Below are 57,671 nucleotides of genomic sequence, written 5' to 3' on the forward strand. Positions count from 1 at the left end.
CACTTTGCTTTTCCTCCATTAAACGTAGTTTCAATTTCTTTTTTAGCTCCGTTAACTGACTATCAACCGATGCATCGAGCTTTCCATACATCGACTCAATAATGCAATGTTCATCTGTCAAATTTTCATCTGCGTATATGAATAAGCTAGCTTCTCCATTCAATATATCGAACAATTGCTGTTTATTTTCACAAACCATTTCATAATGGCAAGGTGCCACAAAGACTCGAAGCTCTTTGCTCTCTCTAACTTCCTTTATTGCGTGCTTAACCAGTGATACAAAACTTTTCTCATTTTTATGTTGAAGATTTTGCCCAATGACTTTCTCAGCAAGTGTAAAGCCAAGCTCTAAGATAACCTCTTCAGCTTGAGAAAGGTAATCGGTATAATCTTTTTTAGCTACGTTAACAGCCGTACGGGCTTCTTCTATAAGCGATGTATAGTCCTCATATCCAGCCTGTTGACCTTCACTATACCCAGCGTTAAAACCCTTTTTCTTCTCTGCTTCATATAGCTGTATTTTTTCATTCTCCCACTGCTGTCGCTCTGCTTCAATTTGCTGTCTTGCTTCTAATAGTCTTGCTTCAGCTTCTTCATAAAGACGTGTAGACGCTTCTTTTGCTTCAGTAAGAATTTTGTCAGGGCATTCATTCTTTGCTGTCTGACCATTTGAATTGATCAAATTTCTCCCACTAAATAATGGCTTGATTTCGATTGTTTTGGCTGAATCATGTACGTGATTTGCATAGGTAGATTTAATGATACTAGACAATAATATCGTCTCCTCCACCTCTTGCAATGACTACTTCTCCCATATCTTCTAATCTACGAATAGCCGCCACAATGCGAGACTGAGCTTCTTCCACATCTTTTAAACGGACTGGTCCCATATACTCCATTTCTTCTGTAAACGTGTCTACCATTCGCTTGGACATGTTGCGGAATATAATATCTTTTACTTCTTCGCTTGCTACTTTTAAGCTCAATAGCAAGTCTTCGTTTTCAACCTCACGAACGACACGCTGGATGGAGCGGTTATCCAACGTCACAATATCTTCAAAGACAAACATACGCTGTTTAATCTCTTCCGCAAGCTCTGGATCTTGAATTTCTAGAGTATCAATAATAATTTTCTCTGTTGCACGATCCACGCCATTTAACACTTCAACCACCGTCTCGATTCCACCAGTATGGGTGTAATCTTGCGTCACCGTTGTCGAAAGCTTTCTTTCTAAAATTTGTTCTACTTCACTGATGACTTCTGGAGATGTGCTATCCATTGTAGCAATTCTTCTCGCAATATCACCTTGACGCTCTTGAGGTAAAGATGACAAAATTTGCCCAGCTTGAGCTGGCTCTAAGTATGATAAGATCAAAGCAATCGTTTGCGGGTGCTCATGCTGAATAAAATTTAAAAGCTGCATTGGTTCTGCTTTACGCGCAAAATCGAATGGTCGAACTTGCAAAGATGAAGTTAAACGATTAATAACCATTATTGCTTGTTCAGGACCTAAAGCTTTTTCCAACACTTCTTTCGCATAAGTAATGCCGCCTTTTTCAATATAATTCTGAGCAATTGTCATTTGCTCAAATTCTTTTAAAACGGCTTCTTTAACCGCAGGCTCTACCTTTCGCATTGAAGAAATCTCAAACGTTAGCTGTTCAATTTCGTCTTCGCTTAAATGCTTATAGACGGAAGCGGATGCATCAGGACCAAGGGAAATTAATAAAATAGCTGCTTTTTGCTTACCTGTTAATTCACTTTTACTTACCACTTTCGCCACTATACTCCCTCCTACTCCTCACTAATCCACGTGCGCAATAGCTTTGCGAATTCATCTGGCTGCTCACCTGCAAGCTCTTCTAGACGTTTTCTTGACTGCTGCTCTTCACTTAGGACAGGAGGCTTTTGAATGGTTTCAACTGAATCTTCATACTCTTCTTCATATTCATAGAACTCTTCTTCAGAATCTTTTCTACGCTTTAACAATAAGAATAGTAGTGCAAGAATAACTAGTAATAAGCCACCACCTACAAAATATAGCCATGTTGGGATTCCGCTTTGCTGTTGATTAACGGCTACTTTCTGTTCTTGGAACGGCTGTACGGAGACTACAATTTTGTCTGCAACCTGATTATCAGTTAACTCAGCACCTTGTTCATCCTTTGAAATTGACGTACGAACAATCGTGCTTAAAACTTGCTGAATGTCATCCTCTAAATTCTCTGCTAGTTCACCTTCACCGTTTGCATTAGAAGGGTCAATCATTACTTGAATTCCTAAGTCACGAACTTTATAAGGACTCTCTACAATTTCTTTACGAATTCTATTTACTTCGTTGTTGATTCGTTCTTCTGCCTTTTCATAGTCTCCACTGTCGGTACTTCCACTTTCTACATAGTTGGTTGTATCTTCTTCACCGGTCCCTGCAACCCCACCATCTTCAGGTTTCTTTCCCGTAAACGTTTCATTGATTCGCTCCACGCTTACTGCGATTCCTTCCATGTTTTCTTTATCTACAGGTTCCACTAAATTTTCTTCTCGATTTTCCTGTGTAAAGTCAACATCAGCTGTAACTGAAACCATTACTTTGTCTTGTCCAACTAATCTACCTAACATTTGTTGAACTTGGCGCTGAACATCACGTTCAATTTCCTTTTTAATACCATGCTGAGTAGCAAAACTAGATGAATTAGACATTTCGTCACTGCTTTTCAAGTCAAAATATTCAAAGTTTTGATTCATAATTACGATATTATCAGTAGGTAAATTTGGAACACTTTTTGAAACCAAATGATAGAGAGATTTTATTTGTCCCTCATCAAATTTGTAGCCTGGCTGTGTATTTAAAACAATTGATGCTGAAGCTTCTCCTTGCTGATCCTTCACCCAAACACTTTCTTCTGGCAAGGTAATCATCACGTTCGCATTATTGACACCTTGGATATTTTTCATCAGATTAGCTATTTCGGTTTGCATAGCTTCCAATTTAACAACGTTAAACTCATTGTCCGTCATACCAAATCCAGCATTTTGCCCAAAGAAAGAATAATCAATGCTCCCACTGTCTGGTATACCTTGTGCAGCAAGATCCACCTTTAATGAGTCAACATGTTGTTCCGGTACTGAAATAACCGTTCCATTTTCTGAGATTTCAGAAGGTATTTTTCTTGTATCCAGCTCCGCTTTAATTTGACCTGTTTCCTGTACAGATAAATTGCTGTAAAGGGGAACAAACTTCTCATTGGTTGCTACTAAAGAAATAGCAATAAGGGCAATTAGCAGCGCCAAGGGGCCGCCGATGATCAAACCTTTTTGAACCTTAGTGCGCTTTGACCAGAACGCACCTATTTGATTTTTATAGAGTGCTAGTTTTTCATTCATTACAATCCTCCGGCTATTGCTTGTTTTCTATCTAGGGATGAAATAACCGCTTTTTAGCTAAAACCGTTTACTACATTTGCATACGCATCATTTCTTGATATGCTTCAACAGCTTTATTACGTATTTCAATTGTCGTCTGCATCGCAATACTGGCTTTTTGTGATACAATCATGACATTATGTAAATCAATTTTTTCTCCACGAGCTAACTTTTCTGTGGCTAGATCTGATGCCTTTTGTGCGTTGTTTACTTGGTTTAACGACTCTTTTAAAAAAGTTGAAAATTGACCGTGAGCTTCTTTAACGGTTCCTGTGTTCGATATTTTCTCAGTTAGTACAGGCATTTGATGTTGAATCCCTTGAATCATACTGCTTCACCTTACTTTCCTATTTCCAATGCTTTCAATAATAAATTTTTATTTGCGTTTAACACCGTAATATTTGCTTCATAGGATCTTGTTGCACCAATTAAATCTGTCATCTCTTTTAATGGATCCACATTGGGAAGCTGAACATACCCATCTTCATTTGCGTCAGGATGCGTTGGGTTATACACAAGTTTAAAAGGAGATTGATCTTCTGTTATGAACTTAACTTTCACACCGCCCGCTGACCCTTTACTCATTTCATTTTGTAGCAACGAAGAAAAACTTGGACCACCGTTTGATTGGAGCGAAACCACTTTTCTGCGATACGGCTGCCATTCTCCATTTACAAGTTCACTTCTTGTTGTTTCGGCATTCGCCATATTAGAAGAAATAACATCCATTCGTAGTCGATTAGCAGTTAAAGCTGACCCAGATATGCTGAGATTTTGAAATATTGACACCTCTACTTACCTCCTCTAATGACAGTTTGTAGAGAATTAAATTTACCGTTAAGTCGATCAATTAATGCTTCATAGTAAATTTGATTTTCTGCCATTGTCGTCATTTCTTTATCTAAATCAACCCCATTGCCGTTTTCTTGGTATGTATGACTTGTTCTTGAAATAACAGCTGCTTGTTCGGATGATTTTGAGAATTCAATATGTTTTTCGTTCGTACGGTATGCTTTCAATGAATATTGAAGCTCTGATTGAAATTGATTCTTCCGAGATACATCTTTAGCCTTATAGTTTGGCGTATCTACATTTGCAATGTTTTGAGAAATTGTTTGCTGCTTAAGCGTTGAATAATTCAGACCTTGCTCTAATGACTGAATTGTTCCTGAAAATAAACTCATATAGGACACCTACTTACCGCGTTTAATTTTCTGACAAATTTCGACTTTTCTACCATAAAGCCTATTGTAAAAAAAAGTATGCTTCTTGTCTATACCTAATAAGCAACTTTTGTACTACATTACTAAAATTTATCATTGAATTTACAAATCTATTTTAACACCTTCAAAATAAATCCGGGCGCTTTTTTCGACAAAATACACCAAATATAATTAATAAGTCTCTGATAAATGACATTAAAAGTAATTTAATTAATTCTTAAACACTAAAATAATCAAAGTTAATCGTTTTTTTGTATAGTCTTAAAGAATTATATTTATTCAAATTAACTAGTTCTTTATGGACTATTTATATTTTAATTAAAAATGGTAATAGTTCTATTAACTCGCATTTTATATAAAAGAGGTACTTTTTTAGGATGGCGATCTTAACAAAAAAAAGAGACCTTTGACTGCTAATCAAAGATCTCTTTATTCTAACGATTAGTTTGATTTTAATTTTGCTAATTCAACAAGAAACTTGCTGTTTAATACTTTAATGTACGTTCCTTTCATTCCTAAAGAACGCGACTCAATTACACCCGCACTTTCAAGCTTACGAAGTGCATTTACAATTACAGAGCGTGTAATCCCTACACGGTCAGCAATTTTGCTTGCTACTAATAAACCTTCATTACCGTTTAGCTCTTCAAAGATATGCTCGATTGCTTCTAATTCACTGTACGATAGTGAACTAATTGCCATTTGAACAACCGCTTTGCTACGCGCTTCTTCTTCAATCTCTTCCGCTTTCTCACGAAGAATCTCCATACCGACTACAGTTGCACCATATTCAGCTAGAATTAAATCATCATCTGCAAAGTTACGATCTAAACGAGCTAATACTAGCGTACCTAACCTTTCCCCTCCACCGATGATTGGAACGATTGTTGTTAAACCAGCTTCAAAAAGCTCTTTGTTTTCAACAGGGAACGCTGTGTATTCACTATTAATATCTAAGTTTGAAGATGTTTCAGAAATGTTGAATAAGTTTTGTGTATACTCTTCTGGGAATTGACGCGCTTCTAACATGCCTTTCATGCGGTCATTTTCAATCTGTTGCTTAACTGCGATTCCTAATAACTTACCGCGACGACTAACAACAAATACATTCGATTCAATAACTTCACATAAAGTTTCAGCCATTTCTTTAAAGTTTACGGGCTTGCCTGCAGCCTTTTGTAACATCGCATTAATCTTTCTAGTTTTTCCTAATAAATCCATTATCTTTGTTCCTCCTGAAATCTCTATTCTATACCTATAAAATAAATTGACTTAAATCTTTATTTTTTGCAATCTTCTCTAACTTACTTTCCACGTATTGAGGAGTAATAACAATCTTTTCTAACGTAACTTCTGGCGCTTCAAATGATAGGTCTTCAAGCAGTCTTTCCAGAATAGTATGAAGTCTTCTTGCCCCAATGTTATCCGTGTCTTGGTTAACTTGAAAGGCAATTTCTGCAATCTTACGTATAGCATCGTCAGAAAATTCAATTTGTATACCTTCAGTTTCCAATAATGCTACATATTGTTTTAATAGTGCATTATCTGGTTCAACTAAAATACTCATAAAATCTTCTACCGTTAGTTTTGTCAACTCAACACGAATTGGAAAACGCCCTTGTAATTCCGGAATTAAATCCGAAGGCTTGGAAACATGGAACGCCCCTGCAGCAATAAATAAAACATGGTCTGTCTTAATTGCTCCATACTTTGTTACAATTGTAGAACCTTCTACAATTGGTAGAATATCACGTTGTACACCTTCACGTGATACATCCGCTGAAGATGAGTTACCGCTCTTTTGAGCAATTTTGTCAATTTCATCAATAAAGACAATTCCATACTGTTCTGCACGATGAATTGCTTCTTGCGTTACTTCATCCATATCAATTAGCTTTTGAGCTTCTTCGTTTGTTAACACTTTACGAGCTTCTCTCACCGTAAGTTTACGCTTTTTCTGTTTCTTTGGCATAAAGTTACTTAAAGCATCTTGCATATTCATCCCCATCTGTTCCATACCCGAACCTTGCAGCATATCAAACATAGAAGGCTGTTGTTCTTCTACCTCAATTGTTACATAATGATCCTCAAGTTCTCCAAGGGCTAACTGATGGGCAATTTGCTTGCGCTTTGTTTCAACATTTACTTCTTCTTCTTGTTCTGCTTGAGTATCGGCTTGCTGTGAATTATTGGAGAAAATCATTTCAAATGGATTCTTAAATGTCTGCTGCTTTTTCTTGCTTGGAACTAAAAGCTCAACAAGACGCCTATTGGCATTTCTTTGAGCACTGTCGGATACAGAAACCATTTTTTCTTCCTTCACTAAACGAACAGATGTCTCAACTAAATCACGAACCATCGATTCTACATCACGACCAACGTAGCCAACCTCTGTAAACTTTGTTGCTTCTACCTTAACGAAAGGTGCACCAACAAGCTTTGCAAGCCTGCGCGCAATTTCCGTTTTACCAACACCAGTTGGCCCAATCATTAAAATATTTTTGGGAACAACTTCGTCTTTCAAAGCTTCGTTTAATAAACTACGTCGATAGCGATTCCTTAGCGCAACCGCAACCGCTTTTTTTGCACTTGTTTGGCCAACAATATACTGATCAAGCTTTTCAACAATTTGTCGAGGCGTTAAATGAGAATTCATAGAAAATCCCCTTTCCTACAGTTCTTCTACAATAATTTGATTATTCGTATACACACAAATCTCACTTGCAACATCCAAAGCAGCTTTTGCAATTTCTTTTGCAGTTAAATGTTCTCCAGCATGCTGTTTTAATGCACGGCCAGCCGATAATGCATAATTCCCACCAGAACCGATAGCTAAAATCCCATCATCAGGCTCAATGACCTCACCTGTTCCCGAAACCAATAGTAAGCTATCTTTGTTCATCACAATCAGCATAGCTTCTAGTTTGCGTAAAACTTTATCACTTCGCCATTGTTTTGCTAATTCAACTGATGCGCGCTGTAAATTGCCGTTATACTCTTCTAATTTACTCTCAAACATTTCAAACAGTGTGAACGCATCAGCAACTGAACCTGCAAATCCAGCCAAAACCTGTCCTTGAAATAAGCGACGTACTTTTTTAGCTGTATGTTTCATCACAACAGCATTTCCAAACGTCACTTGCCCATCACCTGACATAGCACATTGACCATTATGTTGAACGGCAAAAATCGTTGTAGCATGAAATGTAGACATAATAACTAACTCCTCCTTCTATGCACGAGGATGATGATTCATATATACTGTTTTTAACCGATCCTTCGTTACATGCGTATATATTTGAGTTGTGGATAAATTTTCATGACCAAGTAGCTCTTGAACCGTACGTAAGTCGGCTCCTTCATTTAATAAATGCGTAGCAAAGGTATGACGTAAAACGTGAGGACTAATATGTATGTTCTCTGCCGTTTTATTCATGAGTTTTTCAATAACTAAGCGAATACCTCTATCCGTCAATGTTGTTCCGCGATTATTTAAAAAGAGCGCATTCGTATTGGTAGCGCTTTTGCTTTTCAACTGCACTCGCCCATTCTGTATATATGTATGAAGAGAGTCTTTTGCATATTTACCAAATGGAACGTAACGCTGTTTTTTTCCTTTTCCATGCACAAGAAGCGTTTGAAGTGAAAAGTCAATATCACTAAGCTGAATGGCTGCGCATTCGCTCACACGAATTCCCGTAGCATACATTAATTCAAGGAGCGCTTGATTACGCTGGCCAAGCGGCGTAGTAAGATCATTTAACTCAAACAGTTTCATCAGCTCTTCCGCATAAAGAAAGCGTGGCGTATACTGATCTTTTTTCGGCAATGAAACAAGCGCAAACGGATTTTCAACCACTATTTGTTCACGATACAAATATCGATAAAGGCTTCGTAAACATGAAATCTTTCTCGACATTGATTTTTTTGAATATGACTTTTCATATAACCTTGTTAAAAACAGTCTTGCATCTGCATATGTAACATCTTGTAAATTTTGTATTTGTTCTGCTTCTAAAAAAGAGATGAATGACTCAATATCTTTTTTATAGCAATCAACTGTATATTGTGAATAGTTCTTTTCAATTTGTAAATATTCTAGGAAGGAATTTAAAGAAACTTTAACAAATTCCACTCATATCACCTCACAAGGGCTACTAAATATTATCACAATTCAGTAGCCCTTGCAAACAATTTCGTTATTTTGTTGTAAAATTCTGAATAGTTTCTAATGCTCTTGTAGCGAGCGCTTCATTTCGCTCTTTTTTGTTTTTAATACGGACTTCTAGCTCTTTAAACAAGCCAAAGTTTGCGTTCATCGGCTGGAAATTTTTAGCGTTTGTATGCGTAATATAGTGAGCCATACTTCCAATTGCTGTTTCTTGAGGTAGGACAACTAACTCTTCTCCTAAAACGTAACGGGCTGCATTCATTCCAGCCATTAGACCGCTAGCAGCAGATTCAACATAGCCTTCTACTCCCGTCATCTGACCAGCAAAGAACAAATCTTCACGTTCGCGATATTGGTAAGTTGGGCGAAGTAGTTTCGGAGAGTTAATGAACGTATTGCGGTGCATTACTCCGTAGCGAACAACTTCAGCATTTTCAAGGCCAGGAATTAAGCTTAATACCTCTTTTTGAGCTCCCCACTTTAAGTGCGTTTGGAAACCAACGATATTATAAAGCGTTCCTGCTGCATCGTCTTGGCGTAATTGTACAACAGCGTAAGGTCGTTTACCGGTTTTGGGATCTTCTAACCCTACAGGCTTAAGTGGTCCAAACAACATCGTTTTTTCTCCACGCGCTGCCATTACTTCAATTGGCATACAACCTTCAAAGTAGATTTCCTTTTCGAACTCTTTTAAAGGTACTACTTCAGCATCAATTAATGCTTGGTGAAACTTCGTAAACTCTTCTTTTGTCATTGGGCAGTTTAAATAAGCTGCTTCACCTTTATCATAACGTGATTTTAAATATACCTTGTCCATATCAATGCTGTCTTTTTCAATGATTGGAGCCGCCGCGTCATAAAAATAAAGATAGTCTTCACCTGTTAAAGTACGTAGCTGTTCTGATAAATCTTTTGATGTCAATGGACCTGTTGCAATAATTGTTGGGCCTTTTGGAATTTCCGTAATTTCTTCGTGTACAACTTCGACATTCGGGTGATTTTTTACACTTTCCGTTACGCGCGCTGCAAACTCATGACGATCTACAGCTAAAGCGCCACCTGCCGGAACTGCGCACGCATCTGCTGATTCAATAATAATTGAGTCTAGCTTACGCATCTCTTCTTTTAATACTCCAACTGCATTTGTTAAAGTATTGGCACGAAGTGAGTTACTACATACTAATTCAGCAAATTTATCTGTATGATGCGCTGGTGTCTGCTTTACCGGACGCATTTCATAAAGTCTTACTTTTAATCCTCTTTTCGCAATTTGCCAAGCGGCCTCGCTTCCAGCAAGACCAGCACCAATTACGTTAATTACTTGTTCTGTCATGTTCAATCCTCCAACTAAAATATCAAACAAAGAAGTATTATAACATACCTTTTTTCTGTTTGTTTAATCGTTTATCTCCACTCGCTGCTACTTTTTTTCTCAAAAAAATACGACGCCATGTAAATGAGTCGCTAAGAACGTTTCCATTTTAGCACACTACCTCATGTCGTCGCACTTATATCCTTCATAATAATCAATCATTCATCGTTACAATTTATTCTAAATAACTAACCGCGCTTCTTATTGTTGCGTTTCTTCCTTATAATCACAGCTTGTGCAAACTACTTGCGTTCCTTTTTTCTGCTTTTTCTCTACAAGTAAGCTCTCACACTTTGGACACTTTCTAGCAATTGGCTTATCCCAAGAAATGAATTCACAGCTTGGAAAACGATCACAGCCATAGAAAGTACGTTTTTTCTTGGACTTACGTTCTACGATGTTCCCTTCTTCACACGTCGGGCACTTTACGCCAATTTCTTTGACAATTGGCTTTGTATTACGACATTCTGGAAAGTTTGAACATGCCATGAACTTTCCATAGCGCCCCATTTTAAATACCATTGGTGATCCACAAGCTTCACAGTCTTCTCCAGCAGGTTCGTCTTTGATCTCTACTTCACGCATTTCTTTTTCTGCTTTTTCAAGCCTCTTTTCAAAATCGCGATAAAATTCGTCAATAACCTTAACCCACTGTACGCTTCCTTCTTCCACCTTATCAAGGTCCGTTTCCATTTTAGCTGTGAATTCAACATCTAAAATTTCAGGGAAAAATTCTAAAATAAGTTCTAGCACAATCCCACCAAGTTCCGTTGGTACAAAGCGCTTGTTCTCTAAAGCAACATATCCGCGTTTTTGAATCGTATCAAGCGTTGGTGCATAGGTGGATGGTCTTCCTATCCCTAATTCTTCAAGCGTTTTAACTAATCTCGCTTCCGTATAACGCGGTGGTGGCTGTGTGTAATGCTGCTTTGGCTCAATATCTTTTGAATAAGCTGTTTCCCCTTCTTCTAAGTTTGGAAGCTGCTTTTCTTTTTCTTCGACTTGGTCATCGCTACCTTCTACATATAGCTTCATAAACCCAGGAAACTTCACTTTTGACCCATTTGCTCGAAACGTTACGTCACCATTTTTTAAATCAACAGCCATTGTATCCATTACGGCCGAAGACATTTGGCTTGCTAAGAAGCGTTCCCAAACAAGCTTGTATAAACGAAACTGATCTCTTGATAAAAATTCCTTCACATCTGCAGGTTTACGCATTGCCGAAGTAGGACGAATTGCTTCGTGAGCATCTTGTGAGTTGGCTTGCTTCTTTTCTTTTTTCTTTTCTTGTGCTAAATAGTCATTGCCATATGCGTTTAAAATGTACTCTTTTGCTTCTTCTTGCGCTGTTTCAGAGATACGGGTTGAATCGGTACGCATGTACGTAATTAAACCAACGGTTCCTTCTTTCCCTAAATCAATACCTTCGTATAGCTGCTGAGCAATCATCATTGTTTTCTTTGCTCTAAAATTCAGCTTTCGTGCTGCTTCTTGTTGAAGAGAAGAAGTTGTAAAGGAAGGAGCTGGATTTCGTTTTCTTTCTTTTTTTGTTACTTTTGAAATCTTAAACTCGTTACCTTCTATCGTTTGAAGAATGGCTTTTACTTCTTCTTCATTGGAAAGGTTTGCTTTCTTCCCTTTGTACTCAATTAGCGATCCTTCAAACTGATCGTTATCTTTTTGGAAAGTTGCTTGTACCGTCCAATACTCTTCCGGCTCAAAGTCCGTAATTTCTTTTTCACGATCAATGATTAAGCGTACTGCAATCGATTGAACACGTCCAGCGCTTAATCCTTTTTTCACTTTCTTCCATAGTAATGGACTAATGTTATATCCCACTAATCGGTCCAAAATACGTCTTGCTTGCTGCGCATCAACTAAATCCATATTGATTGCACGTGGATGTTTAAAAGACTCTTTAATTGCATCTTTTGTAATTTCATTAAATACAACGCGACAGTCTGATGCAATATCTACATCTAGGCTATGAGCCAAGTGCCATGCAATGGCTTCACCTTCACGATCTGGATCGGCTGCTAGATAAATCTTTTTCGCTTTTTTAGCTGCTGTTTTTAAATCTTTCAGTACCGGTCCCTTACCACGAATGGTAATATACTTTGGATTATAGTTATGTTCAGTATCAATGCCCATTTGACTTTTGGGTAAATCACGAACATGTCCCATCGATGCTTTCACTTTATATTTTTTTCCTAAATAGCGTTCAATTGTTTTGGCCTTAGCAGGCGATTCTACAATTACTAGGTAGTCAGACATCTATTTGCTCCTCCTCAAGAGGTAAAATAAAACCTTCATTATTATTAATTAATCTTTTTTTTATCATATTGTATCAAATACTTTTCTCTAAATTTCGTTATGTTTCAGTAATACTCTTTCATCTTACAAATCATACATCTTTCCAAATAAAAAATTACCTATGACTTTGGAATCGATGTAATTCACTTATTATATCTGTAGGGTTCTGTACAAGCTTCGCACCCATTTGAATCAGTTTGTTTACTCCTTTTGAAGCATCATCTGTAATAGGGCCAGGTATAGCAAATACTTCCCTTCCTTGTTGAAGTGCTTGATCAGCTGTAATAAATGAACCACTTCGCTCTTTAGCTTGAACCACAACTGTACCACTTGTCAAGCCACTAATAATTCGATTCCGCTTTGGAAAGTGCCACTTGGCTGGTTTAGTCGGTGGCGGATACTCTGACACCAATAAATGGTTATGAGCAATTTCATTTGCTAATGGAAGATTATGCTTTGGATAGATATTATAAAAGCCACTTCCTAAAACTGCAATAGTTTTTGCTTGTTTAGCAATGGCTAGCTGATGAGCAGCTGTGTCAATACCCAAAGCTAATCCGCTTACAATTACAAATTGATTATGAAGCAACGGAGCTAAAACCGATTGTATAGCATCATATCCATACTGAGTAGGCTGTCTTGTTCCAACCACGCTTAAACAATCTTTATACTGAAATAATGACAAATCTCCTTTACAGAACAAAACCCAAGGTGGATCATAGATATTTTTTAATAAATGGGGGTATTCATCATCAATAATTGTTATACAGTAAATACTTTGCTCTTCATATTTATTTAGAATATCTTGTATTGGAATAGTTTGCAAATATTTTTTCACTTGACATGCTCGATTGAATGGAACCTGAAGGATTTGCTGAAGGTCATTCGGAGAATAATTGTACAGATGTTGAAGAGAAGAATCATACTGAAGAAACGAAAAGATTTGCTTCCAAGTCAATAGCTGACAATGCGATAAGTGAATTATTTTTTTGCGCAACTCATCCATATCATCGACTCCTTTTATGGCATAGAAAATAGTCCTCAGCAAGGAGGACCATTTTTATGCTTTAATGAGTTTTACATTTTTCTAATAAACCTTGTTCTTTTAACACACTAATTAATGTCTCACCCATTACAGACGGCGTTTCAGCGACTTTGATACCGCATTCATTCATTGTTTTGATCTTTTCAGCAGCCGTTCCTTTTCCACCAGAAATAATGGCACCAGCATGGCCCATACGTTTCCCTGGAGGTGCTGTTTGCCCACCAATAAACCCTACAACAGGTTTTGTCATGTTTGCTTTAATCCATTCTGCAGCTTCTTCTTCAGCTGTACCACCAATTTCACCAATCATAATAACAGCATACGTCTCTTCGTCTTCATTGAAGGCTTTTAGAACATCAATAAAGTTTGTACCATTAACCGGGTCTCCACCGATACCAACAGCTGTTGATTGACCAATTCCTGCTTCAGAAAGTTGATGTACTGCTTCGTATGTTAACGTACCAGAGCGTGATACGACACCAACATGACCTTTTTTGTGAATATATCCTGGCATAATACCAATTTTACATTCTTCTGGCGTAATAACACCTGGGCAGTTTGGTCCTACAAGTCTAGTCTTTTTGCCTTCCATATAGCGCTTTACTTTTACCATATCTAATACAGGAATACCTTCTGTGATACAAATAACAAGATCTAACTCTGCATCAACTGCTTCAATAATTGAATCAGCCGCGAACGCAGGTGGCACGTAAACAACAGAAGCTGTAGCACCTGTTTTTTCTTTGGCTTCTAATACCGTATTAAAAACGGGAACGCCTTCAACTTCCATACCACCTTTACCTGGCGTTACACCACCGACGATTTGTGTGCCGTACTCTAACATCTGCGTTGTATGGAAAAGACCTACTCCGCCTGTTATACCTTGTACAATCACTTTTGTGTCCTTATTAATAAATACGCTCATTCCTATCCCCCAGCCTTTCTATTTCACTAGTGAAACGATTTTTTGTGCGCCGTCTGCCATTGACTCAGCTGCTGTGATATTCAGCCCTGATTCTTGAAGAATCTTCTTACCTAGCTCTACGTTTGTTCCTTCTAAACGCACAACTAATGGTAAGCTTAAGCCAACTTGTTTTGTCGCTTCTACAACACCAGTTGCAATTACATCACACTTCATAATTCCACCAAAGATGTTAACAAAAATCCCTTTTACATTTTGGTCAGATAGAATAATTTTGAACGCTTCTGTTACTTTCTCAGCTGTAGCGCCGCCCCCAACATCAAGGAAGTTAGCCGGGTCTCCGCCATAGTGCTTAATGATGTCCATTGTGGCCATAGCAAGTCCAGCACCGTTTACCATACAACCGATGTTTCCATCTAATGAAATATAGCTTAGGTCATATTTAGACGCTTCAATTTCTTTCGCATCTTCTTCATCTAAATCGCGATACTCTAAAATATCTTTTTGACGATATAGTGCATTTGAGTCGAAGTTTAGCTTCGCATCAAGTGCCATTACGTTTCCATCGCCTGTTACAACAAGTGGGTTGATTTCAGCGATTGAACAATCTTTTTCAACAAATACAGTATATAAACCAGCCATAAATTTAACTGCCTTACCTACTAATTCTTTTGGAATATTAATATTAAACGCGAGTCGACGCGCTTGGAAACCTTGTAGACCAATTGCTGGATCAATGTATTCTTTGAAGATTTTTTCAGGAGTTGCTTCCGCTACCTCTTCAATCTCCGTACCACCTTCTTCAGAACCCATTAATACAACTTGAGAAGTAGCGCGATCTAATACTAAACCAATGTAGTATTCTTTCTTAATATCGCAACCTTCTTCAATAAGTAAACGCTTTACTTCTTTCCCCTCTGGACCTGTTTGATGCGTAACGAGCGTTTTACCTAAAATATCTTGTGCATATGTACGAACTTCATCTAAGCTTTTCGCTACTTTTACACCACCCGCTTTTCCACGTCCCCCAGCATGGATTTGCGCTTTAACAACTGAAACTTGAGATCCAAGTTCTTTAGCAGCTTCAACCGCTTCTTCTACACTATATGCTACTTTACCATTAGGTACTGCTACTCCATATTTTCTTAGGAGTTCTTTCCCTTGATACTCATGGATATTCATTTCCCATCCTCCTAACGTAATCAATCAATAAAATAGACTGCGCTTTCATTGTATAAAAATAATTGTCTAGTTGTCTACTATTCAATTAAAAAATATTAAAATAATTGGAAAATTATTTTTTCTTTATCTCTTGGTCCAGCTGATAAACAAACGCAAAAACCTCTGCCACCACTTCATAAAGCTCGCTTGGAATCTTTTCATGAATAGTTAGCGTGCTTACTAGCTCGGTTAAAGAAGCATCTTTTTGAACAGGAACGTTATGCTCCTGTGCCTGTTCAATGATACGCTTTGCAACTTCTCCACTTCCTTTGGCAACGATCCTAGGCGCCTCATCTCTTTCTTGATTATACGTTAGCGCAACCGCCTTTTGTTTTCTATCATTTATGCTCATATCAAAAAGTCAACTCCTCCTCTATACGAATAAGACGATGTAGACATTTTCTTTTCAATTGAACTTTCTTGTTTCAAAGCACGATAACTAACTCCTGATAGCTGGTAATCCAACTCTTCCAGCTTTTTTACTAAGCTTTTTGTAAACTTTTCACCGCTCTCTTTCAACAGGTCGGCATATTGATTTATTATCTGCAAAGTAATGATTCGATTTTGGATATTTACACTAATGACAACGTCTTGTAACGCTTCAAGGTTCACATAAAACAAAATATGACAATAATTAGGATTAACCCCTTGGTTTTCTTGTCTTTGACCACTCCATTGTATAGAAACATCTCTCCACTGTTTGCCAACTAACAGTGGAACTTCCATGTAGAAGTTAGACAGTGGACCATTGGCCTGTGATAGAAGTTGAAAACCAGTTATTCGAGATATAAGCAGCTCCATCTTCTCTCGAATACCTGCATCGTCGACCGATTTGACTTCTGAAGCTAAAAGGTTCAGAAGTGCTCCTCCACCTTCTTGTGATAATCCAAACGCGTGAAAGAAAGCTGTTAAGCGCTGTACTCCCATTAGTTGTTTGATTACCTCGCTATTAGAGTACTGGTCAATTGCTTTCCATGCGTTCGAGAATGCTTCATACTCCCCAGCCTGTTCGTACACTTCTTGTGATAGCTGACGCACCATGTCAAAACCTTCACGAAAAGATTCTTGCACCTTGGCTAAGAATACAGCTTTCACTTCGCTTTGCTGTAAGGTAAATAAGCGTGAGGCTACACTTAATACGTCTTCTTCCCTTTTACTCTTAGGAAACAAATTCAAATGTTGCAGCATTTGATAGGCTTTTTCGTTATGATTCGTCGCTTGTAACCAATTCACGAATGTTTTTTTAAAAGGTTCATTTTGAGCACCGCTAGACTGAAAAAAGATTGAATCAATTACCTTTCCAAGCCCTGAGTTTGGATTATATTCTTTAATCGCTTGTAACTCTTTTGAAAAAGAGCTGCTTCCCATAACATTTTTCAATGCATCGAACACTTCTTTAGACAAGGGAAGACGCAGCTTTAACATATAGGTTAGAATTTCCTTCGTTTGTTCTGTCAAACTCTCTTTTGCAAGAATATTACCGAGGCTATTTACCTTTTCTTTAGTAAGCGCATGTCCCTGTTCTACAAGATTAGACAACCACTTTTTGCTCTCTTTATTCACTTCAATTCTCAGTTCTTGCACTAATGATTCAACTAATTCAGAACCTTGTTTGATGGGCGAAATCATTTTTAAGTGCGGCAATTCTCCTTCTGTCGAAGTAACTTGAAACCAGTAGTTTTGTCTAACTATTAATGGGGCTTCCAATTTTCCTACCATTGTCATTCCGTTGAGCTTTAAAAGTGCTGTTTGTTTCGGAAAAAGTTTGAGCACCCGTCCAAGAACATGATCGCCAGCAGTAAGTGTAAACGACCTGGTACTATGACTAGATGCTGAGAAAAGCTGTTGAAAACCTGAAATTTTCATCATTCTTCCCCCTCTTTACCACTTATATTTTCTCTTTAATAGGTGCAAAAGAACGGCGATGCTCCTTTAAAATTCCATAGGTATCAATTGCCTCTAAGTGTTGCTTTGTACCATATCCCATATGCTTTTCAAATCCATATTCGGGATAAATTAAAGCTAGTTCCTTCATCATTCGGTCTCTTGTCACTTTTGCAACCACAGAGCTTGCTGCAATAGAAATGCTTGTGGCATCACCTTTAATGATAGACTCCTGCGGAATATTAAGCGGCAACTCCATAGCATCTATTAATAAGGCTTGAGGTTCAATAGATAATCCCTCGATTGCTTCTAACATGGCTTTTTTCGTTGCTTGATAGATATTTAATTTATCAATAGTTGCTGCATCTACAATTCCAACACCAACTGCTACTGCTTGCTGACAAATCTGTTCGTAAAACTCTTCTCTCTTGGCTTCTGATAACTTTTTAGAATCTGTTAATCCAGGTAAAAAGAAGTCCCTAGACAAAATAACTGCGGCGGCAACTACCGGTCCTGCTAAAGGTCCTCTCCCTACTTCATCAACTCCTGCAATAAACTGTAAGCCTTGGTCATACAGTTTGTTTTCATATGCTAACATTTGATAGAATTGCTCTTTTAAGCTCTCAGAGGCTTGTATTTGTTTCTTTCTTTGTACAACAGCTTGTTGTACACCCTTGCGCTCATCTTGCTCATACTGCGCAAATAAGGGATCCTGAAGGTTGTCGATTGCTTGCAACGCCTGCTTAATGTCATTAATGTTTAGTTTCATCTTTTCCTCTCTCCTTACTATCCTTCTATATCGACTGTTCTGTTATTATTTTCAATCAATAAAAAAGCCGCCTTTACCTTACATAGGTAAAAAGCGACCTTAACTTTTTTTACAGCCTATTCTTCTGACGAAAGCTCAGCTGGATCATCAAACGTTAGCATTCCTAGCTTATCCGTTCGAATCTCTCTCAGCACCAGTTCGGCTGTTTTATCATAATCAACCATTCCACCGCTCATAATACAACCTCTTTTTGCTGCAATCGCATCAAAAAGCTCAACAATATCCTCTGGTATCTCCTCAAGACCATAACGCTCTTTAAGATTAACGGGATAATAGCGAGAAAGGAAGCGAAGTGCATAAACACAAATGTCCTGCATGTTAACGATTGTATCTTTAATTGCACCTGTTGTCGCTAATTTATAGCCTACCGTTTGATCTTCAAACTTCGGCCAAAGAATTCCTGGCGTATCTAAAAGCTCTAGCTCACTTCCCACTTTAATCCATTGCTGTGCTTGAGTCACACCAGGACGATCTCCTGTTTTGGCAATCTTTTTGCTTGCTAAGCGGTTGATAAGCGTAGACTTTCCTACGTTGGGAATTCCAACAATCATCGCTCGAATCGCACGAGGTTTTTTAATTCCTTTTGCTTTCATTCTCTCAAATTTTTCATGGAGAATTTCTTTTGATAAAGAGACAATTTGTTTCATCCCTTTTCCTGCCTGTGCATCAATCGCTAACGCTTGTACACCCTGTTCACGATAGTAACGCAACCATTCTTCTGTCATGCGCGGATCCGCTTTATCTGTTTTATTTAATAAGACAATGCGAGGCTTATTTACAATAATCTCATCAATCATTGGATTTCTTGATGATTGTGGAATACGAGCGTCTACTAGCTCATATACAATATCAATTAATTTTAGTTTTTCCGTAACTTGACGTCTCGCTTTCGCCATATGTCCCGGAAACCATTGTATTGTCATGTTCTACTCACCTTTTATCAATTACTACATTTTTTAATTAGATAGTCGAGCTTCAGATAGCGGCCAGTAAACTAAGCTTGTCTTTCCAAGTACTTGATCCATACTTACAAACCCAATTTGTCTACTATCCTTACTGTAGCGACGATTATCTCCCATTACAAACAAATGGCCTTCAGGTACTTCTCCTTCACCTGTTAAACCTTCTAGGGTAAAATCTTCTGTTAAGTTACCATCAATAACTTCTTTTTTATATTCATCAAGATATGGTTCTTCATACGGCTTTCCGTTCACATATAAAACATCATCACGATATTCAATATGATCACCCGGTAGACCAATAATTCGCTTTATGTAGTCCTTTTGTTCATCTGCATGAAAGACGATAATATCAAAACGATCAGGATCCCCAATTTTATACGAAAACTTATTTACAATCATGCGGTTCTGATCATGTAGAGTTGGCATCATTGATAATCCATCTACTACAATCGGCGCAAATAAAAAGTAGCGAATAACTACAGCTAATAAAACAGCAATAGCAATGGCTTTAATCCATTCAAAAAATTCATTTTTTCCTCGGGCCATTCTCAGTCCCCCAACCTTTATATACTACATCTTTTATTGTATCTGAAAGTCACTGAAACACCTAATAATTATAAAAAAAGATTTGAAAAAAGGAGCTTGTTTAACAAGCTCCCCTTCACGATTATCGAATTTCTTTAATACGCGCAGCTTTACCACGTAATTCACGTAGGTAATAAAGTTTCGCACGGCGTACTTTACCACGGCGCATTACTTCGATTTTTGCAATTTTTGGCGTATGAAGTGGGAATGTACGCTCTACACCTACACCGTAAGAAATCTTACGTACTGTAAATGTTTCGCTGATACCACCACCACGACGCTTGATAACAACACCTTCAAATACCTGAACACGTTCACGGCTACCCTCAACGATATTTACGTGTACACGTACAGTATCACCAGGACGGAACGTAGGAAGATCGGTTTTAAGTTGTTCTTTTGTAATTTCTTCGATTAATTTTTGCATCGCGTGTTTCAACTCCTTCCAACAGACGCTCATAACAATGCTTATAGATCATTGCAGCGGAACATCGTTATAAGTGACAAAAGCCTATCAGCTCAAGCCACAAGATTTATCTTAGCACACTCTCATGGCGTATGCAATAAGAGAAATTATTTTTCTGTATCTTTTAAAACACATTGGGAACTCTTCGTCTTATTCACTTTCTTCATTTTGCAATTCAGCTATTATTTTCTTTTGCTGTGAAGAAAGCTCAAGCTGTTCTAGCATATCTGGCCTTCTTAGCAGCGTTCGCTTGAGAGACTCTTTTTCGCGCCATGCTGCAATTTTTTGATGGTCACCGCTCATTAAGACATCAGGAACCTTAAATCCTCTGAAATCAGCAGGACGTGTATAATGTGGGTGTTCTAACAACCCTGTGCTATGCGAGTCCTTTACAGCCGAATCCTGATTCCCTAATACGCCTGGCAATAGACGTACTACGCTGTCAATTACAACCATTGCCCCTAGCTCTCCACCGGTTAACACATAATCACCAATTGAAATCTCATCAGTTACAACGTGCTCACGGATTCGCTCGTCATATCCCTCATAGTGACCACATACAAAGATTAGATGCTCTTCTTGCGCTAGCTCTTCTGCTTTTTTTTGCGTATAGCGCTCTCCTTGTGGACACAGTAAAACAACGCGCGGCTTAGAGTCTTTTGTCAGCGCATCTACCGCATCAAAAATTGGCTGAGGTGTTAATACCATCCCTGCTCCGCCGCCATACGGATAGTCATCAACATTTTGATGCTTATTCGCTGAGTATTCTCTAAAATTTACCACGTTTAACTCTACGGCTTGCTTTTCTTGCGCTTTTTTTAAAATGGATTCACCAAACACTCCTTCAAACATTGAAGGAAATAAAGACAGGACATCAATCTTCATCAGTCTAATAACCCTTCCATTACTGTAATAATAATTTCTTTATTCTCAACATCAATCTCCTGAACAACTGCGTCGATATAAGGAATTAAAATCTCTTTTCCATCTTTTCCTTTTACAACCCACACATCATTCGCACCAGGAACTAAGATTTCTTTTATCTTCCCAAGCTCTTGACCTTCTTCCGTTTTAACAATGCAGCCAATAATTTCATGAAAATAAAACTCACCGTCTTCAAGCTCAGACAATTGATCTTCCGATACTTTCACCATGCTGTTCTTAAATTTCTCAACGTCATTTACATTTGGATACCCTTCAAATGATACAAGGTCAAAATTTTTATGCTTTCTATGCGTAGCCACAACTACCTCAACAGGTTCAGTTTGCTTTTCTTGGAACAAATAAAGTTTGTTTCCTACTTCGTAGCGTTCATCTGCAAAATCTGTGGTTGAGATAATGCGTACTTCACCTTTAATCCCATGTGTATTAACAATTTTACCTACTTTAAACCAATTATTCATTGTTCACCTCTATCGAATTTCAACGACAATGCCGTCTTTGATTACAATCTCTTTTTTTTGCTTTATATCATTCCAATTATCACCGATTTTCACTTCAAGCAACGAATCCATTTCTGATTCAACAAGCTCACTTCCTAACGCCAGGCGCTCTAGCTGTTCAATTTGAAAATCAATTACGTCTATTTTTTCAAGTCTGGATGAACGCTCTTTTTCAAACTGAGTATGAAGCAAAGATGATTGAGTTTTTTTTGTTTTCTCTATTTGTTTCAGTTGAAACTTAAGCTGCTCTAACTCTTTTTGCAGCTCGACTTTTCGCTGAGAGAAACGATTATGTAGTAACGCCTTGCTGCTTTCCGTCACAACTTGCTTCACAACAACCTTTTGAATAATTTGCATCAAACCCCTCCTCTTCATCCTACGATTCTTATTAAACCATTTCTATCCGTCATTTGAGAAGTAGTTACATAAAAAAAAGGGGGAGGTTATCCCTCTCCCTTTTTTCACTCTTGAATTTTCACATGCACTTTTTTATCTAATTGCGATGCCGCCGCAGAGACAACAGTCCGAATCGCTTTGGCAACCCGCCCTTGCTTTCCAATAATCTTTCCGATATCTTCTTTGTGAACTTCAATGAAGTACGTCACTTGATGTTCTTCACTTACTTCTTTCACTCGGACTTCATCTGGATAATCAACAAGTGGCTTAACAATCGTTTCAATTAGTGATGTCATCGCGAGTATAATTATTTTCCTAATTTAGCGTTATGGAATTTCTCCATGATGCCTTCGTTAGAGAAAAGGTTACGTACTGTATCAGATGGTTTTGCACCATTTTGTAACCATTTAAGAGCTAACTCTTCATCAATTTTAACTTCAGCTGGTTGAGCTACTGGATTGTAAGTCCCAACCACTTCGATGTAACGCCCATCACGTGGTGAACGAGAGTCTGCTGCTACGATACGATAGAAAGGAGATTTTTTAGCTCCCATACGTTTTAAACGAATTTTTACTGCCATTTTTAAAGCACCTCCGAATATGTTTCAACAAGATAATATAATATCAAAAAGATAAAATGTTTGTAAAGGTTTTTTTCTTAACAGTATAAAAAATATTTTATTCTGTTTATTTTTACAACTAAATTTAGTGACAAATTAAGAAAAGAAAGGTAATTTCATGCCCTTTTTCTTCCCTTTAGACATGTTTGTCATTTGCTTCATCATTTTCTTCATGTCTTCAAACTGCTTCAATAGTCGGTTAACCTCTTGAACCGATCGACCGCTACCTTTTGCAATGCGTTTTCGTCGACTAGCGTTAATGATTTCAGGATTTGTTTTTTCAGCTTTTGTCATGGAACGAATAATCGCTTCTACATGACTAATTTGCTTTTCATCTACCTGTAAGTTCTTGAGGCCTTTCATTTTATTAGCACCTGGAAGCATGCCAATAAGTTCATCTAACGGCCCCATTTGACGAACTTGAGCAAGCTGCTCTAAAAAGTCATCAAATGTAAACGACTGCGTACGCAGTTTCGCTTCAAGCTCTTTAGCTTTTTCTTCATCTACGTTAGCCTGCGCTTTTTCAATCAGCGTAAGAACGTCTCCCATTCCTAAGATACGAGAAGCCATACGCTCTGGATGGAATGCATCGATTGCATCCATCTTTTCACCCAAACCAACAAACTTAATCGGTGTATTGGTAACTGCACGAATTGATAAAGCCGCACCACCGCGCGTATCTCCATCTAGCTTCGTTAATACCACACCTGTTAAGCCAAGCTGTTTATTAAAGCTATCAGCTACGTTTACAGCATCCTGACCCGTCATTGCATCGACAACTAAGAAAATTTCATGAGGGTTTGTGAGCTCTTTAATTTGCTCTAACTCTTCCATTAAATTTTCATCTACATGCAAACGTCCGGCTGTATCAATTAATACATAATCATGATGCTCTTCTTTAGCATAAGCAATGGCCTGCTTTGCAATTTCAACGGGACTTACTTGATCTCCCAATGAAAAAACAGACATACTTAACTGCTTTCCAAGCGTCTCAAGCTGTTTAATCGCCGCAGGGCGATATACATCAGCTGCTACAAGCAATGGGTTGCGGTTATGTTTCTTACGCAGTAGGTTAGCTAGCTTACCAGTAGTTGTCGTTTTACCTGCACCTTGAAGTCCTACCATCATAATAACCGTAGGAGCCTTTGGAGCCACTGCAATTTTGCTTTGTTCGCCGCCCATCAGTGCTGTTAATTCTTCTTGTACAACTTTAATAACCTGTTGACCAGGCGTTAAGCTTTTTAATACGTCTTGACCTACTGCGCGCTCACTTACTCGCTTAATGAAGTCTTTTACTACTTTAAAGTTTACATCCGCCTCTAAAAGGGCTAGGCGTACCTCACGCATCATTTCCTTAACATCTGCTTCAGTTACTTTACCTTTTCCCTTTAGCTTTTGTAACGTGCTTTGCAAACGGTCGGCTAATCCTTCAAATGCCATATATGCCGCCCCCTAATCTAATTTCTCGAGCGAATCAAGAAGAGAAGAAAGCTTGTTGTTTGTTTCAAGTTCGCCTGTCAGTTCATTTTTTAGTTGTTGAACAATTGATTGACGCTCTTGAAACCGTTGAAATAACAATAGCTTTTCCTCATATTGTTCAAGCATTTGCTCTGTACGTTTTATATTATCATAAACTGCTTGACGACTCACATCAAATTCCTCTGCTATTTCACCTAGGGAATAGTCATCTAAATAATAAAGAGACATATAACTTCTTTGCTTTGGTGTAAGCAACGCTTGATAGAAGTCGTATAAAAAGTTCATTCGCGTCGTTTTTTCTAACATACGACCGCCCCCCTTGTTAAGTGAAAAGCCTTTACATGTCTTTAGTTTACAAAGAAGCAATTAGAATGTCAAGTTTTTTCCTTAACAGCAAAAACGCGACGAAGAAAGGCTTCATCGCGTTTTTAAATTAACTGTTTTGCACTTCATCTTCTACCGCATTAGCAAATAACCCATAGATGTATTGTTCCGTATCAAACGGCTGAAGGTCGTCCATCTTTTCCCCTAGCCCTACGAATTTCACTGGTAAGTTCAGTTCGTTTCGAATAGCCAACACAATACCACCTTTTGCAGTACCATCTAGCTTTGTCAGAACAATTCCCGTTACGTTTGTTGCTTCTGAGAAGATTTTAGCTTGGCTAAGAGCGTTTTGCCCAGTTGTTGCATCCAACACAAGTAGCACTTCATGTGGAGCTCCAGGCACTTCACGCTCAATTACGCGTTTTACTTTCTCTAGCTCCTTCATTAAGTTCACTTTATTTTGCAAACGACCCGCTGTATCACATAGTAAGATATCCGCTTTACGAGCTTTTGCTGACTGAATAGCGTCATACATTACAGCAGCTGGATCTGACCCAGCTGATTGCTTAATAACATCTACTCCAACGCGTTCGCCCCATACTTCAAGCTGCTCAATAGCACCTGCACGGAACGTATCGCCTGCTGCCATCAGAACGTTCTTGCCTTCTGACTTAAACTTATGAGCAATTTTACCAATTGTTGTTGTTTTCCCTACGCCATTAACACCAACAAACAGAACAACAGTAAGGCTATCTTGCTGCATATTAAGGCCTGCCAGCTGTTCCTCGCCTGACTCATAGATATCAATTAATTTTTCAGAGATGACCGCTTGAACTTCTTGAGGATCTTGAATGTTCTTTCGTTTTACTTCATCTTTTAATTCATCAATCAAATCCATAACAGTCGAAACGCCAACGTCTGCGCCGATTAGAATCTCTTCCAACTCTTCAAAAAACTCTTCATCCACTTTTCGATAGCGAGAAACTAAATCATTGACGCGTTCTGAAAACGAATCGCGCGTTTTTGAAAGTCCATCTTTAAACTTTTGAGTAACGGAGTCTGTTTGATTTGTAATCTTTTCTTTTAATCGCTTAAAAAAGCTCATGTTTTAACACCCTTTCTACTAAACATATTGCTTCGAATCTTCTAAGCGTACGGATACAAGTTTTGAAACTCCCGATTCCTGCATTGTTACGCCGTACAGCACATCTGCTTCTTCCATTGTTCCTTTACGATGCGTAATGACAATAAACTGTGTTTGCTCACTATAACTTCTTAAGTACGTAGCAAAACGGTGCACGTTCGCCTCATCTAAAGCTGCTTCTACTTCGTCTAATACACAAAACGGTACAGGACGAACCTTTAAAATGGAGAAGAGAAGAGCAATGGCTGTTAAAGACCGTTCTCCTCCAGAAAGAAGCCCTAAGTTTTGAAGTTTTTTACCTGGAGGCTGGGCAATAATGTCCACCCCAGTGTTCAACAGATCCGTCGCATCCGTTAGCTTCAGCTCTGCTTTTCCTCCACCAAATAGAGACTGGAATACATGGTTAAACTCTTCCCGAATTCGGTAGAACGTATCAGAGAAACGCTTTTTCATCTCTTCATCCATTTCATCAATAACCTGATAAAGCGTGTTTTTAGCTTCATCTAAATCATTTTTCTGGTTGCTTAAAAATTCATAGCGCTCTGCTGTTCGCTCATATTGTTCAATAGACCCTAAGTTAACCGTACCAAGCTCCTCGATACCTAACTTAATAAGCTTAATCTTTTTACGAGCTTCGTCAATTGGAATCGTTAGCTGATACGAAGCTTTTGCTGCTTCAAAGCTCGTTTGATATTCTTCATTCAGCTGATGTAAACGACTGTCTAACTCAACGTCAATTCGGTTCAGTTTTACTTCTTCGTCTTTTAACGCATTTGCAATTTGCTTATGCTGGCGATGCAACTCTTTGACAAAGCGCTCTGCATCTTCTAGCTTGTTTTGTGATTTCAAGCGCTCTGCCCGACAGTCATCCATTTTCTTCAACGTTTCTGCTTTTTCTTTAACCTTTTCTGCAGCCGCTTCTTCTAGTGAAAGCTCTCCAGAATCATTTGATGTCATCTCATTCGTTAAAAGTGCCAAGTCTTCTGTTACTTCTTCTAAGCGCTTCGTTGTTTGATTTAGCTCAAAGCAAATACGATCATATTTTTCACGCTTATTTTTAAGAGACTGTTCTTGTCCAGCCAGCTCTACTTTTACTTCGGTTAGCTTCTGGCGCACTTCCTCTCGGGAAGTTTGTTGCGTACGCTTACGATGAGTAAGCTCTTCAATAACTCCCTCTAGCTCTGAAGTCTGTTCTTTTGCTTCACCTAGCTGCTTTTCTAACACTTGAATTCGCTTGATCAAATGTTCTTGATCGCTTTTAAAGCTAACCATGTCTTGATCATACATCGCTAATCGATCGTTTACCGCTTGCTCTTCAATTTCTACTTGCTTCACATCTCGATCTAACGCTTTTTCTTGCTCTTCTAGACGCTTAACAAAAGACTGTTCTTTACCAATAGCTTGTTCCAACTCTTCAATCGTTTCTTTCTTAGCTTTCACATTTTTCTCAAGTTGAAGCGTTTTTTCTTCCATTTCCTTCAGCTTCGCAGTAATTGTTTCAAGCTCTCGCTGACGACCAAGCAATGAATTGGTTTTTTGCTTAACCGATCCACCTGTCATGGACCCGCCTGGATTCACCACGTCTCCTGTTAAAGTAACAAAGCGGTAGCGATGCTGAATCAGTCTAGCAAGCTCATTTGCTCCTTTTAAATCTTTTACAATAATAACCGTACCAAGCAAGTTCTCTGCAATACTACGATACTTCTCATCATATTTTACAAGCGAAGAAGCGACGCCCACAAACGTATCGTGAGTTTCAATTAACGAAATGGTTTGTGGCGGTATAAAACGCGAACGCACGGATGTTAATGGTAAAAATGTAGCGCGTCCGTAATGATTTTGTTTTAAAAAGCTAATTGCTTGTCGCGCACTCTGCTCATCAGACGTCACAATATGCTGAGTTGCACCACCGAGCGCAATTTCAATCGCTGTCTCATACTCTTTCGGCACGCTAACTAGTTCAGCAATAGCTCCTTCAATCCCGTGAAGCTTCTGGCTTCTCGCTTTTAAAATTTCCTTTACACCATGGAAATACCCTTCATAGTCCTCCTGCATCTCTTCAAGCATTTGCTTTCTAGACTTTGTTTGCTGGACGTATTGATAGGCTTGATACAGGGTTGACTCTTGCTTTCGATATTCCTCTCGCAGGGAATCGAGCTTTGCAAGCTGCTCTTTTAATTGACGCGTGGCATCCTGCAATTCTTGTTGAAAGTTTTGCAGTTTATCAATAAGAGCTCCTTTTTTCCGCTCTAGATCCACTCGTTGCTGAACATATTGCTCGTTTGCTTTTAAAAGCCGCGCTTCTTTTTCAGACGTTTGATGCTTTTGCTGCTCTAGAAAAGCAATCTCATTTCGAGAAGCTGTCTGTGCATTTGCCAACTCAAAATATTCGCTTTTTAACTGCTCTAACTGCTCATCCAGGTTTTCACTATACGTTGCAAACAGACGCTCTTGTTCGGCTACTTCTTCACGCGTTTTAGCAACGTCGTTTTCAAAAGTAGTTAAGTCATTCTCTTCTTTTTGCTTCGCTATCAGCAACTCTTTTTTTGTTTGAGTATACTCTTTTACAAGTCGCTCTAACTGCTCTTTATTTTGCGAAGCGTTCTTTTTACGCTCTTTTAACACTTCTTTCTTACCTTCTAGCTTTTCAACTTCTTCACTAACAAAAAGAAGGTGTTTATGTAGCGCGTCGATTTCCTCATCCGCACGCTGAATATACACGCGTAAACAATTAATCTCTTGCTCACGCTCTCCAATGTTGGCAGAAAGCGATTGCTCCATTTGCTGATGAGATGCTATGTCTCGTTTAAGCGCTTCCCACTTACCATGAAGCTCTTCAATTTCAAAAACCGTTACTTCAATATCAATCTGTTCTAATTCTTCTTTTTTCTGCAAGTAATCTTTTGCAATGGAAGACTGTATTTTTAAAGGCTCTAACTGTCCCTCAATTTCATGTAAAATGTCAAGCACGCGATTTAAGTTTTCTTGTGTTTCAATTAACCTTAACTCAGCCTTACGTTTACGCGTTTTATACTTTAAAACGCCCGCTGCTTCTTCAAATATTTTACGACGCTCATCTGGTTTGCTGCTGAGAACTTCTTCAACTTTACCTTGACTAATAATGGAAAAAGCTTCTCTTCCCAAACCTGAGTCCATAAATAAATCCACAATATCTTTTAAACGACATGGTTGGTTGTTAATAAGAAATTCACTATCACCTGAGCGATTTACTCGCCTTGTAATGCTTACTTCATGATAATCAAGCGGTAGGAACTGATCGTCATTTTCTAGCGTAATCGTTACGTCTGCTACATTAACAGCACGCCTTGATTCACTTCCCGCAAAAATAACGTCTTCCATTTTCCCACCACGCAGTGACTTTGCAGACTGCTCGCCCATTACCCAGCGAATTGCATCTGTAATGTTACTTTTACCACTACCGTTTGGTCCAACAACTGCTGTAACCCCTGGTACAAAGTCAATTGATACTTTCTGAGCGAATGACTTAAAGCCAGTAATATCTAAACGCTTGAGGAACATATAGATTCCCCCTTTTCCTTATTTTCATAGTAAATCCCCCTTTGCAACAACCATTCGTTGCTTGGGGGGACTCGTTCCTACATCAGACTAATACTCTCTTTTACTTTGCATTCGACGCTTTTATTTTCGAGATGGCTACTTGAGCCGCTTTTTGCTCAGCTTCTTTCTTAGATCTACCAACTCCAACACCTAGCTCTTCACCATTAAGTGATACACGTGACATAAATTCACGATTATGAGCCGGGCCTTTTTCTTGTAGCACCTTGTACTCTAGCTGACCAAACCCATCTCGTTGAATAATTTCCTGTAACTGACTTTTAAAATCCATCACATGAGAAAAAGCACCCTCATTAATCTTCGGGAATACAACTTTTGTTAAAAATTGATTTACTGTTTCAATTCCTTTATCTAAATACAATGCACCAATAAATGCTTCAAATACATCCGCCAGTAAAGCTGGACGTTGACGGCCACCCGTCATTTCTTCACCTTTACCGAGCAACACTAGTTTACCAAATTCGAGCTCATTTGCGAAAGTCACAAGAGATGGCTCACACACTACGGCTGCACGTAGCTTTGTCAGTTCTCCTTCGCTCATCATTGGGTATTTTTTAAATAGAAATTGTGAGACGGTCAACTCTAACACGGCATCCCCTAAGAATTCTAAACGCTCATTATCTTCATGAGGTTTTTTACGATGCTCATTCACATACGATGAATGTGTAAAAGCTTGAAATAAGAGCTTTTCATTTTCAAACGTCACGTTGATTTCTTCTTGAAACTGTTTAAAGTTTTTTACTACTTGAGAATTATTTTTTCGGTCTCGATTCGAATAATGTTTAGGCATAAAATACCTCCGCTTACCAGCCACAATTAGTTCATAGTTTTTTCATAACATAACCCATTATAAAACGAGGTATCCTAAAAGATACATCGCATTTTGAAAAAAAATTATTTTTTTCAAAAATAACGCAAAAAACACAGAAAGCCCCGCTATTAACGGGGCTTTTAATGATACAACAGAATTAAACTTGACTCTGTATGTAATTAACCGCATCTCCAACAGTTGCGATTTGTTCTGCTTGCTCATCAGAGATTTCCATGTCAAACTCATCTTCAAGCTCCATTACAAGCTCAACTACATCAAGAGAGTCAGCACCTAAATCTTCTTTGAAATTAGATTCTAATTTCACTTCGCTTTCATCTACACCAAGACGATCAACAATGATTTTTGTTACGCGCTCTAGTACTTCTGCCATTGTTCTTCACCTCCCCTCAAGTCATTATAGTAGATTTTCCTTTAAAATACTATGGCTGAATAATAAAGTTTGTCAAAACCCTTACTTTTCAATTCTTTTAAGATATTACATAACCATTCCGCCGTCAACATGGATGGTTTGTCCCGTAATATAGCGGCTTGCATCTGTAGCTAAGAATGAAACAATATTGGCAATATCTTGTGGATCACCAAAGGATGCAAGTGGAATTTGCTTTAGCATTTCAGCTTTTACTTCTTCTGGAAGCTCATCCGTCATATCAGTTGCGATAAACCCTGGTGCCACTGCATTTACTGTAATATTACGACTTGCAAGCTCTTTTGCAGATGTTTTTGTTAATCCGATAACACCAGCCTTAGCAGCTACATAGTTTGCTTGTCCTGCGTTTCCGCTAACACCCACAATAGATGAAATGTTGATGATTCGTCCATGACGTTGTTTCATCATTTGGCGAGTTGCTGCTTTCGTACATAAAAACACGCCCTTTAGGTTTGTTGATAAAACATCATCCCACTCATCTTCCTTCATTCTCATTAGCAGGTTATCTCTTGTAACACCAGCATTGTTTACTAAAATATCTAAAGAGCCAAACGTTGAAATTGCTTCTTTAATCATGCTTTGAACAGAATCTGCATCCGCTACGTTTGCTTGAATCGCAATGGCATCTGTTCCATAACCTTTAATTTCATCAACGACCTCAAGTGCTTTCGCTTCGCTACCTGCATAGTTTACAACTACTTTAGCTCCTTGCTTTCCTAATTCAAGCGCAATCGCACGTCCAATTCCACGAGACGCTCCTGTAACAACCGCTACTTTTCCTTCTAACATTTTATTCTACCCCTTTCACTGCTTCAATTGTTGCTTGTAACGTTTCAACATTACTCACTGAATAAACCGTAGCACGGCGATTCACCTTCTTCACAAGCCCTGATAATACTTTTCCTGGACCAATCTCAATAAATGTATCTACGCCTTCAGCAAGCAATAACTCAACCGTTTCTTGCCAGCGAACTGGAGAATATAATTGTTCAATTAACAGCGCTTGTACAGCTTCTTTTTGGATTGTTGGCTGCGCCGTTACGTTAGCTACAACAGGAACTTTCGCATCTTTAAAATCCATTATGCTAAGCGTATCCTGCAGTTTAGCAGCAGCGGGCTTCATTAAGCTAGAGTGGAACGGTCCGCTTACATCTAAAGGAATCGCTCGTTTTGCTCCTTTTTCTTTCGCTAGTTCACTCGCTTTTTCAACACCCTCTGCTGTTCCAGAAATTACAATTTGACCTGGACAATTAATGTTAGCAAGCTGGACAGAAGCTCCTAAAGCCGTAATTTCGTCCGTTACAGCTTTTAACTCTTCAGCACTCATTCCTAAAATGGCAGCCATTGTTCCTTCACCAGCAGGAACAGCTTCATCCATATAGCGTCCACGCTTGTTTACAGCAACAACAGCATCTTCAAAAGACATTACTCCAGCTGCTACTAACGCACTGTATTCTCCCAAACTATGACCTGCTACATAATCAGGTGTAATCCCACTTTTGTTAAACTCGTTTAAAAGCATTGTGCTAGCAGTAACAAGAGCAGGTTGCGCATGATACGTTAACGTCAGTTCATCTTGTGGACCTTCAAACATAAGGTTTGATAATGAAAAGCCTAGCACTTCATCTGCCTTTGAAAGAAGTTGCTTTGCTTCTTCAGATTGCTCATATAAGTCTTGCCCCATACCTACGGCTTGTGAGCCTTGGCCTGGAAACATAAAAGCTATTTTCCCCATTCTTATTCTCTCCTCGTTTATTCGTTAGTTTCTTCACTTTCAACGGAAGCTTGAATGGTAGAAGATACGTTATTTTCTACCATATTTACGGTTTGTTTAATCGCATTAAAGATGGCCGTAGCGTCTGACGAACCATGAGCTTTAATAACCGGTGCATTTAGACCGAACAGGCCTGCGCCGCCATACTCGCTATAGTCCATTTTTGCTTTTAGCCCTTTAAGCTGAGGCTTTAACACGGAAGCAGCTACCTTGCTTTTAAAACTACTCATTAACTCTGCTTTTAACATTGAAAATAGTGAAAGTGCCGTTCCTTCAATAGTTTTCAATGCAACATTACCCGTAAAACCATCCGTTACTACAACGTCTGCAACGCCGTTTAAAAGATCTCGTGATTCTACGTTTCCGATAAAGTTAATGTTGGTTTCTTGAAGCAATTTAAACGTTTGCTTTGTTAACTCATTACCTTTTTTCTCTTCCGTTCCAACGTTTAAAAGCCCAACTTTAGGCGATTGAACACCTCTTACCTTCTCTGCGTATACCGAGCCCATAATTGCATATTGTACAAGGTGCTCAGGTTTCGCATCAACGTTAGCTCCTACATCTAGCATTAAGAAACCTTTGCCGTCCAAAGTTGGCAGCGTCGGAGCTAGAGCAGGACGCTCAATTCCTTTAATACGACCAACAACAAATAACCCAGCCGTCATTAAAGCACCCGTGTTACCTGCAGAAATACATGCATCAGCACGCCCCTCAGCTACTTCAGTAGCCATAAGCACCATTGATGCATTTTTCTTTCTGCGTACTGCACGAACTGGTTCATCTGTTGCTTCAATTACTTCTTCAGTATGAAGAATTGTGATACGTTCTGGATTTGTTAGGTACTTCTTTATTTCAACTTCATTACCAACAAGTGTAATATGTAAGTTTTCAAACTGCTGAATGGCTAATTCTGCACCTTCAATAACCGTTTTGGGAGCGTTGTCCCCTCCCATAGCATCAATTGCTATTTTCATGTTCTTTCTCATCCTTTAGTTTTATTTATCAGATGTAGATCGGTACATATTAAACGTTCCTGAAAACACCTGCTCTTGTCCTACAAAACTATTTACCTCTACGATTGTTCGAGTTTCATCTGTAGACAGAACCTTTGCTTTTGCTATCACGCGCTCATGAATCTTTACCGAACGATGATAGCGAATTGTAGCCTCAATTGTTAATGCTAATTCATCATTAATAACCGCTACTGCAAGTGAGTTTGCTTGAGCAAACAAGTGATGTCCTCTTGTAATTTGATTGCGTTGAAAAACGTGTTCTTCACGCACATCAAAGATGGAAATAGCGGATTGGTCTAGTTCAATATCGATAATTTCCCCAATTACTTCTTCAATAGGCAGAGAACGCACTTCATCTTCTAATTTCTTAGAAGCTACATATTTAATTCGCTCGCGTAATTCAGGGATAGACAATTCTAGGCGGTCTAAGCGAATTGTTTGTACGCTAACTGAAAAACGGTCGGCTAATTCTTCATCTGTGATAAATGGATTCTCGTCAATTGTAGCTTTTAATAACAGCTGTCGATCTCTTTTATTACGCTTCATAACACACCATCCGAACTTTTAATACTAGGTACTAACAGCAGTATATAATTATTGCAATTGAAATGCAACATTTTTAGTAAAGTTACACCTCAATTGCAACGCCGATTCACTGACTATTAATCAAATTTTTCACCTGCTAATACACCTGTTGCTTCCAAATAAGAACGCATCAACTGATATTGCTCATCTTGCCAAAACGCCTCCGAATTCACAAGCTCAGTAGCATCTGTACGGGCTACTTCAAGCGCTCGATAATCGTGGACCATATCCGCTATTTTGAACTCAGGCATTCCGCTTTGCTTTCGGCCAAAAAAGTCCCCAGGTCCTCTAAGCTCAAGGTCTCTTTCTGATAATACAAAACCATCATTTGTCTCCGTCATAATATTCATGCGCTCTTTTCCAACTTCAGACTTTGGATCTGCTAACAAAATACAATACGACTGCGCGTCTCCTCTTCCTACTCGCCCGCGAAGCTGATGGAGCTGTGATAGCCCAAAGCGCTCCGCATCATAGATGACCATAACCGTGGCGTTTGGAACGTTCACCCCTACTTCAACAACCGTTGTCGAAACAAGAATTTGCACATTGTTTACGCTAAACTCTTTCATGACTTCTTCTTTTTCATCTGGTGTTAAGCGCCCATGCATCAGTCCTACATTCCATTGCCCTTTAAAATATTGAACAAGGGTACTATGAACATCAATGGCATTTTGAACGTCCAACTTCTCTGATTCTTCAATCAATGGACAAATTACGTAGGCTTGCCGTCCTTCACTCAGTTCTTTCTGGACAAATTGCAAAATACGCTCTAGCATATCATGCTTTACCCAATACGTTTCGATTGCTTTTCGACCAGCTGGCATTTCATCTATAATCGACACGTCCATCTCACCAAAAGCAGTAATGGCAAGCGTTCTTGGAATAGGAGTCGCCGTCATAAATAATACATCTGGACTTTCACCTTTCTCACGAAGAACTCTACGCTGACCTACACCAAAGCGATGTTGCTCATCCGTAATGACAAGACCAAGACTTTTATACACTACTTCATCTTGGATGAGCGCATGAGTACCGACTAACACGTCTATTTCTCCGGCCTGAACTTGTCGCAGAAGCTCACGCCTTGCTTTCCCTTTAACTGAACCCGTTAACAACCCGACGCGCACTTGAACTTTTTCAAGCATGGCACTTAAGGATTCAGCATGCTGTTCGGCTAAAATTTCAGTTGGAACCATTAGAGCACCTTGATGCCCTGCCAATACCGTTGCATATAGCGCAACGGCAGCAACAACCGTTTTACCTGAACCTACATCTCCTTGTAATAGGCGATTCATTCGATAAGGCGACTTCATATCAGCAGTAATTTCATTCACTACTCGTTTTTGAGCGTTTGTTAACGGGAATGGCAGTTGATTTGTAAACTCAACTAAATCGCTTGATTGAAACACTTGAGACATACCAGCCGTTTCTTCTCGCTCACGCTTTCGAAGCGCCTGCATCTTTAGCTGAAACAGCAAAAACTCTTCATATACAAATCGCCTGCGCGCTTGTTTTAAATCGCTATGGTCTCGAGGTAGATGAATCGTTCGCACCGCATCTTCTCGTGCCATTAACTTATATCGATTTCGGAGCGATAAAGGGAGCATGTCTTCAATTTGACTTCCATACTGATTTAAAGCCAGGGTGATAAACTTACGAATTGCTTTTACAGTAAGCGCTGCTTTTGTGGAATAAACTGGCTCAATGGTTTGATTTTTTTTGAAAGGTGAAAACTGTAGTTCTTGAAGAGTAATCGTTTGGCGGTGCTGATCCCATTTTCCCGTCACAGTAACCGTTTGATCAATTTCAAGCTTTGATTTGTAATAAGGTCGGTTAAAGCACGTAACGGTAACAAGATAACGACCAACCAACAAGCGAAAGGTTAATCGAGACCGTTTTTTTCCGTAATAAGTAAGAGAGGGAACGCTGTGAACCTTTCCCTCTACCGTTACTTTTTCATCATGTTTAGCATCCGCTAAATCTTTCAGCTCATAGTCCTCATAGCGATAAGGAAAATGCTCAAGTAAATCTTGTACAGATTGTATCTTCATTTCTTCGAGAAGAGTCGCTGTCTCTTCTCCAATCCCTTTAATGGTTTTAATGGAAATTTTATTTAATTCATTCACTTTTGTTTAATGCAATACCAAAGATCTTTGCTTCTAGCTCGCGACCTGTTGGTGTTGCCGCTAAGCCTCCTTGTGCAGTTTCTCGTAACGCTACTGGCATTGTTTGACCAATTCGATACATTGCATCAATTACTTCATCACACGGAATTCGACTTGTAACACCTGCTAACGCCATATCAGCAGCAATCATTGCATTCGCAGCGCCCATCGCGTTTCTCTTTACGCACGGTACTTCTACTAATCCTGCTACAGGGTCACATACTAATCCTAGCATATTCTTAAGCGTAATTGCCATTGCTTCAGCTGCTTGACTAGGTGTACCACCCGCCATTTCTACAATCGCTGCCGCTGCCATGCCAGACGCTGACCCTACTTCAGCTTGACACCCTCCTGCTGCACCTGAAATGGAAGCATTGTTTGCCACAACAAATCCAAATGCTCCTGATGTAAATAGAAATTCAATCATTTCTTCACGCGTTGGATTTAATTTATTTTTCACTGCAAATAACGTTCCAGGCACCACTCCAGCTGAACCGGCTGTCGGTGTTGCACAAATCGTTCCCATCGCAGCATTTACTTCGTTCGTTGCTACCGCTTTACTTACTGCATCTAAGATTAAATTACCAGATAAAGCATTTCCACTTTCAATATACTTTTGTATTAAAACAGCATCGCCACCTGTTAGACCAGTAACGGACTGAACGCCTCTTAACCCACGCTCCACCGCTTCTTCCATAACCGTTAAATTGCGATCCATTCTTTCAAAGACCTCTTCACGGTTTAAGCCAGTAACTTCTACTTCTTGTTCAATCATAATTTCCGCTATTTTGACCTTTTTACTTTCTGCTAACTCTACTAATTCCGCTACATTTCGAAACATAGTATCCTCCCATTTTACAACATGATGTCATTCTATCTAAGCCAATATCATCTTGCTAAGCATTTATTTAAACGATAGATTACTTCCTTTTTCCAAAAAGGCATAAAAAGCAGTACGCTACTCAACCATTCTTGTCACTTTAATAATGTGCGGTAATCCTTGTAGCTCTTCAATTACTGCATCTTCAATGTTTGTGTCCATTTCAATGGCCATTAATGCAACCTGTCCTTTTTCCTTTCGAGATACTTCCATATGGCCAATGTTAATAGAATGCTTCATTAATATATTCGTCACCGTTGCAATCGCTCCAAAACGATCGTTGTGTACAACAAGGATAGCAGGATTCATGCCTGATAAATTTAACTCAAATCCATTTAATTCTGTGATTTGAATTTTACCACCACCAATTGAGATACCAACAACTTCAATTTCTTTATCACCATCAATCATTCGCACGCGCGCCGTGTTTGGATGATCAGTAATCGCTGTTTCTTCAATAAACGTCACGTCCATGCCCGCTTGTTTAGCTAATGTAAGAGACTCAGGAATTCGAGGGTCAAACGTATCAAAATCTAATACCCCTCCAATGATTGCTACATCTGTCCCATGGCCTTTATATGTTTGAGCAAAAGATCCATAAAGTGAGACGATGACTTTTTCTGGCTGTTTGCCAAACAACGTTCTTGCTACCCTACCAATACGCGCAGCACCTGCTGTATGTGAACTTGATGGACCAATCATAATTGGACCAATAATATCGAATACGGATTTATATTTCATGGTTACTCTCCCCCTGTAAAAAGGATATTAAACTTTAATGTTATCGCTATCACTTTATATGTTACTTGACGTTTTCTATTTTTGGAACCCTAGAAATTCGTTATAATAAAGTTTTAAAATTCGAAATAATAAGCTAACATTTTTCTCTTTATTCTCCGATAAAAAAAGCTGACTCTTCATTCGAGTCAGCTTTTGAGTTATGCTGCTTCTTTTGTTTCTTGTTCAAGCTCTGCAACTGTTTTGATATTAAAGTTTTTAAACACGTTTGAACCAATATACCCAATAACTGCTCCACCAACTGCACATAGTGCTGCGCAAATTGTTACTTTTATTGGATCGTTAAAGCCATACATAACTGCTAAACCTGCAATAGGAGTAGCTGTTCCTGTCGCATCGTTTACCAATCCAAATAGGGAAACAATGACACCACCTACTGCTCCACCAACAAAATTTGTTACATAAATTGGAATTGGGTTAGCCGATATTATATTAGCTTGCGTTAATGGCTCTACAGCTACTGAAATTGTGGTACGACGATCTCCAAATTTCAAACGATCGAATAATACATAATTCATAAATGACGAACCGAAAACCGCTAGTGCACCAATTGCCATCGGAAGACCCGTTAAGCCAAGCATAGCTGTTAAAGCCATTGAGCTTAGAGGTGCCGTAGCAACAACCGTGATAACGCCACCGAGTATAATTCCCATTAGAATTGGATTAGCATTTGCTGTTTCCTTAATGATGGAACCAATGTTCAATAGCGTGGCATCCACCAAAGGCGAAATCCCTGTTGCGATTAAGCGTGTTAACGGTGCAATAACTAAAATTGCTCCCAATAAATCTAAACCTGCAGGCGCTTTTTTCTCTACTACTTTCATAGCAAAAGCCATGATATAGCCAGCAAAGAAGCCAGGTAACAGGCCTAATCCTGAACAGACAACCCCCATCATTAATGCGTAAACGGGAGATACGCCTAGTGCCAACGCTACTAACGCAGCAGCAGCGACGCCACCCATACCCCCAGCAGCTTCTCCTACTTCACCTAAAAATTTGATATTTAATAAATCGCCACCCACATACAGTTGAAATGCTTCAACGAGAAACGCCGCAACGGCACCGCTTGCCAAAGCACCCATAGCTTTCATCCCATACGGTGCTTTGTTACTGAAAAGCCAAAATAAAAATAAGACCAATAAAAGCAGTGCCGTACCTTTCAAAATCTCCATTGTAAATTCCCCCTATGCTGCATTCATCTTCACTTAAGTATTCACTTTAAAGTAACGCACGATGTACGCCCCCTTTAAAAATTATCACAATATAGTGGGCTTTTCAACCGAAAGAACCATTTATACGAACAAAAGAACAAATACAAAACAAAATGTTCGTATTCTGTAAATTCCGACAGTTTAAAAATCAATAAAAAAAATGCAAGTTAGTCATAAAACTAACCTGCATTTATATTATTCAATCGCAAAGATATATGAGTATAATGGTTGCCCACCTTTATGGACTTCAACTTCAACATCGTCAAATTGACTTTCAACAAATGATACTAACTCATCCATTTCTGTATCAGCTACATCTTCACCTTGCAAAATCGTGATGATTTCTGAGTCTTCATCAACCATATGTTGCAGTAACTTTTTAGCAGCTTCAAGCTTTTCAGTATCCTTTACAACAATTTGCTTTTCAGCAATTCCCATAAAGTCACCTTTTGCAAGCTCTAAGCCGTCGATATTGGTATCACGTACAGCGTACGTAATTTGCCCCGTCTTCACATGACCAAGGGCTTCTGTCATCGCTTCTTCGTTCGTATTTAGATCTGATTGAGGATTAAACGATAGAAGCGCTGTCATTCCTTGTGGAACTGTTTTAGAAGGAACAACGGCAACGTGATCTCCTACTACAGACGCAGCTTGATTTGCAGCCATCACGATATTACCATTATTAGGAAGGATAATCACTTTTTCAGCGTGTGTTTCTTCGATTGCTTTGACAATATCTTCTGTACTTGGATTCATCGTTTGGCCACCTTCAATTACAACAGTAGCTCCGATACTTTTAAACAGCTCTGCAATGCCACTTCCCATTGAAACCGTCACAATACCGTATGGCTTTTTCTCAGCCTTTACAGGAGCAGGTGCTTCTTTCGAAACAATTTCGCTATGCTGTTCACGCATGTTTTCAATTTTCATTTTTATTAAGCTACCGTAGCGCTGGCCATAATTTAATACTTCACCCGGATGCTCAGCATGAATATGCACTTTTACGACTTCATCATCAGACACAACTAATAAAGAATCGCCCCATTCGCTTAGATCCTGGCGAAATGTCTCTTCTGAGAATGCGTGCTTTTCCATTTTGTCTGCTTCTAACCGAACCATAAATTCTGTACAGTACCCAAACTCGATATCTTCAGTGTTCATATGGCTTTGAGCGTGCTTATGGTGTTCAGCGTTTACAAGCTCATTCATTGATGGAATTGCCAGAGGTACACCTGGAAGCTTTTCTCCCTTTAGCTCTGCTAGGAATCCTTCATAAATTAAAACTAAGCCTTGTCCACCGCTGTCTACAACGCCTACTTCTTTTAAAACAGGCAGTAATTCTGGGGTGCGATCAAGAGAGGCTTTTGATGCTTTTAGCACTTCTTCCATAAATGGAATCATTTCTGGTTGCTTTTCAGCTACTTCAACTGCTTTTTTAGCCGTATCTTTTGCAACGGTTAGAATCGTACCTTCAATTGGCTTCATAACAGCTTTATAGGCTGTTTCAACGCCCATCTCAAGCGCGTGTGCAAAGTCTACTGTCGTAATAAATTCTTTTTGTTCAATCGCTTTGCCAAAACCTCTGAAAAGCTGTGATAAGATCACGCCTGAGTTACCACGCGCCCCCATTAATAGGCCTTTTGATAAAGCTTGTCCTACTTGTCCAATATGATTTGATACATTTCTTTTTACTTCTTTAGCACCTGATGTGATCGACAGGTTCATGTTGGTACCTGTATCTCCATCTGGAACTGGAAAAACGTTTAGTGCATCTACATAGTCAGCATTGTTTGACAGATGCTGTGCTCCTTGAAGCACCATTTCCGCAAAACGCTTTCCGTTCAATGTTGTCATTGACACGAATCTTCCTCCTTAATTACACGTTCGTTACACGAACACCCTGCACGTAAATATTTACTGAGTCAACCGTTAGACCCACTGTTTGTTCTAGCGTATATTTCACTTTAGTCTGTACGTTATGAGCAATTTCTGAGATTTTCGTTCCATAACTAACAATGATATACATATCAATATGTACTTCATCATTTTCTTGCCTTACGATAATACCCCGTGTAAAGTTTTCTTTACGAAGAATGTCAGTAAGACCATCTTTAATTTGATTCTTAGAAGCCATGCCGATGATGCCATAGCAGTCAATAGCTGCCCCTCCAGCAATCGTTGCAATTACGTCTGTGGAGATATCAATTTGACCGTACTTAGTTTTCATTTCGATGGACATACTTTTTCCCCTTTCTATACATAGGCTAATAAATATTTTACTATAACCAATCTCTTTTTAAAAGAACATTCCCTAATTACCCAAATTTAACTCTCTTTATTATTGAACATACATTCAATTTATATGTCAAGGAAAATTTCTTGAAAGCTTTTGTTGAGAAGTATTGCATTATAAAGAATGCTGTGATAAATTAATATAGTATTTCTCAAAAAGCAGAATTGAGTAGTTTTTTTGTGTTAGGAGGGAAAACTATGGCACGCAAATGTGTAATCACTGGCAGAAAAGCTCGTTCAGGTAATGCACGTTCTCACGCTATGAACGCTACAAAGCGTAAATGGGGTGCTAACGTTCAAAAAGTACGTATCCTTGTGGACGGTAAACCAAAACGTGTATACGTATCAGCTAGAGCCCTTAAATCAGGTAAAGTTGAGCGCGTTTAATTTTCGATAACGAAAAAGCACCATGTATATGGTGCTTCTTTTATTATCTTGCTTTTTAATCTTTTTTAAATGAATTTAGCATGACCTTTACAATACCACCTAAAAACTTTGGAAGTTTAATCGTATAAAATTTCATACTACTCCTCCTCACCATTTCCACCATTCATCTACTTTTAATGGACTACCTTCATCCATTCTTCCATCAACATTATTAAAGTCTTTTACAAGCAATCTGCATCATTGCTTCTTATCATCATTAATATGCCTGTAGTAAATGAAAAAGTACCTCTTTGTGCAAGAAGTTCGTTACTTATACATAAAGTAGAGCCAAGTTCTACATAGTGGTTTGTTAGGGGATACTTAAAGCCTGTTAGCGTAAGGTTTTCAACACCGCCAGCATAAGGAACAAACGAGACGTATTTCGCTTGAGTTCTTACTTCAATTTCATGCGTTCCAGGAGAGAACAATTGAATGCTATTTTGCTTGTCAATTAGCTCTACCTTCACGTTTTCTTGCAGGCTTTTATACAGAAGCTGAATGGCTCCAAACGTATGATCAATTCTACCGCCCGTAGCTCCAAAAACCCGAATGTACGCAGGTTTTTTAGACACAGCCCACTCAACCGCAAGCTCTAAATCCGTTGCATCTTTTTCAGAAGGATAAACATGTAAATCTTGCAGCCGATCCTGAATAGCCTTCAGCTGCTCTTCATTGATGGAGTCAAAGTCTCCAAACGCTTCATCAGGAATAATCCCCTGCTCAAGAAGAGTGAACACACCGCGATCTACACCTATCCACTTATCACATGCCTTCCACTTGTGAAGTTCCGGCACATAATTATCCGGACCTCCTGCCAAAATATGAATAATAATGATAAGCCACCCTTTCTATTTATGAATTATTTAAAAAAGTTGCCAAGGAAAAGCAGATTTCACTCCTCCTTTGACAACTTTTGTAGACTCTTTATATAGTTGAACGAATTCGATCAATTGCCGCTGCGCGGTCTTCTTGATCATAAATAGCTGAGCCAGCTACTAAAACGTTTGCTCCAGCTTCTACGCATTTTTTTGCTGTTTCTTCGTTTACTCCACCATCTACTTCCACTTCAATAGATAGCTGACGAATTTCAATAAGCTGCGAGATTTGTTCAATTTTCGGTAGTACGCTATTAATAAACTTTTGGCCTCCAAAACCTGGATTAACCGTCATTAATAAAATTAGGTCGATGTCTTCTAACACGTGCTTTACAACATCAATTGGAGTAGCTGGATTTAACGCAATTCCAACTTTCATACCATGTTCTTTAATCAATTGAATTGTACGATGTAAATGCGTACAAGCTTCTGCATGCACAGTTAAAATATCAGCACCTGCTTTTGCAAACATCGGAATATACGCATCAGGGTTACCAATCATTAAGTGAACATCTAGCGGAAGAGATGTAATTGGACGAATTGCTTCTACAATTAAAGGACCAATTGTAATGTTAGGAACAAAATGGCCATCCATTACATCCACATGAATATAATCAGCTCCACCAGCTTCTACTTCACGAATTTCTTCTCCTAATTTAGAAAAATTAGCTGATAAGATGGAAGGTGCAATTTTTGTCATGTTTAATACCTCGGCTTTCTTTGCTTGATTTCTTCAACAAACTGCAAATAATGCTCATAACGGTAAGCAGGAATTGCTTGGTTCTCCACTGCCTGCTTAACTGCACATTTTGGTTCTTTCACATGCAGACATCCTCTGAACTTACAGTCTTCACTTAAGCGAGACATTTCTGGAAAGCAGTGAGAAAGTTCTTCTACCTCTAGAGTTAGAAACTCCAAGGAGCTAAAGCCCGGTGTATCTGCTACGAGTCCTTCACCAAATGAAATAAGCTCTACATGTCTGGTTGTATGCTTTCCTCGCCCTAGAGATGTTGAAATATCATTTGTCTTCAGCTCTAACTCAGGCTTCAAAACGTTTAGTAACGAAGATTTACCAACTCCTGATTGTCCTGCAATGACCGTTATTTGATTTTCAAACAGCGGCTTAATTTCTGCAATACCACTTTCCATTACGGTTGATGTTAAAATTACCTCATATCCTATTTTACGATAATCTTCGGCATATTGCTCAATTAATTGTTTTTGTTTCTCTGACAACAAATCAACTTTTGAAATACAAATAACCGGCTGAATATCATTTGACTCTACCAAAGCTAAAAAGCGATCCAAAAGCACCGTACTAAAATCAGGCTCGATAGCTGAAAATACTAACAACGCTTGATCAACGTTTGAGATTGGCGGTCGCACTAACTCATTTTTACGTTCTTTAATTTCAAGTATATACCCTTCAAGCTCATTATCAGCTTGAAATACTACTTCATCGCCTACTAATGGAGTGACTTTCTTCTTTCGAAACACTCCTCTTCCGCGACACTGGGTTACTTGTCCATCATGAAGAACATAATAAAATCCACTTAAGGATTTAATAATTCTTCCTTCTGGCATAACCTCACTCCTATCATTCTTCTGGATATTCTACAGCTTTTTCTTCAATTACTTGACCATCTCGAACTACTTTGTACTTGGCTGGCTCGCCTTCTTTCACTAACACATCGAATGATTCAGTAACCGTTTCTGTAATTGTTAGTTCTTTAATAGGCACAGACATTGTATTATCTGCATCTTCTACGTAAATCTCTACTTTTTGCTCAGGATTTTCTCCTTCACTTTTCTTTTCCTCATAGGGAATTGTTACTTGTACATTGACAGTTTGAGGAGGTACTTCTTTCTTCCCTAAGGAAACTTTAAACGTTAGCTTATCACCTTTTTTAATAACCGAACCAGCTTTCGGGGTTTGAGAAATAACCAAACCTTTTTCAACAGTATCAGAATATTCGTTTTCTACTGCAATTTCAAATTCTTCTTCTGCTACATAATCTCGAACGCTTTTTTCCGTCCATCCTGAGAAATCCTTCACTTTAATTTCCGGAGGTCCTTTGCTTATCCATAACGTAACGGCCGTGCTTTCTGGAACAACCTCTTCACTTTCTTTTGGACTTTGATCTAATATTGTTCCTTTGGGCTCCTCACTGTCGATTTCAATTGTTCGCACTTCACGATAATTCTGACTTTCAAGCAGCTTTTGAACTTCACTTACATCTCGGCCATTAAAGCGATCAAACGCTACTTTTGCTTTCCCAGTACTTCGATAGATAATAACAGCTGTACCTTCTTTTACCACATTTCCCGCTTTAGGTGATGTTTTAACCACATCTCCTTCTTGTACTTCGTCATCAGCTATATCCTTTGGATCTTTCACATTAAACCCTAATGATACAAGCTCAGTCACGGCTGACTCATAGTCTTCATTATGTAAATCAGGCACCGTAATATCCTTAGGCAATAGTAAAGAAGGAATAAAAGTCACAGCAGCGACGCTCGCTGCCGCTAACAATAAAAAAATGAGCGCAAGCGTTAAAATAACTTTACTTTTCTTTCTAGGCTTTTTCTTAGATTCTACTTCATTTTGATGTGTATTAGAAGGTTTACGAACAGCCGTCTTTTCCAATTCATGACCATACGGCTCATCTTTTATAATTGGAATTGCTTTTGTTACTTCATCATCATCTGGTACAATAAACTTTTGTTCATTGTGTCGAGTGGGATGAATAGCAGAGCGTAAATCTTCTTCAAATTCTTCTACCGTATTATAGCGATAAAAAGGGTCTTTTGTTGTTGCTTTCAATACAACGTTTTCTACGCTTTGTGGGATAGAAGGATTCCATTTCCTTGGTGAGGGTGTTTCCGTTTGTAAGTGCTTTAGTGCAATGGAAACAGCAGACTCTCCCGAGAATGGTACTCGCCCAGTTAACAATTCAAATAAAACAACGCCTAATGAATAAATATCGGACTTTTTATTCGCTAGACCTCCTCTTGCTTGTTCTGGAGATAGATAATGAACAGACCCTAATACAGAGTTTGTATGTGTAATAGTTGTTGAGCTTAAAGCCACGGCAATTCCAAAGTCCGTTACTTTTGCCGTATCATCATGGTCAATTAGAATATTTTGTGGTTTAATATCTCGGTGAATAATTCCATATTGATGAGCATGAGCAATTGCGGATGTAATTTGAGTCATAATATGTATCGCTTTCTCTAAAGATAACGGTGACTCTTGTAAAATATATTGCTTTAAGGTCATTCCAGGGACATATTCCATTACAATATAGTAGATGTCCTCTTCTTCTCCAACATCATAAATACTCACAATATTTGGATGAGCAATGCTTGTTGCAGATTGTGCCTCACGGTGGAAACGCTTAATAAAAGCATCGTCATTAGCAAAATCTAGCCGCAGAACTTTAATTGCCACGTCGCGATCTAAAATCATATCACGTGCTAAATAAACGTTGGCCATGCCACCTCCACCAATGACATGTAGAATTTTATAACGGTCGTTTAGCCGTCTCCCGATTAGCAACGTTCTCACCCACTTTCAGATGTAAAGTCCACAATTGCTAGTGTAATATTATCTTCTCCACCTAATTCATTAGCTAATGTAATTAAGTATGTACCTGTTTCGTTTAGGGACGTTCCAGGTTGTAAAATGTCTTGGAGCTTCTCTTCGCTTATTTTATTGGAAAGTCCATCTGAACACAATAATAATAAATCTGTTGATTCAACTTCAACTGTTTTTACATCAAGATCTACTTTTTCTTCAGTACCTAATGCACGTAATAAAATATTTTTGCGAGGATGATGTTCCGCATCTTCTCGTGAAATTTGACCGTTTTTCACCAGCTCATTGACAAGGGAATGGTCTTCTGTAATTTGCCTAAAACCATCTTCACTGAATAAATAGCCCCGGCTATCTCCAATATTACCAATTGTACAAAATTCGGATGTGCAAATAGCTAATACGATGGTTGTGCCCATTCCTTTACATTCTTCATGTTCACTTGCATGTTGATGAATAGCTTCATTTACATTCATCACTTGTTCACGTATCCAAATAGTAGCATCATTCGGTTCATTTATAACTGGGCTACTCGTCCAGACGTCTTGCAATTTTTGAACTGCCATCGCGCTGGCTACATCTCCAGCGCGATGACCTCCCATACCATCTGCTACAATTGCAAGCACCTGGCCATGAGCATTCAAAAATACCCCTCCGTTATCTTCATTGTGTTGACGTATTCTCCCTCGGTCTGTCATAAAGACAGTTTCCATACAATCACCTCGTCTCTTCTTTACGCTCCTTCGCACGCAATTGACCACAAGCTGCATCAATATCATGACCTTGCTCACGGCGAATTGTTACGTTAACACCATGTTTTTTCAACGTACTTTCAAATTCAAAAATTTGTTCACGCGGTGTACGAACGTAATCACGCTCTGGAACATAGTTCACAGGAATTAAATTCACGTGACATTTAATGTTTTTAATAAGCGCTGCTAACTCTTCAGCATGTTCTACCTGGTCATTTACTCCACCAAACAAACCATATTCAAAACTGATACGACGACCTGTTTTGTCCGTATAGTATTTAATTGCTTCCATTAAATCAGGTAGCTTGTACGCACGGTTAATAGGCATCAATTTCGAACGAATATCGTTGTTTGGTGCGTGTAGTGAAATGGCAAAATTAATTTGCATTTGCTCATCAGCAAATTTATAGATTTTAGGGATGATTCCACTTGTTGATACCGTAATATGACGCGCACCAATATTAAGACCGTTATCGTGATTAATAATTTTTAAGAAGCCCATCATTTGATCGTAGTTATCAAACGGTTCACCAATACCCATAATTACGACATGACTTACGCGTTCTCCTTGTTCATCAAGCGCTTTTTGTACTTTCACTACTTGAGCAACAATTTCACCAGCTTCTAAGTTACGCTTTAATCCACCAAGCGTAGAGGCACAGAACGTACAGCCAATGCGACAGCCAACTTGTGTTGTTACACAGATTGAGTTTCCGTACTCGTGGCGCATAAGCACTGTTTCAATTGTATAACCATCGTGAAGCTCAAATAAAAATTTCATTGTTCCATCTGCAGAGGTTTGTTGAACAGCTGTTTTTAACGTAGTTAAAACAAACGCTTCATTTAACTTATCACGCAGTCCTTTTGACAAATTTGACATATCGTCAAATTCAGTTACACGCTTTACATATAGCCAGTCAAAAATCTGTTTCCCACGGAATTTTTTCTCTCCCTGAGATACTAACCATGCTTCTAACTCATGTAGTTGTAATGAGTAAATTGACGGTTTTTTATTTTCCACTTTTGTATCTTTCGTTCTTTTACTAACAGTTCCTTCCATTTTTACACCTTCTTTTGTAAACACGCAATATAAAACCCATCGCTTTCCTCGCTTGGAAGCAGTTGAATTTGTCCATGTTTAACGTTTTGTTTAAGCTTTTCTGGCATGCGTTCTGCCAAGGTAGAGTCTACCATAAATTCTGCATGATTATCGAGAAATGCATCCACTACATCTCCATTTTCATCACGATCAATCGTACATGTACTGTATACAAGCGTCCCACCCTTTTTTAAAAGTGGCGCAACAGCTGATAAAATATCAAGCTGGATTTTTGCCAATTGCTGAACGTCACGCTCGGTCTTAACATACTTTAAATCCGGCTTTCTTCGCATAACCCCGAATCCTGAGCACGGAGCATCGACTAAAATGCGATCAAACGTTTCCGCTTCAAAGCGCTCTGCCACCTTACGACTATCTTGCACCGTTGGTGAAACATTCGTAAGCTGCAAGCGCTCTGCTTGCTCAGAAATTAACTTGACTTTATGATCATGAATATCTAAAGAAATGACTTGTCCCGTATTGTTAAGCTTTTCACCGATATGAGTTGATTTCCCACCTGGTGCTGCACAGCTATCTAATATCATTTCTCCTTGTTCGACACCAAGAGCATGAGCGACAAGCATTGAACTTTCGTCCTGTACAGTAAACATCCCTTTTCTAAATGCATCTGTATATGCAGCATTTCCTTTTTGAACTTCTAAAGCTTCCTCAACAAGCTCACCGCTTTCTACAGAAATACCTTCTTCTTTAAGCTGAGCAACTACTTCAGAAACAGTGAACCTCGCTGTGTTTACGCGAAGCGTTTGCTTAGGGGACATTAGATTAGCTAAACAAATTTCACGCGTTTTGTCCAATCCATATTGTTCCACCCATCGTTTTACCAACCATAAAGGATGACTCGTTTCTACCGATAAGCGCTCGATAGGATCTTTAATCTCTTCTACGCTTGGAACTCCGTTTCGTTGCACATTACGTAAAACACCATTCACCATCGAAGCAATTCCTTTATGGCCACGCTTCTTAGCAATTTCTACTGCTTCATGAATAACTGCGCGATCAGGTACACGATCTAAGTGCAGCATCTGATAAAGAGACAAACGAAGCAATACTTTGACCCAAGGCTGAAGCTTTTTGGCTTTCGCTAAAAATGGAGCCAAACTATAGTCTAGCGTATCTCTTCTTTGAATTGTACCATATACAATCTCTGTTAAGAGACCGGCATCTTTCCCTTGAACACCGTACTTTTGAATACTTTTATTTAACAACAAGTTACTGAAAGCCTGATTTTTTTCAATCGAAAGTAAAATATCAAGCGCGATATCACGAACGTTATATTTACTCATTATGAGCTCCTAACACAGCTCCTACTTCAATGCCATTCCCGCGTAAGAACTGCGCGGCTTCCATTCTCTTTTTCCCAGATGGTTGAAGCTCTGTAATTTTAATTCCTGTACGGTTTCCTGTCGCCACGATAAATCCATCTTTTTCAAGGGATACTACCTTCCCCGGATCTCCTTCTGCAGCAACTTTTTCTCCCCACCAAACTTTCATCACTTGACCATCTAGCGTCGTATACGCCACTGGCCAAGGGTGAAGACCGCGGATGTGGTTATAAATTTCCTCACCGCTTCGCGTCCAATCAATTTTTTCTTGTTCGCGCTTTATGTTAAACGCAAATGTGGCTTCATCTTCGTTCTGCTTTATTGGCGTTAGATTACCTGATACGAGGGCTGGAATAGTTTCAGATAATAATTTAGCTCCCGCTTCGCTTAGTTTATCGTGCAGTGTTCCAACATGGTCTTTTTCTTCAATAGGCACTTCGACTTTCGTCAAAATATCACCGGCATCTAGCTTTTCGACCATATACATAATCGTTACGCCAGTTTTGGGCTTCCCTTGTAAAATAGAATAATGAATCGGTGCTCCTCCTCTAAGCTCAGGCAGCAACGATGCATGGACATTAATACAGCCATATTTCGGCGCTTCTAAAATTGGTGTTGGTAAAATTTGTCCAAACGCTGCCGTTACAATTAAGTCAGGGTTATATGCCAATACTTCACTGTACGCTTCTTCTAAACGAATTTTTTCTGGTTGCAGCACTGGAATGCCATGCTTTTGTGCCTCTACTTTCACTGGTGGTGGAGTCATAACTCTTTTTCTTCCTTTTGGACGATCAGGCTGTGTTACAACGGCCACTACTTCATATCCATCTTTAATTAAAGTCTGCAATACCGGTACGGAAAAATCCGGTGTTCCCATAAACACAACTTTCATTTTAAATTCCTACCCTTCTAGTTCTCCATCTTCATAATAACGCGATACTTTCTCAGTAAAAAGTACCCCGTGTAAATGGTCAATTTCATGCTGAATGGCACGAGCTAAAAAACCCTTTGCTTCCATTACAAATACTTTTCCACGACGATTATGTGCTCGTACTTTCACATAATCAGCGCGAGTTACGTCACCAAAAAGGCCCGGAAAACTTAAGCAGCCTTCAGGACCAGTTTGTTGACCATGCTTTTCAAGAATGACTGGGTTAACCAATTCAATTTTTCCGTGTCGATCTCCTATATCAACCACTGCTACTTGCTGTAATACACCAACCTGTGGAGCAGCAAGTCCTACTCCATCTGCTTCAAGCATTAAATCATACATGCCATTGATTAACTTAGCTAATTTATTATCAAACACTGTGACAGGTTCACATTTTGTCTCTAATACTTCATCGGGATGGTAAACTAGCTTTAATTTAGCCAAATTACTCCCTCCTTCAACTCTTTCTATTTATATCCAAAACTGCAGTCATTTAACGTTTTAGTTGTCGATTTACATCATTGAATAAGGGTGTAAATCAATCGTAATCGTTAATTGCTCCTGCTGAATTTGATCTTGGTACTGGTTCACTACATATTTTAAAGCTGGTATCATATTCGGTTCCAGCTTGTATTTTATCATGCATTGATATCGATATCTATCTTTTATCTTAGCAATTGGAGAGGCAACAGGTCCTAAAATAACGGCTTGCGGAGAGAGCTTTTGTCTTAAATACTGCGATATTTTCCCAGTCACAGACACCACTTTTGCCACGTTTTCATGTGAGACAGTTACCAACGCCAAATAAAAGAACGGTGGATAACGATGAGCTTGTCTAAGCTTCATTTCCTCAAGATAAAAAGTATCATAGTCGTGCTGACTTGCTAACTGAATGCTGTAATGCTCAGGAGCATAGGTTTGAATAACGACTTCACCAGGCAAGTGGTGACGTCCCGCTCTTCCGCTTACTTGTGTAAGGAGCTGAAACGTTTTTTCAGCAGCTCGAAAGTCAGGAAGGTTCAACATCGTATCTGCTGATAACACCCCAACAAGCGTTACGTTTGGAAAGTCTAAACCTTTAGCAATCATTTGCGTACCTAATAAAATCTGCGCTTCTCCATTTCCAAACTTTGTTAGGAGCTTTTCATGCGCCCCTTTTCGGCTTGTTGTGTCAACATCCATTCGAATGACAGACGCTTCAGGCAACACCTTTCCAAGCTCTTCTTCCACCTTTTGCGTCCCTGATCCAAAAAAGCGAATATGGTCGCTTTCGCACTCTGGACAAGCCGTTTGAGTTGGCTCTTCATAGCCACAGTAATGACATTTCATTCGGTTTTGGTAGCGGTGATATGTCAATGAAATTTCACAGTGCGGACACGAAGGAACATATCCACAGTCACGGCACATAACAAAAGATGAGTGCCCTCTCTTATTTAAGAACAATACAATTTGTTCTCGTCTTTCAAGGCGCTCACGTATTTTTTCAAGAAGAAGCGTAGAGAACATTGACCGGTTTCCATCGCGGAGCTCTTCACGCATATCTACAATATCTACTTTTGGAAGAGCTGATTTATTCATTCGTTCGCGTAGTGGCAGAAGTTTATAAACCCCTTTTTGAGCACGTGCAAATGACTCTAGTGTCGGGGTTGCACTTCCTAAAATTACTGGACAGTTGTGAAATTCTGCGCGTTTAATTGCCACATCGCGCGCGTGATACCTGGGATTCTCCTCTTGCTTATAGCTCGTTTCATGCTCTTCATCAATGATGATGATGCCCACATGTTGAAACGGAGCAAAGATAGCCGACCTTGCCCCTACGACTACGGATACCTCTTTGCGCTGAATTTTACGCCACTCATCGTATTTCTCACCGGCCGACAAACCGCTATGCATCACGGCTACCTTCGAACCGAATCGCTCTTTAAATCTTTTGACCATTTGAGGCGTTAGTGATATTTCTGGAACAAGCATAATTGCTTCTTTCCCCTGTTTCAACACTTGATCAATTGACTGTAAATACACTTCCGTTTTACCGCTTCCAGTTACACCATACATGAGAAAAACATCGTGTTCATGGTTCTCAATATCGCGCAGGATTGGCTTGATAGCAGCCGATTGCTCATCTGTTAACGGAAAAGGTTTTGAAGGAATAAAATCACGATTGGCATACGGGTCTCGATAAATCTCCATATCAACCTCGTGAAGCAATCCTTTTGAAACTAATCCTTTAATAGGTGCACTCGTTACGTTAAGCACAGTCATAATGTCTCTTTGTGCTACTACTTCTTCTTGCACAAGCATAAATTCAAGCACTTGCTTTTGCTTTTCAGCTTGTTTAGGCAACTCTTGGAGCAGCTGTTTGACATGTTCAGGCGGCTGAGCTAAACGAAGAGCTTTCACGGTCTTTTTATTCCCTTTACTTTTGACTAAATATACAACTTCTAAGAGTCCTTTTTGAATATCGCGATAAAAGCTATTTACAGACTCTGATTTCTCAATGTCGCTCCACATCACTTCGGAAGTATGTTGAAAGTACGGCTGAACCTTTGAGTGAAGCTGTGAACTTTCTACTCCTGGTTGAAGCAATATCTTTTTGTCATATTTTGCTTTCATCGCAGCAGGGAGCATTACTTGAAAAGCAGATATTTTAAAGCAAAGCGTTTTTTCAGTGAGCCAATGACCTAGCTCTAATAATTCAGGCGTTAACACTGGTGTTAAATCAAGCAGCTCAGCGATTGGCTTCGTTCGCTTTACATCTGTTTCTAATTTAACGTCTACAACAAACCCCTGCACCTTGCGCGGGCCAAACGGAACGATTACCCGCATTCCTGGGACAAGAATCTCTCTCCACTGTTGAGGAATCGAGTAATCGAATGATCGGTCTGTCTGCTTCGCTGCTACGTCAACAATTACGCTAGCAAAATTCATTGTCGAACACTCTCTAGCAGCTGCTTCACTTCTTCTAATAAAACTTTAGCGACAGATGATTTAGACATAAGAGGAAGCTGCCTTTGCTCACCGTTTCGCTTATAAAATTTTACGATATTCGTATCTGTTCCAAAACCTGCACCTTCACTTGTTACGTTGTTAGCGACAATCATATCTAGATTTTTGCTTTCGAGCTTCTTTTGAGCATATAAGTCTACCTGTTCTGTTTCTGCTGCAAATCCAACGAGCACCTGATTGTAATCTTTATAATCTCCGAGCGTTTTTAAAATGTCAGTAGTGCGCTCCAACTCTAGTACTGCCTCTCCCGGCTGCTTCTTCATCTTTTGCTGATGAACATGCTTTGGACGATAGTCAGCAACTGCCGCGGATTTAATGACAACATCCATATCCGTATAATGCTTCATCACCGCTTCAAACATCTGCTGTGCACTCTCGATTTGAACTGTTTTGACGTTAACGGGTGGCGTCAGCTGTGTTGGCCCAGATATAAGCGTTACGTTGGCTCCTTGCTTCGCTGCTTCTTCTGCGATAGCATAGCCCATTTTCCCAGTCGAACGATTAGTAAAGAAACGTACAGGATCCACTCGTTCAACCGTTGGCCCTGCTGTAACTAAAACATTCGTACCTTTTAGCGCTTGAGGTGGCTTTTGGTCATAAAAATAAGACTGTAGAAGACTAACAATTGTTTCAGGTTCTTCTAACCTTCCTTTCCCAACATAACCACATGCTAAATAACCCTCTCCAGGCTCCACAAACTGATAGCCAAATGAAGCTAATGTTTGCATGTTCTTTTTTACAGCTGGATGATCGTACATATGAACATTCATTGCTGGAGCAATCCAAACTGGAGCTGTGGCAGCAAGAAGAGTAGTTAAAATCATATCATCAGCAATTCCATTTGCTAATTTCCCTATCATATTAGCAGTAGCAGGTGCGACAAGAATTAAATCTGGCCAATCTGCTAAGTCAATATGTGCAATAACAGCCGGATCTTTTTCATCAAATGTATCTGTGTATACAGGATTTCTTGAAAGTGCTTGAAATGTTAACGGCGTAACAAACTCACGAGCAGAATCTGTCATAATGACTTTCACTTCGGCTCCTGCTTGTACTAACTTACTGGTTAAAGCCGATGCCTTATAAACAGCAATTCCACCACTAACACATAATAAAATTCGTTTTCCTTTCAACATCGTTACCCATACTCCCATCTTTTTATCTACTGAACAACCTTTACAATGTCCATATTATAACATGTTCAAGAATAGAAGTTGATTTTGACAAACCCTCTTTCTAACAGAAAAAAATAACAACCTACTGCGAATAGGTTGTTATTTTAACAATTATCTTTCTTCATTCTCATCTTTTGAAGGTACGTGCGTATACGTAAGTTGTTCTGAGTTGATTTCTTCTAATGCACAACCTACTAATTTATGAGATACAGGTCTTTGGATTGTTGTATCATTATGCATTTGAAGTTGACGTGCGCGCTTTGCAGCTACTGTTACTAGCGTATATTTAGAATCTAAACGTTGCATTAATGAATCAATTGACGGATAAAGCATTTATTCTACCTCCAACATTCTTTTATAGCGTGCAGATACACGGTCGCGGCGGCAATGCTCTGCCGTGACAATTGCTTGAATACGTGCACATGCATTTTCTACCTTGTCATTTTCTACTACATAATCGTATGCATCCATAAGCTCAATTTCTTCTTTTGCTACGCGCATACGGTTGTTAATTAAATCTTCTGTTTCTGTACCGCGGTTTACAATACGACTCTTCAACTCTGATAAGCTTGGTGGTGCTAAGAAAATAAACAATCCTTCTGGAAATGCTTCTTTCACTTGAAGAGCACCTTGAACCTCAATTTCTAAAAAGACATCTTTCCCTGAAGCTAACGTTTCTTCGACGTAGTCAATTGGTGTACCGTAGTAGTTCCCTACGTACTCTGCCCACTCTAGAAGCTTTTTATTTTCAATCATGTGCTCAAATTCTTCGCGCTCTTTAAAGAAATAATCTACACCATCAACTTCGCCTTCACGTGGACGACGCGTTGTTGCTGAAATAGAGTACTGAAGTTTAATATCTTCTTGTTCAAATAATGCTTTTCTTACCGTTCCTTTTCCAACACCTGACGGTCCGGAAAGAACGATTAATAAACCTCTTTCAATCATTGGTTTATACGCCCTACCCTTCTACTAATTCTTCTTTATTCACAAGCCTTTGTGCTACAGTTTCCGGTTGAACAGGAGCTAAAATAATATGATTACTGTCCATTACAATCACAGCTCGGGTTTTTCTTCCCTGCGTGGCATCAATTAAACTTCCGCGATCCTTCGCTTCTTGCACAATTCGTTTAATTGGTGCTGATTCCGGCTGAACGACAGAAATGATGCGATTAGAAGAAATAAAATTTCCAAATCCAACATTAATTAATTTACCGCTCATACAAAGCCCCCTACTGTATCCATATTGTGTCCGTCTATTCTGAAGGCTACTAGTAACTATTCAATATTTTGAACTTGTTCTTTCAAACGCTCTAGCTGCGTTTTCATATCGATGACACATTGAGCAATCTTACCATTATTCGCTTTCGCTCCAATTGTGTTCATTTCTCGATTTAACTCTTGCACAAGAAAATCAAGCTTTCTCCCGATAACATCGGTTGTATCAATTGTTTGAAAGAACTGAGTAAGATGACTGTGAATACGGGTTAATTCTTCATTAACGTCTGCTTTTTCAGCAAAAATAGCCACTTCTGCTAGCACTCGCTGTTCATCGATTGTACCTTCAAGATAGTCGGTTAATCTTTTTCTCAAGCGATCCTCATATTGCTCACTAACAGTCGGTGCAAGCGATTCTACTTCGTCGCGAAGCTGCTGGATGTTGGTGAGGTGCTGAACTAAATCTTGATATAATTCTTGCCCCTCTTTTTCACGCATCGTTAGCAGCTGACCTACTGCTTGTTCAACCGCTGTAAAAACCAGCTGGTGAATTGATGTTTGGTCTACTTCTTCTTCAGAAGTCGTCATTACGTCAGGCATATGCAGAATATCTTGAATTTCAACAGACTTGGAAAGCTGGTGACGCTCGCTAATTTCTTGGAAAGCTTTCATATACTCACCTAACAACTCCCAATCCGTTTGTAACGTCTTTTTAGCTAATCCTTCACCTGAAATCGTAACAAATACTTCTACTCTACCACGTTTTATGTATGTTTGAATGATTTTTTTTATTTTATCTTCAATTTCCATTAATTGCCTTGGCATTCGCACAGTAATTTCACAAAAGCGATGATTTACCGATTTCATTTCTACCGTTACCGCTTGAACCTCATTATCTGCTCGTCCTCGGCCAAAACCTGTCATACTTCTTATCATTATCATCACATCCACTATGTACATCTTACAAAAAAAAAGAAATAAAAGAAAGTGTTACTCAAAAAAAGAGTAAAAGCAATGTACCTCACTCATTAAAAGCTGGTGAAAGCAAACCGTATGCTTCCACCAGTGCTTTATTACTATATCATTAATTACGATTTTTTTCTTGTTAAAAGTGATCCCGCTAATAAAAATGTCGGAACACTTGCTAAACCTAAAATAATTAACCATTCCCTTGGCGCAATAGCCATCGTATGGAAGATTGGTTGTAAAGGTGGATAATAAATAACAACTAGCATTAGCAAAATTGATGAAATAACCGCACCAACTAAGTAAAGATTTTCAAAAGGATTCCGGTCGAAAATGGACTTCTCACTTCGACAGTCAAACACATGAATTAGCTGGGCCATGACAAGCGTAGCAAATGCTATCGTTTGAGCGTACTGTAAGTTATCAGGGTTGTTATCATAGACAATAATAAACGCAGCAAGGGTCGCTATTCCAATTAAAAACCCTCTACTTACTACCTTCCAACCAAGTCCGCGTGCAAACACCCCTTCTTTTGGATGCCTTGGTCTACGCTTCATTACATCGTCTTCAGGTTGATCTAACCCCAATGCCATCGCCGGAAGGCCATCCGTCACTAAGTTGACCCATAATATTTGAATGGGTACTAATGGAAGCGGCAGAGCTAGAATCATGGCAAACAACATTACAAGTATTTCTCCTACGTTAGAAGCAAGTAGGTATCGGATGAATTTTCGAATATTTTCATAAATGTTTCGCCCTTCTTTAATCGCTGATTTAATCGTTGCAAAGTTATCATCTAGTAGCACCAGCGCTGAGGCTTCTTTAGCAACGTCCGTTCCTGTAATTCCCATTGCTATGCCAATGTCGGCTGCTTTAATTGCAGGTGC

At 39.0% G+C, this 57,671-nt stretch carries 61 protein-coding genes (3 of these 61 running past the window's edge); 1 reads left to right on the forward strand and 60 read right to left on the reverse strand.

Annotated elements, in window-relative coordinates; all coding sequences use genetic code 11:
• On the reverse strand, positions 1-3 hold the start of the coding sequence (fliI, locus tag BFL01S_RS00290) for a flagellar protein export ATPase FliI (protein ID WP_025908986.1). Its footprint begins 1,317 nt before the window's first position; only the first 3 of its 1,320 coding nucleotides appear in the window; the start codon lies at positions 1-3; its stop codon lies beyond the left edge, outside the window.
• Positions 1-772 carry the 5' portion of a flagellar assembly protein FliH gene (fliH, locus tag BFL01S_RS00295; RefSeq protein ID WP_061784581.1) on the reverse strand. It extends 23 nt beyond the left edge of the window, so only the first 772 of its 795 coding nucleotides appear in the window; the start codon lies at positions 770-772; its stop codon lies beyond the left edge, outside the window. Before fliH ends, fliI begins: the two co-directional genes overlap by 26 nt.
• On the reverse strand, positions 765-1,775 hold the full coding sequence (gene fliG / locus BFL01S_RS00300) for a flagellar motor switch protein FliG (protein WP_390894692.1): 1,011 nt from the start codon (positions 1,773-1,775) through the stop codon (positions 765-767). Before fliG ends, fliH begins: the two co-directional genes overlap by 8 nt.
• A gap of 20 nt (positions 1,776-1,795) precedes the next feature.
• A complete protein-coding gene (gene fliF / locus BFL01S_RS00305; protein ID WP_061784583.1) occupies positions 1,796-3,385 on the reverse strand; it encodes a flagellar basal-body MS-ring/collar protein FliF in 1,590 nt (529 codons plus the stop codon).
• Positions 3,386-3,455: 70 nt separating this feature from the next.
• The gene (gene fliE, locus BFL01S_RS00310; protein ID WP_025908990.1) at positions 3,456-3,752 is read right to left on the reverse strand and encodes a flagellar hook-basal body complex protein FliE; all 297 of its coding nucleotides are present in this window, start codon (positions 3,750-3,752) and stop codon (positions 3,456-3,458) included.
• An 11-nt stretch (positions 3,753-3,763) separates the two neighbouring features.
• Positions 3,764-4,213 carry a flagellar basal body rod protein FlgC gene (flgC, locus tag BFL01S_RS00315; RefSeq protein WP_061784584.1) on the reverse strand — a complete coding sequence of 150 codons (450 nt, stop codon included), beginning with the start codon at positions 4,211-4,213 and terminating at the stop codon, positions 3,764-3,766.
• 2 nt (positions 4,214-4,215) lie between these two features.
• Positions 4,216-4,608 carry a flagellar basal body rod protein FlgB gene (gene flgB, locus BFL01S_RS00320; RefSeq protein ID WP_025908992.1) on the reverse strand — a complete coding sequence of 131 codons (393 nt, stop codon included), beginning with the start codon at positions 4,606-4,608 and terminating at the stop codon, positions 4,216-4,218.
• A 480-nt stretch (positions 4,609-5,088) separates the two neighbouring features.
• Positions 5,089-5,868 (reverse strand): GTP-sensing pleiotropic transcriptional regulator CodY, encoded by a 780-nt coding sequence (gene codY, locus BFL01S_RS00325; protein ID WP_025908993.1) that lies wholly within the window; start codon positions 5,866-5,868, stop codon positions 5,089-5,091.
• A 34-nt stretch (positions 5,869-5,902) separates the two neighbouring features.
• The gene (gene hslU / locus BFL01S_RS00330; RefSeq protein WP_025908994.1) at positions 5,903-7,303 is read right to left on the reverse strand and encodes an ATP-dependent protease ATPase subunit HslU; all 1,401 of its coding nucleotides are present in this window, start codon (positions 7,301-7,303) and stop codon (positions 5,903-5,905) included.
• Between the two features lie 15 nt (positions 7,304-7,318).
• Positions 7,319-7,861 carry an ATP-dependent protease subunit HslV gene (hslV, locus tag BFL01S_RS00335; protein ID WP_061784585.1) on the reverse strand — a complete coding sequence of 181 codons (543 nt, stop codon included), beginning with the start codon at positions 7,859-7,861 and terminating at the stop codon, positions 7,319-7,321.
• Between the two features lie 18 nt (positions 7,862-7,879).
• Positions 7,880-8,782, reverse strand: coding sequence for a tyrosine recombinase XerC (xerC, locus tag BFL01S_RS00340; RefSeq protein ID WP_061784586.1), 903 nt, complete (start codon positions 8,780-8,782; stop codon positions 7,880-7,882).
• 64 nt (positions 8,783-8,846) lie between these two features.
• Entirely contained in the window at positions 8,847-10,151 is a 1,305-nt protein-coding gene (trmFO, locus tag BFL01S_RS00345) for an FADH(2)-oxidizing methylenetetrahydrofolate--tRNA-(uracil(54)-C(5))-methyltransferase TrmFO (RefSeq protein ID WP_025908997.1), read from the reverse strand.
• A 240-nt stretch (positions 10,152-10,391) separates the two neighbouring features.
• Positions 10,392-12,467 (reverse strand): type I DNA topoisomerase, encoded by a 2,076-nt coding sequence (gene topA, locus BFL01S_RS00350; RefSeq protein WP_061784587.1) that lies wholly within the window; start codon positions 12,465-12,467, stop codon positions 10,392-10,394.
• 154 nt (positions 12,468-12,621) lie between these two features.
• Positions 12,622-13,512 (reverse strand): DNA-processing protein DprA, encoded by an 891-nt coding sequence (dprA, locus tag BFL01S_RS00355; RefSeq protein ID WP_061784588.1) that lies wholly within the window; start codon positions 13,510-13,512, stop codon positions 12,622-12,624.
• Positions 13,513-13,573: 61 nt separating this feature from the next.
• Complete coding sequence (sucD, locus tag BFL01S_RS00360; protein WP_025909000.1) at positions 13,574-14,476, reverse strand: succinate--CoA ligase subunit alpha; 903 nt, start codon at positions 14,474-14,476, stop codon at positions 13,574-13,576.
• An 18-nt stretch (positions 14,477-14,494) separates the two neighbouring features.
• A complete protein-coding gene (gene sucC, locus BFL01S_RS00365; RefSeq protein WP_025909001.1) occupies positions 14,495-15,655 on the reverse strand; it encodes an ADP-forming succinate--CoA ligase subunit beta in 1,161 nt (386 codons plus the stop codon).
• A 112-nt stretch (positions 15,656-15,767) separates the two neighbouring features.
• On the reverse strand, positions 15,768-16,046 hold the full coding sequence (locus BFL01S_RS00370; protein ID WP_025909002.1) for an EscU/YscU/HrcU family type III secretion system export apparatus switch protein: 279 nt from the start codon (positions 16,044-16,046) through the stop codon (positions 15,768-15,770).
• Complete coding sequence (locus BFL01S_RS00375) at positions 16,043-17,563, reverse strand: hypothetical protein (RefSeq protein ID WP_156474887.1); 1,521 nt, start codon at positions 17,561-17,563, stop codon at positions 16,043-16,045. The genes BFL01S_RS00370 and BFL01S_RS00375 overlap by 4 nt, the downstream gene beginning before the upstream one ends.
• Before the next feature lie 19 nt (positions 17,564-17,582).
• On the reverse strand, positions 17,583-18,347 hold the full coding sequence (gene rnhB, locus BFL01S_RS00380; protein ID WP_025909004.1) for a ribonuclease HII: 765 nt from the start codon (positions 18,345-18,347) through the stop codon (positions 17,583-17,585).
• Between the two features lie 116 nt (positions 18,348-18,463).
• Complete coding sequence (gene ylqF / locus BFL01S_RS00385; protein WP_061784590.1) at positions 18,464-19,330, reverse strand: ribosome biogenesis GTPase YlqF; 867 nt, start codon at positions 19,328-19,330, stop codon at positions 18,464-18,466.
• A 33-nt stretch (positions 19,331-19,363) separates the two neighbouring features.
• Positions 19,364-19,915, reverse strand: a complete 552-nt coding sequence (lepB, locus tag BFL01S_RS00390; protein WP_025909006.1) for a signal peptidase I — start codon at positions 19,913-19,915, stop codon at positions 19,364-19,366.
• 121 nt (positions 19,916-20,036) lie between these two features.
• Positions 20,037-20,381, reverse strand: a complete 345-nt coding sequence (gene rplS, locus BFL01S_RS00395) for a 50S ribosomal protein L19 (protein WP_025909007.1) — start codon at positions 20,379-20,381, stop codon at positions 20,037-20,039.
• A gap of 189 nt (positions 20,382-20,570) precedes the next feature.
• Positions 20,571-21,305, reverse strand: a complete 735-nt coding sequence (gene trmD, locus BFL01S_RS00400) for a tRNA (guanosine(37)-N1)-methyltransferase TrmD (RefSeq protein ID WP_025909008.1) — start codon at positions 21,303-21,305, stop codon at positions 20,571-20,573.
• A complete protein-coding gene (gene rimM, locus BFL01S_RS00405; RefSeq protein WP_061784591.1) occupies positions 21,305-21,823 on the reverse strand; it encodes a ribosome maturation factor RimM in 519 nt (172 codons plus the stop codon). The genes trmD and rimM overlap by 1 nt, the downstream gene beginning before the upstream one ends.
• Positions 21,824-21,832: 9 nt before the next feature.
• Positions 21,833-22,219: a YlqD family protein gene (locus BFL01S_RS00410; protein WP_061784592.1), complete on the reverse strand. Its 387-nt coding sequence runs from the start codon at positions 22,217-22,219 to the stop codon at positions 21,833-21,835.
• Between the two features lie 104 nt (positions 22,220-22,323).
• Positions 22,324-22,554: a KH domain-containing protein gene (locus BFL01S_RS00415; RefSeq protein ID WP_025909011.1), complete on the reverse strand. Its 231-nt coding sequence runs from the start codon at positions 22,552-22,554 to the stop codon at positions 22,324-22,326.
• Between the two features lie 11 nt (positions 22,555-22,565).
• Positions 22,566-22,838, reverse strand: coding sequence for a 30S ribosomal protein S16 (gene rpsP, locus BFL01S_RS00420; protein ID WP_025909012.1), 273 nt, complete (start codon positions 22,836-22,838; stop codon positions 22,566-22,568).
• Between the two features lie 135 nt (positions 22,839-22,973).
• Positions 22,974-24,317: a signal recognition particle protein gene (ffh, locus tag BFL01S_RS00425; protein ID WP_025909013.1), complete on the reverse strand. Its 1,344-nt coding sequence runs from the start codon at positions 24,315-24,317 to the stop codon at positions 22,974-22,976.
• Between the two features lie 12 nt (positions 24,318-24,329).
• On the reverse strand, positions 24,330-24,662 hold the full coding sequence (locus tag BFL01S_RS00430; protein WP_025909014.1) for a putative DNA-binding protein: 333 nt from the start codon (positions 24,660-24,662) through the stop codon (positions 24,330-24,332).
• 127 nt (positions 24,663-24,789) lie between these two features.
• The gene (gene ftsY / locus BFL01S_RS00435) at positions 24,790-25,785 is read right to left on the reverse strand and encodes a signal recognition particle-docking protein FtsY (RefSeq protein ID WP_061784593.1); all 996 of its coding nucleotides are present in this window, start codon (positions 25,783-25,785) and stop codon (positions 24,790-24,792) included.
• A gap of 18 nt (positions 25,786-25,803) precedes the next feature.
• Complete coding sequence (smc, locus tag BFL01S_RS00440; RefSeq protein WP_061784594.1) at positions 25,804-29,364, reverse strand: chromosome segregation protein SMC; 3,561 nt, start codon at positions 29,362-29,364, stop codon at positions 25,804-25,806.
• 100 nt (positions 29,365-29,464) lie between these two features.
• Positions 29,465-30,211 carry a ribonuclease III gene (gene rnc, locus BFL01S_RS00445; RefSeq protein WP_025909017.1) on the reverse strand — a complete coding sequence of 249 codons (747 nt, stop codon included), beginning with the start codon at positions 30,209-30,211 and terminating at the stop codon, positions 29,465-29,467.
• A 178-nt stretch (positions 30,212-30,389) separates the two neighbouring features.
• A complete protein-coding gene (acpP, locus tag BFL01S_RS00450; RefSeq protein ID WP_025909018.1) occupies positions 30,390-30,623 on the reverse strand; it encodes an acyl carrier protein in 234 nt (77 codons plus the stop codon).
• A gap of 105 nt (positions 30,624-30,728) precedes the next feature.
• Complete coding sequence (gene fabG / locus BFL01S_RS00455) at positions 30,729-31,469, reverse strand: 3-oxoacyl-[acyl-carrier-protein] reductase (RefSeq protein WP_025909019.1); 741 nt, start codon at positions 31,467-31,469, stop codon at positions 30,729-30,731.
• Between the two features lies 1 nt (position 31,470).
• On the reverse strand, positions 31,471-32,415 hold the full coding sequence (fabD, locus tag BFL01S_RS00460; protein ID WP_025909020.1) for an ACP S-malonyltransferase: 945 nt from the start codon (positions 32,413-32,415) through the stop codon (positions 31,471-31,473).
• A gap of 17 nt (positions 32,416-32,432) precedes the next feature.
• Positions 32,433-33,428 (reverse strand): phosphate acyltransferase PlsX, encoded by a 996-nt coding sequence (gene plsX / locus BFL01S_RS00465; protein ID WP_061784595.1) that lies wholly within the window; start codon positions 33,426-33,428, stop codon positions 32,433-32,435.
• Positions 33,429-33,449: 21 nt separating this feature from the next.
• The gene (gene fapR / locus BFL01S_RS00470; protein ID WP_025909022.1) at positions 33,450-34,013 is read right to left on the reverse strand and encodes a transcription factor FapR; all 564 of its coding nucleotides are present in this window, start codon (positions 34,011-34,013) and stop codon (positions 33,450-33,452) included.
• Positions 34,014-34,129: 116 nt separating this feature from the next.
• A complete protein-coding gene (recG, locus tag BFL01S_RS00475) occupies positions 34,130-36,178 on the reverse strand; it encodes an ATP-dependent DNA helicase RecG (protein WP_061784596.1) in 2,049 nt (682 codons plus the stop codon).
• On the reverse strand, positions 36,171-37,058 hold the full coding sequence (sdaAA, locus tag BFL01S_RS00480; protein WP_025909024.1) for an L-serine ammonia-lyase, iron-sulfur-dependent, subunit alpha: 888 nt from the start codon (positions 37,056-37,058) through the stop codon (positions 36,171-36,173). The genes recG and sdaAA overlap by 8 nt, the downstream gene beginning before the upstream one ends.
• 117 nt (positions 37,059-37,175) lie before the next feature.
• Entirely contained in the window at positions 37,176-37,838 is a 663-nt protein-coding gene (gene sdaAB, locus BFL01S_RS00485; protein ID WP_025909025.1) for an L-serine ammonia-lyase, iron-sulfur-dependent subunit beta, read from the reverse strand.
• Between the two features lie 197 nt (positions 37,839-38,035).
• The gene (locus tag BFL01S_RS00490) at positions 38,036-39,067 is read right to left on the reverse strand and encodes a PTS sugar transporter subunit IIC (RefSeq protein WP_025909026.1); all 1,032 of its coding nucleotides are present in this window, start codon (positions 39,065-39,067) and stop codon (positions 38,036-38,038) included.
• Between the two features lie 234 nt (positions 39,068-39,301).
• Positions 39,302-40,966, reverse strand: a complete 1,665-nt coding sequence (locus BFL01S_RS00495; RefSeq protein ID WP_061784597.1) for a DAK2 domain-containing protein — start codon at positions 40,964-40,966, stop codon at positions 39,302-39,304.
• 16 nt (positions 40,967-40,982) lie between these two features.
• The gene (locus tag BFL01S_RS00500) at positions 40,983-41,345 is read right to left on the reverse strand and encodes an Asp23/Gls24 family envelope stress response protein (protein ID WP_025909028.1); all 363 of its coding nucleotides are present in this window, start codon (positions 41,343-41,345) and stop codon (positions 40,983-40,985) included.
• 251 nt (positions 41,346-41,596) lie between these two features.
• On the opposite strand from BFL01S_RS00500, the gene rpmB reads away from it, so the two are divergent.
• Positions 41,597-41,785: a 50S ribosomal protein L28 gene (gene rpmB, locus BFL01S_RS00505; protein ID WP_025909029.1), complete on the forward strand. Its 189-nt coding sequence runs from the start codon at positions 41,597-41,599 to the stop codon at positions 41,783-41,785.
• A gap of 55 nt (positions 41,786-41,840) precedes the next feature.
• Here rpmB and spoVM read toward each other — a convergent pair whose 3' ends face one another.
• The 17 genes from spoVM to BFL01S_RS00590 form a co-directional block, all read right to left on the reverse strand.
• On the reverse strand, positions 41,841-41,921 hold the full coding sequence (gene spoVM / locus BFL01S_RS00510; protein WP_016765421.1) for a stage V sporulation protein SpoVM: 81 nt from the start codon (positions 41,919-41,921) through the stop codon (positions 41,841-41,843).
• Between the two features lie 85 nt (positions 41,922-42,006).
• Positions 42,007-42,660, reverse strand: coding sequence for a thiamine diphosphokinase (locus BFL01S_RS00515; protein ID WP_090752673.1), 654 nt, complete (start codon positions 42,658-42,660; stop codon positions 42,007-42,009).
• 88 nt (positions 42,661-42,748) lie between these two features.
• A complete protein-coding gene (gene rpe / locus BFL01S_RS00520; protein ID WP_025909031.1) occupies positions 42,749-43,399 on the reverse strand; it encodes a ribulose-phosphate 3-epimerase in 651 nt (216 codons plus the stop codon).
• Positions 43,400-43,401: 2 nt separating this feature from the next.
• Positions 43,402-44,283, reverse strand: coding sequence for a ribosome small subunit-dependent GTPase A (gene rsgA / locus BFL01S_RS00525; RefSeq protein ID WP_025909032.1), 882 nt, complete (start codon positions 44,281-44,283; stop codon positions 43,402-43,404).
• Between the two features lie 13 nt (positions 44,284-44,296).
• Positions 44,297-46,258, reverse strand: coding sequence for a Stk1 family PASTA domain-containing Ser/Thr kinase (gene pknB / locus BFL01S_RS00530; protein WP_061784599.1), 1,962 nt, complete (start codon positions 46,256-46,258; stop codon positions 44,297-44,299).
• 5 nt (positions 46,259-46,263) lie between these two features.
• Complete coding sequence (locus BFL01S_RS00535; protein WP_061784600.1) at positions 46,264-47,007, reverse strand: Stp1/IreP family PP2C-type Ser/Thr phosphatase; 744 nt, start codon at positions 47,005-47,007, stop codon at positions 46,264-46,266.
• A 4-nt stretch (positions 47,008-47,011) separates the two neighbouring features.
• Positions 47,012-48,106: a dual-specificity RNA methyltransferase RlmN gene (gene rlmN / locus BFL01S_RS00540; protein WP_025909035.1), complete on the reverse strand. Its 1,095-nt coding sequence runs from the start codon at positions 48,104-48,106 to the stop codon at positions 47,012-47,014.
• Between the two features lie 2 nt (positions 48,107-48,108).
• Positions 48,109-49,449, reverse strand: coding sequence for a 16S rRNA (cytosine(967)-C(5))-methyltransferase RsmB (gene rsmB, locus BFL01S_RS00545; protein WP_025909036.1), 1,341 nt, complete (start codon positions 49,447-49,449; stop codon positions 48,109-48,111).
• Entirely contained in the window at positions 49,442-50,380 is a 939-nt protein-coding gene (gene fmt / locus BFL01S_RS00550) for a methionyl-tRNA formyltransferase (protein WP_025909037.1), read from the reverse strand. Before fmt ends, rsmB begins: the two co-directional genes overlap by 8 nt.
• Before the next feature lie 9 nt (positions 50,381-50,389).
• Positions 50,390-50,863: a peptide deformylase gene (gene def, locus BFL01S_RS00555; RefSeq protein WP_061784601.1), complete on the reverse strand. Its 474-nt coding sequence runs from the start codon at positions 50,861-50,863 to the stop codon at positions 50,390-50,392.
• Between the two features lie 69 nt (positions 50,864-50,932).
• Positions 50,933-53,347 carry a primosomal protein N' gene (gene priA, locus BFL01S_RS00560; RefSeq protein WP_061784602.1) on the reverse strand — a complete coding sequence of 805 codons (2,415 nt, stop codon included), beginning with the start codon at positions 53,345-53,347 and terminating at the stop codon, positions 50,933-50,935.
• Positions 53,344-54,561, reverse strand: coding sequence for a bifunctional phosphopantothenoylcysteine decarboxylase/phosphopantothenate--cysteine ligase CoaBC (gene coaBC, locus BFL01S_RS00565; RefSeq protein ID WP_061784603.1), 1,218 nt, complete (start codon positions 54,559-54,561; stop codon positions 53,344-53,346). The genes priA and coaBC overlap by 4 nt, the downstream gene beginning before the upstream one ends.
• 150 nt (positions 54,562-54,711) lie before the next feature.
• Positions 54,712-54,933: a DNA-directed RNA polymerase subunit omega gene (rpoZ, locus tag BFL01S_RS00570; RefSeq protein ID WP_025909041.1), complete on the reverse strand. Its 222-nt coding sequence runs from the start codon at positions 54,931-54,933 to the stop codon at positions 54,712-54,714.
• Positions 54,934-55,548, reverse strand: a complete 615-nt coding sequence (gene gmk, locus BFL01S_RS00575) for a guanylate kinase (RefSeq protein WP_025909042.1) — start codon at positions 55,546-55,548, stop codon at positions 54,934-54,936.
• Between the two features lie 13 nt (positions 55,549-55,561).
• Positions 55,562-55,822, reverse strand: a complete 261-nt coding sequence (gene remA, locus BFL01S_RS00580) for an extracellular matrix/biofilm regulator RemA (RefSeq protein ID WP_025909043.1) — start codon at positions 55,820-55,822, stop codon at positions 55,562-55,564.
• A gap of 56 nt (positions 55,823-55,878) precedes the next feature.
• A complete protein-coding gene (locus BFL01S_RS00585) occupies positions 55,879-56,754 on the reverse strand; it encodes a YicC/YloC family endoribonuclease (protein WP_025909044.1) in 876 nt (291 codons plus the stop codon).
• A 152-nt stretch (positions 56,755-56,906) separates the two neighbouring features.
• Positions 56,907-57,671 carry the 3' portion of a calcium-translocating P-type ATPase, SERCA-type gene (locus tag BFL01S_RS00590; RefSeq protein ID WP_061784604.1) on the reverse strand. The gene runs 1,914 nt beyond the window's last position, so only the last 765 of its 2,679 coding nucleotides appear in the window; its start codon lies beyond the right edge, outside the window; its stop codon occupies positions 56,907-56,909.

The sequence above is a fragment of the Priestia flexa NBRC 15715 genome (genome assembly GCF_001591565.1).
Lineage (GTDB): Bacteria > Bacillota > Bacilli > Bacillales > Bacillaceae_H > Priestia > Priestia flexa.

What these genes read in the sequence shown, in the direction of transcription:
- ylqF (WP_061784590.1), bottom strand. Translation starts at nt 19,330, where the DNA reads ATGACAATACAATGGTTTCCGGGACATATGGCGAAAGCGAGACGTCAA.
- flgB (WP_025908992.1), bottom strand. Translation starts at nt 4,608, where the DNA reads ATGAGTTTATTTTCAGGAACAATTCAGTCATTAGAGCAAGGTCTGAAT.
- rlmN (WP_025909035.1), bottom strand. Translation starts at nt 48,106, where the DNA reads ATGGAAGGAACTGTTAGTAAAAGAACGAAAGATACAAAAGTGGAAAAT.
- acpP (WP_025909018.1), bottom strand. Translation starts at nt 30,623, where the DNA reads ATGGCAGAAGTACTAGAGCGCGTAACAAAAATCATTGTTGATCGTCTT.
- sdaAB (WP_025909025.1), bottom strand. Translation starts at nt 37,838, where the DNA reads ATGAAATATAAATCCGTATTCGATATTATTGGTCCAATTATGATTGGT.
- trmFO (WP_025908997.1), bottom strand. Translation starts at nt 10,151, where the DNA reads ATGACAGAACAAGTAATTAACGTAATTGGTGCTGGTCTTGCTGGAAGC.
- remA (WP_025909043.1), bottom strand. Translation starts at nt 55,822, where the DNA reads ATGAGCGGTAAATTAATTAATGTTGGATTTGGAAATTTTATTTCTTCT.
- priA (WP_061784602.1), bottom strand. Translation starts at nt 53,347, where the DNA reads ATGAATTTTGCTAGCGTAATTGTTGACGTAGCAGCGAAGCAGACAGAC.
- rplS (WP_025909007.1), bottom strand. Translation starts at nt 20,381, where the DNA reads ATGCAAAAATTAATCGAAGAAATTACAAAAGAACAACTTAAAACCGAT.
- BFL01S_RS00490 (WP_025909026.1), bottom strand. Translation starts at nt 39,067, where the DNA reads ATGGAGATTTTGAAAGGTACGGCACTGCTTTTATTGGTCTTATTTTTA.
- rsmB (WP_025909036.1), bottom strand. Translation starts at nt 49,449, where the DNA reads ATGAGTAAATATAACGTTCGTGATATCGCGCTTGATATTTTACTTTCG.
- hslU (WP_025908994.1), bottom strand. Translation starts at nt 7,303, where the DNA reads ATGAATTCTCATTTAACGCCTCGACAAATTGTTGAAAAGCTTGATCAG.
- rpsP (WP_025909012.1), bottom strand. Translation starts at nt 22,838, where the DNA reads ATGGCAGTAAAAATTCGTTTAAAACGTATGGGAGCTAAAAAATCTCCT.
- gmk (WP_025909042.1), bottom strand. Translation starts at nt 55,548, where the DNA reads ATGATTGAAAGAGGTTTATTAATCGTTCTTTCCGGACCGTCAGGTGTT.
- BFL01S_RS00535 (WP_061784600.1), bottom strand. Translation starts at nt 47,007, where the DNA reads ATGGAAACTGTCTTTATGACAGACCGAGGGAGAATACGTCAACACAAT.
- rnc (WP_025909017.1), bottom strand. Translation starts at nt 30,211, where the DNA reads ATGCCTAAACATTATTCGAATCGAGACCGAAAAAATAATTCTCAAGTA.
- lepB (WP_025909006.1), bottom strand. Translation starts at nt 19,915, where the DNA reads ATGGCCCGAGGAAAAAATGAATTTTTTGAATGGATTAAAGCCATTGCT.
- rnhB (WP_025909004.1), bottom strand. Translation starts at nt 18,347, where the DNA reads ATGAAACTAAACATTAATGACATTAAGCAGGCGTTGCAAGCAATCGAC.
- rimM (WP_061784591.1), bottom strand. Translation starts at nt 21,823, where the DNA reads ATGAATAATTGGTTTAAAGTAGGTAAAATTGTTAATACACATGGGATT.
- BFL01S_RS00375 (WP_156474887.1), bottom strand. Translation starts at nt 17,563, where the DNA reads ATGATGAAAATTTCAGGTTTTCAACAGCTTTTCTCAGCATCTAGTCAT.
- fapR (WP_025909022.1), bottom strand. Translation starts at nt 34,013, where the DNA reads ATGAAGCGTAATAAAAGAGATCGACAGCTGTTATTAAAAGCTACAATT.
- smc (WP_061784594.1), bottom strand. Translation starts at nt 29,364, where the DNA reads ATGTTCCTCAAGCGTTTAGATATTACTGGCTTTAAGTCATTCGCTCAG.
- BFL01S_RS00415 (WP_025909011.1), bottom strand. Translation starts at nt 22,554, where the DNA reads ATGACATCACTAATTGAAACGATTGTTAAGCCACTTGTTGATTATCCA.
- spoVM (WP_016765421.1), bottom strand. Translation starts at nt 41,921, where the DNA reads ATGAAATTTTATACGATTAAACTTCCAAAGTTTTTAGGTGGTATTGTA.
- sdaAA (WP_025909024.1), bottom strand. Translation starts at nt 37,058, where the DNA reads ATGTTTCGAAATGTAGCGGAATTAGTAGAGTTAGCAGAAAGTAAAAAG.
- BFL01S_RS00370 (WP_025909002.1), bottom strand. Translation starts at nt 16,046, where the DNA reads ATGAGCATAAATGATAGAAAACAAAAGGCGGTTGCGCTAACGTATAAT.
- rpe (WP_025909031.1), bottom strand. Translation starts at nt 43,399, where the DNA reads ATGACAAAAATTGCACCTTCCATCTTATCAGCTAATTTTTCTAAATTA.
- BFL01S_RS00430 (WP_025909014.1), bottom strand. Translation starts at nt 24,662, where the DNA reads ATGTTAGAAAAAACGACGCGAATGAACTTTTTATACGACTTCTATCAA.
- fabD (WP_025909020.1), bottom strand. Translation starts at nt 32,415, where the DNA reads ATGGGGAAAATAGCTTTTATGTTTCCAGGCCAAGGCTCACAAGCCGTA.
- codY (WP_025908993.1), bottom strand. Translation starts at nt 5,868, where the DNA reads ATGGATTTATTAGGAAAAACTAGAAAGATTAATGCGATGTTACAAAAG.
- dprA (WP_061784588.1), bottom strand. Translation starts at nt 13,512, where the DNA reads ATGGATGAGTTGCGCAAAAAAATAATTCACTTATCGCATTGTCAGCTA.
- sucC (WP_025909001.1), bottom strand. Translation starts at nt 15,655, where the DNA reads ATGAATATCCATGAGTATCAAGGGAAAGAACTCCTAAGAAAATATGGA.
- rpmB (WP_025909029.1), top strand. Translation starts at nt 41,597, where the DNA reads ATGGCACGCAAATGTGTAATCACTGGCAGAAAAGCTCGTTCAGGTAAT.
- fliF (WP_061784583.1), bottom strand. Translation starts at nt 3,385, where the DNA reads ATGAATGAAAAACTAGCACTCTATAAAAATCAAATAGGTGCGTTCTGG.
- fmt (WP_025909037.1), bottom strand. Translation starts at nt 50,380, where the DNA reads ATGAAAGTTGTGTTTATGGGAACACCGGATTTTTCCGTACCGGTATTG.
- fabG (WP_025909019.1), bottom strand. Translation starts at nt 31,469, where the DNA reads ATGTTAGAAGGAAAAGTAGCGGTTGTTACAGGAGCGTCTCGTGGAATT.
- plsX (WP_061784595.1), bottom strand. Translation starts at nt 33,428, where the DNA reads ATGAAAATAGCAATTGATGCTATGGGAGGGGACAACGCTCCCAAAACG.
- rsgA (WP_025909032.1), bottom strand. Translation starts at nt 44,283, where the DNA reads ATGCCAGAAGGAAGAATTATTAAATCCTTAAGTGGATTTTATTATGTT.
- ftsY (WP_061784593.1), bottom strand. Translation starts at nt 25,785, where the DNA reads ATGAGCTTTTTTAAGCGATTAAAAGAAAAGATTACAAATCAAACAGAC.
- BFL01S_RS00410 (WP_061784592.1), bottom strand. Translation starts at nt 22,219, where the DNA reads ATGCAAATTATTCAAAAGGTTGTTGTGAAGCAAGTTGTGACGGAAAGC.
- BFL01S_RS00585 (WP_025909044.1), bottom strand. Translation starts at nt 56,754, where the DNA reads ATGATAAGAAGTATGACAGGTTTTGGCCGAGGACGAGCAGATAATGAG.
- ffh (WP_025909013.1), bottom strand. Translation starts at nt 24,317, where the DNA reads ATGGCATTTGAAGGATTAGCCGACCGTTTGCAAAGCACGTTACAAAAG.
- rpoZ (WP_025909041.1), bottom strand. Translation starts at nt 54,933, where the DNA reads ATGCTTTATCCGTCAATTGATTCATTAATGCAACGTTTAGATTCTAAA.
- fliE (WP_025908990.1), bottom strand. Translation starts at nt 3,752, where the DNA reads ATGATTCAAGGGATTCAACATCAAATGCCTGTACTAACTGAGAAAATA.
- BFL01S_RS00500 (WP_025909028.1), bottom strand. Translation starts at nt 41,345, where the DNA reads ATGTCCATCGAAATGAAAACTAAGTACGGTCAAATTGATATCTCCACA.
- topA (WP_061784587.1), bottom strand. Translation starts at nt 12,467, where the DNA reads ATGTCTGACTACCTAGTAATTGTAGAATCGCCTGCTAAGGCCAAAACA.
- sucD (WP_025909000.1), bottom strand. Translation starts at nt 14,476, where the DNA reads ATGAGCGTATTTATTAATAAGGACACAAAAGTGATTGTACAAGGTATA.
- trmD (WP_025909008.1), bottom strand. Translation starts at nt 21,305, where the DNA reads ATGAAGATTGATGTCCTGTCTTTATTTCCTTCAATGTTTGAAGGAGTG.
- hslV (WP_061784585.1), bottom strand. Translation starts at nt 7,861, where the DNA reads ATGTCTACATTTCATGCTACAACGATTTTTGCCGTTCAACATAATGGT.
- coaBC (WP_061784603.1), bottom strand. Translation starts at nt 54,561, where the DNA reads ATGTTGAAAGGAAAACGAATTTTATTATGTGTTAGTGGTGGAATTGCT.